Origin of the sequence: Moorena sp. SIO3A2 (assembly GCF_010672265.1) — a bacterium.
Lineage (GTDB): Bacteria > Cyanobacteriota > Cyanobacteriia > Cyanobacteriales > Coleofasciculaceae > Moorena > Moorena producens.
Genome location: NZ_JAAHHC010000032.1, coordinates 1 through 55679, shown reverse-complemented (window position 1 = coordinate 55679; position 55679 = coordinate 1). Strand labels below are relative to the sequence as shown.

Below are 55679 nucleotides of genomic sequence, written 5' to 3'. Positions count from 1 at the left end.
GCATTAATTATGGAAACTGGGGCGATAAGCTAGGGATAGATTTGCTAGAAAAACCGGAGCTGGCATCTGAACCCAAATACGCTCTGGTTATATTGACGAAAGGAATGAAAGAAGGTTCCTTTACTGGTCGAAGTCTTAGTAACTATATTCGTCCTGGGCTGGTTGACTATGTAGGAGCCCGCAGAATAATTAACGGAACCGACAGAGCTGAAGCGATCGCGACACTGGCAAGAAACTGGGCCATCCGATTGAGTAATGGTGAGTTTGCCCTGCCTTCTCCTACTACCAAGAGGTCAGCGGCAGAAATCTTTGGGAAAGTGTCGGCCTCTGCTACTGACCCGTCCATCGCTCTTCCAAAGCTGGACGGTCAAGGGATAAAGTTCAGAGTGTCGATTGGCTTCACCGATACCTCTTTGACTACCTTTGATTATTTTCTGACTGGCCTAAAGTCTGATCACCACAATGTCACTAGGTTAACTGGGAAACAACTTAGGTTTATCCTTGGGCAAGAAGAGAGGAGTAGCCAAGTCATTCACAATACGAGCCTCCGACAATTAGCCAAAAGAATCAAAGGCAATTCCAATATCCAGGTAACTGTCCCAAAAACTGCTAACAGGATAGAGCAGCTGATTCAGTTAAATCAGAATAATTATCAATCTTTAGTTAAATTGGCTCAGCGCTCTGGCTTTCTTGTCAGAGGTTCAATTGACTCAATAAAAATAGAGCCAATAACGATAGGAGCAAATACTTTTGAAATTAGCAAAAGTCAACTACTTAATAACTCATATTGGGGAGACAATGCAACAACTAACAGATTGATAAAAGGGCAACTTAATACTAACTCTTCAGCTAAAAGCAACAGTGAGATTCTTGATGATCTAAATGAAGATATTCAAGACATTCAAGCGGGCATCCAAAAAATAGATTCAGTGATAGATGAAGGTAAAGGGATAGGCAAAGGATTTAATGGTCAGTTGTTGGTTGATTCTTTTAGGCTTCCAGGGATACTCAAAATAAAGCCTGGTGACTTGATTAGGTTATCTGATGAGTTTATATTCTCAATGCGCCGAAAGTATAGAGTATCCGAGGTCAGTCATACACTAGGGATAACGACAATAGACATCTACCTACCGGTGGCAGTTAAAGCAGCAAGGAAAACCGTTCCTATCACTTCCGGAGAATCAGGCGTAACCAAAACTTTCACTGAATTACCCCCAACCTGGCGAACTCCTCTCAAAAAAGGTGAAAGGATAGCAGGTTACCCCGTAACTTCCCCTTTTGGGTTGCGCACACACCCAGTGACTGGCAGAAGGCGATTACATGGCGGTGTAGACGTCGGAGCACCTAAAGGGACTCCTTTGTACGTAATTGGGGACAAGATAACCTTAAAGCGCTTTTTTGACCGTGCAGGAGGGGGAAACGTGGCTAGGTTCTCCTGGGGTGTTTGGACTTTCGACTTTTTGCATTGCCACCTGGTTGCGCCAGAAGGTGAGTACGAAGCAGGTGCTCAGATTGCCGTAGTTGGAAACACAGGGGTCGGGACTGGGGCCCACCTCCACTTCACCCAGCGGCTGACCGAAGAGTTTACGGAGAAAGTGGACCCTTTTCGTGGTTACGTTTATTGGGCTTTAAAAGGAGTTCCACCTAAATAAGTTGTTTACGTGTGGTTATGTTTTTGTTTGGATATGGTTACGTTTTTCATTACCTATTATATATATGAAAAACGTCGCCACACTAATCCACACAGGAATCCCTGAAGTGCTTACGCTATAATAGATGTAGCGATTTAGCCTGTTTTTGTTGTTATTGTCAATAAAGATGCCTATTGAGATTGAGGAGATATTGGTGATTGACTTAGAGGCAACCTGTTGGCCGGACTCAATACCACCCAAGGGAGAGATCTCGGAAGTTATAGAGCTAGGAGTATGTCGATTGAACGTGAGCACTGGAGCAATAAGTGACAAGCGAAAGGTGGTGGTTAAGCCAGCAGATTCAAAGGTCAGTGATTTTTGCACAGAGTTGACAGGGCTTACTCAAGAACAGGTGGAATCGGGCATAGGCTTTATGGCGGCGATGGATGTACTGACAAAGGACTACCTTTCCCGAAATCACGTCTGGGCCAGTTGGGGAGACTATGATCGTGTTCTCCTTCAGCAACAATGTGAAAGGACTTACATTGAGTACCCCTTTCGACAAAAGCATCTGAACATTTCAACTCTTAATGCGATCGCGTTAAATCTCAAAAAAGAGATTGGGATTTGCGACGCACTTCTAGCTTACGGGTTAGAATTCGAGGGGCGTCTCCATAATGGAGCTGACGATGCCTTCAACTCTGCTAGGGTGCTGGGTCACTTGATCAAACTATTACAAAAGGGCTGAAAATCCTTGTATGGAACCTGTTCGCTTTTCCTTATCCCACTTGCTCAGTGGGATTTTTTTGAGGGGTAATTTCCCATTCCTTAATCAATGTTTCGGGAGGGATTTCTGGCTGGTCTGCAATCAATTGAAGCCGTAATTTGTACTTAGAGTAATCTCTTTCGTTTTCTGGTATAATGGGAGCCATTCTAGTGAATCTAATTGTCAAATTAGCTATCCATTTTTTCCCGTCTGGTTGCAATAACTGGTAATTTACTAACCATAATGGAGTTATTACTTTTGGCAGAGGAGGCGACTCTCCTAAGATGGCGGTCAAAACCCCTTCTGTTATTTGCTCCAGGCTATTTTTTTGTTTGTCTTGATTTCTGTAGCGCTTGGATGTCATTATCGTGATGACAATCTCGTAGGTTAAAGTTAGGTCTTGTAGGCAATAACCTGGGGGGACAGAATCAGGCTCTTGTCCGAGGATTTGAGGAACAGCTACCGAGACAATGCCGAAAGCGCTGTTTCTGGAAAAATCACTAGCTTCTAGCGGTAAAAGAGAGACGGGAATGCCAGCACACTCCAACTCAGCCCGTAGTGGCTTTAGCTTCTCGGAAAGCCAAATGTCTAATTCGTTTGTTCCAATCATGAGTTACGAGGTTGGTCGAAAGAATATTTAAAAAGATTGTCGCGATCGTCAAGCAATTCAACCTCGATCACTAACGGGTGTGCCAAGGTCCATTCGTTAGGTAACTGCCTGGGTTGCTCTAATCCGTCTATCTGAACACTGATCAGTCCTGGCTTTATCCCTGCAATGTTCTGAATCCCAAATTCAAGACCCTTGTTTAATACCATCTCCCCCGGAGTTCGCTTGGTAGGGGCAAAGTAGTTAATGACATAGCTTCTTATTTCCCTGGCTATGGCATTGGCGTTTCCCGTGAAGTAAGCATAGACGACAATACTCAGGTCTTCTATTTCCATGTTTGACACTGAGACCACTGCCATGGCCGCCTTCCTGGACAACGCATCTTGCAAATCTTGCATCTGCTCCCTATTTAAGGGCGTCAGGAATGGATTAATAGCAAAGACATGGACATAACCATTTTGGTCTATCGTTCGATCAGGTTTCATCCTTGCGATCGCGACAGCCGTAGATCCTCTTCCCAAATGGTCGATGGCTTCTAACTCAAAATCTTCCTCACTTACTAGGGCCCTCACTCTGAGCTTAGAGAGGATGTACTCTCTCCATTCCTCCTCTGTTTCTGGTTCAACGCCCCCCAGTGTTTCCCCAATTAGTTCAATAGATTCAATTTGAGGGATTTCATCCGTAAATCCTACTATTGACCTAAATGGCTGATTCCCCCTGATTCCTACTTCCAGGGCTTGCACTCCTACCACTGTGCTGGATTCAAAAACACCTATTACTGCTTCCGATGTCGTCTCAAAGTCTACTCCTCCGATCGTAAGAGGAAAACCTGCCCCTATTTGCGTACTGGTAGAGTAGATTGCCCTCAGTCTTATTTCTACTCTACCCACTGCTTTCCTGCCGGGGCTTCGTTCAAACCCAAATATTGCCAGCCTGTTTGCTTCTACCTCTTGGGCTACTGTATTCATCAGTTCTTGGAGGCGAACAGCTACCACCGCCATTGCTTCCACTATTACCGTTGCTGGGGACAGTGGTGGCATTCTCAGCCTCCCTTGACTTTTTTCGATCGCTACAAGCCTTGCCGCTTCTACCAATTCGCCGATCGTTTCATCCGTTATGGGAGGAATTGCCATTTTACCCTTGACAAATACTTTCTAGTACAGTACTATAAGAGTAATAGAGAGGTTAAGACCTCACCAAGGAAACCCCTCTATTAGAACCTTGAAAATGAAGGCCATAACAATGATAGCAAGCTCTGCGGTATCTCTGTGGTTCGAGCGAGTAAAGTGCTTTGTTTCAAAACAGCCAGTTAGGGCAGATTTGGCAAAAATACTTTACAAGCCTGTGATAGCCCCTGATCAGCTTAAAGTTCACTTTGATTTAGAAGATGAGTGGGAGCTGCTCGAAAGTATTACCAGACGGATGGGCTACGCTTTGGATCCCAAAGGTTTGCAGAAACTAGGGCAAGAAATGCTAAAGTACTCTACCAAGTTGGCAGTAAGTCAACTCAAGCTAGGGGAAACTTTTTATTACCTAGATGACGCAACTGTTAGGGGATGCATCAAGCATATTTTGAAACCACTAGATTTTTATTACTACTAAAGTTGATCAATCAGAACAATGTTAAGAAGAAAATACAAAAAACCAACCCCTCCTCGCCAAAAGAACAGCGCAGTCATCGACGGGCAAAATGTTCGTCACACAAAAAACTGGAATTTACAGGATTGGCAAAAAGTCTACGCTGATTACTACGGAGACGACGACTAAAGAAAAGCCCCCGGTTGTTGGCCGGGGGCTTTTCTTATTTCATAGAGCGAATGCTGCTAGTAACCTTGTTCTTTGGGTTTTTCCCTTTTCGCTTCACCCTGCGCTCCTTAAGTGGGATGCTGGCAAGGGTTTTCCATGATTTGCGAGGGGGGAAACGGCGGCCTTTTGGTTTTGGCATTTGTTTGTCCTCTAGTAACCTTTATGAGCTATGCAAGGGATAGCTGCCCTTGCAGCTTCTAACTGAATAGCAAAAGCATTTCTTTCGTCATTAGTTGTTGCTTCAGTTATAGTAACGTCATCAATTCCTACTTCTAGGAAATCTTCTGTTGTTATTTTCCGAGGGTCTACTGGCTCATTTAGACCTAGTACGATCAAGGCATTTCGATGGTATACAGCTGACTGAGTTACTTGGATGGCTTCCGCGTATATTCCCATGGGATGGCGCTCTTTCACCTCCGAGTATATTACTCGACCTGGGGATGTACGACCAGCAACAATCCCAACGAAATGACGCCCTAGTACATTCTCTAGGGTTACTGTTTCATCCTTCTCCTCATAGTAAAGTTCAGTTTGTTCGTCTACTCTTCCTACGATTAGGATGTAGTGCCTCCAAGACGGAGTACCAGGAGGCTGCATGTAAAACCTGAAACTGGTTTCTGTTTGGTAGGCTTGGTTATATACAGTGATAGGAGGGAAGTCGTTACCTAGTAGGTACTGGTTCACCTCTTGCCTTGTCGGCTGCCTAGATAAAGCCCCTATTTGACCTGTTACATCAATACGGAAGCTTGAATTAGTCCAAGCTCTAATAGCTCCATTCCTTTCCAAGGCTCTGGCTGCTTTGCTATCCATGTAAATAGCCTGCATGAAATAGCCTTGGTCTTCCAGTATCTCTTTAGCTCGGTAAAAATCTTGTTCAATGGGATCGTAACCGGATATGTCGTAATCCCTGTTGTACCATCCACTCAGTTCATCTGTTCCTCCTATTTGAAGATATCCACTGTTTCCATTGTTTATTAGCCAGGCATTGGCTGCCGGATAGGCAAATAGTACTTCTTCTTGATATTGGTTCACCCCCTCTCTAAGATTTCTCGCTTGCAAGAGAGTTTCCCACCTTGCTATTTCACTTTTAATTACCAGTCGTTGGTTTAAGTTGTTATAGAAGTCGATCAGCAGATCATCTGCTTGTGTGCCCGCTTGTTCATTTCTTAAAGCTCTTACTAGCTCATCTAGTTTTGCTGCTGTCAGTTGAGACGCTGAACTTTGGTCAGCCAAACTAACGCGGATAGTACCAAAAGTTATCCCATCATATTGAATAGCTGGAGGAGCATACCTACTAGTGTCTAACGCTGGAATTATCCGGAATTCCATTTCGTCTCTTTCAAAGTATCTGAGGGTTGTCCTCTCTTCTGGTAATAACCGAGACCCTAATAGTTGATTTGTAGGGGTTCCAAATTGAACTAGAGGATTATCTGCTATTTTTTGCCAGACGTTATCCTCAAGAAATTGTTCGTGCAATTCTTGCCAAGTTATCATTCTCTATTCCTCTACCTTTAAGCTAATGTTTCATCTTTGTAGATGAAATGTTCATTTATCCCTATTGGGTAGTTAGATATAGAGAACAACTTGTGAATATGTTCTTTTATAGCCTGATATCTCTTCAGTTGATCCCATTGTAAAGGTGTGAGATCGCCCGGTTGTGAGCTTGGGGCCTCTGGCTCTAAAAATGACCATTCAGGTAGTTCGTTCTCGTAAATTCTAAAGCCAGTCCCTCCTAATACTAAATCACATTGTCTCTCTGTTACTAGATCGTGAACAGTGTTGTACACTAGTCCCCAATCTAATAGGTAAAGGTTCTTGTCTAATCCTATTAGAGGGTTTCCTGGAACTTCATCAATACCTTGACTTGCATTTGCTTCTATCCCTTGAGTGTAAAGACTTTTTATTCCTCTCCATGAATTATCTTCTCTTTCATTTATAGAAAATTGGTATTTATTCCTGTAAGTTTTCAACCTCAGCCTATATAAGATAGTCCCTGAGTAAAGTACTATCTTAGGATGAAAGTTTTCATCGTCATCTGGCCAAGATAAAGGCTCATTTGTTGTTGAGTCATAATAAAAATCTTCATAAGCCACTCTAGCTCCACCTATTAGCATGTGATGAGGTTGAACAATATCAGCCATCCATCTTCCTTCTAATAAGGAATTCGTCCGTTCTCTACTTATGAAGATTTTATTTCTGTTTTGTACTCTTTCTGCTTCTGTTGTCACTAACGTTCTTCAGGTTTATTCCTTTCTTGCTCCTGCACAGAAAGGTGCTTGCTCCTGCAAGCGGTAGGCCACCCCTCTCCTGAGAAGTAGTAAACAGATTATACCTTACGTTGTCGTTTTTTGCAATTATAAAAATTTTGGCAGCTTGCTATAATTCTCCATTGAGTCAAATATGACAAATTGTTTTCTTACTTGATTCATTATTTTGTTACTCGTATCGCTAGCTTTATTGTATAAATTCCATTCTGGTATCTTATCAATATAAATAGGAAAACCAGTCCTTCCTAATATTATCTCACAAGACATGTTATTTTTATAATTATAAATGTCTCTATAAATAAAGCCGAACTGTTTTTGTACTGTTTTATTTATTTCCTTCCAATGTATAGCTTTTGCTCTTACCCATGAATTTGTTGTCATAGGAGTACCAGCGTCATCATTCCTCTCATTAGTGAAAAAACTTTCTCTTACTTTCATGTCATAACTTCTACATACAAGTATCCCGGAAGGAATGACTATTAGTCCTTCTGAGTTTTGATATTCAAATGATGATTTTCCTGTTGTGTCATGACGATAATCGCCTTCTAAAAGTTTTACCCCTCCTATATTTATTTGGTTAGATTGAGGCGTTGCTGCCATCCAACTACCGGTAAGGCCAGTTGTATTTGTTCTTTTTTCTCTGTCAAGAATGTCGTTGACATAAGTTCTGTTTCTTCTAATCATTTGTGTAACCCGTATTTGTTCATTTTTTTTGATAGCAGAGATGTTGCCTTCTTCTGTTTCCCTGGGGTTGAAGTAGTTCCTGTGGGTATCTTTGCTGTATTTTCTTTGCCAGGGAATAGAGAAGGGAGAAAAGGTTTCCATTCGTCGTTTTTTTCAGCATATTCTCTGAATGGAACTGATACAGTCTTGTTGTCTTCTATGGCAGAAACAAAAGCCTTACCTTCTTTAATTTCTAGAGTTTCATCTGACAACAATGTTTTAAGTACCTGAAAATTAGCGCCAGATAGTTCTGCTACTTGAAATGTGACCAGCTGTCTTTGTGTAGCGGAAACAGCTTTTTCCAGCTCTGACTTAGTGGTAGTGAGTTCAGATTCTTTAGCGGTTAAAAGTTCTTTAGCTTTCTTCAGCTCTTCTTTGTTGGCACTAAGGGATGATGTTAAGACCGAGAGGTCGCCCTTTAGCTGTTCTTCTGTCAAGCCAGAGGATGCTGCTATAGCTTCCAGGAGTTTTTTCGCCTCAGCGGCCTCTTCCTTTGCCTTTTTCCGATCGCTAGCGTAGCCATTCATCTTAGCCTTGACGACTTCCATCGCTTCAGTCCCAAGTCCTTCAGTTTCGCTTATTTTTCTTAAAATATCAGTGAAATCCATTTTAGTTTAAGGTAAGGTATTCCTCTATCATGACAATTTACAGCGATCGTGACAAAGTCATGGAATTGCTAGTTACGCTTCAAACAGTGGCCAGCTATTATTCAGCAGTAAAACACGAAGAACAGTTGATTCAATGGCTTGAGGACACAAAAGGGGTGTTCCCTAATGGGGATCCATTTTACAGGTATTACCTTGTCGCTGCAATATTTATAGAAACAAATTCAGAGGTTAATATTCTGAAACAAGCGGAAGGCGGCACTGTCTTCACCAACTTTGATAGAACAGCTCAAACATATCGTAATCTACAGTGGCGAATAGATGGAGCAACTGATGCTGAAATTCCCGAGTCTCTTCAACTGACCTATTGCGATCCTTGTGATAATCCCTCCAAAAAGCCTGTAGCAGCTACAGGTTGCTGTCATCCTGTCGGTTCTAGGCGGGTAGCATTGAGAGGTCGAGGAATCTATTAAAACTCCCCTAAGTCTATTCGTGTAGCTAGTCGAGTAGCTGAAGAGCTCCCTTCAGCTGCGATCAGGACTTCTAGCTGGACAGCCCCATCCTTTACTCCTACTATTTTTATTTCACCTCGAAGTTCTGGAATCAAAGAAAAAACTCTAGTAGACTCCTCCTTGATTAAGGAAGGAATACCTGGTTCAAAAAAGATGCCGGGGTCTATCCCTATGGCATCATCATCTCTCTCCCCTCTGAAAGTATGAAGTAAGGAGCGAATCCAGGAATATAGAGTTTCAGACTCTTCTGTTACAGTTTGGAGTATTCCGTGATCGTATCGTAATGGATACCTGACATCCATGAGTAATAATGTAATTTTAGATGAACTACCTAGATCTTACCTGTCAGATGAAGAGCAGTTGGAGATTTCTATCGCATTGACGGAAGAGATGGCAAGGTATTGCTCAGTTCAAGAGCAGCACCTGAAACGGTTTGAATTTTTCTTTCTGGATCCAGTCTCTTGTTACGCCCACTGGCTTGACACTATAGCTGAGTGGACTGGCTGGGGGTCTCTTTGGTCCCCTCAATGGTCGGAGATAGAGAAGAGAGAACTGTTGCTTAACACCGATAGGCTTTGGGCTACCCGAGGCAGTCGAATAGGGTTTGAATTAATTGTTGCTATTTTTCGATTGCAAGCACGCTTGGATTCTTCTTCTGCTGGCGGGTGGATTCTGGGAGTAACTACTCTACCTGCCGACTTGTTAGTTGACCCTTTTCAATACACTATAGAAGTGCCGGTGTCCTACACTCCTGACACCTATAATTACAAGCTAGTAGCTTTTATCAGGGATAATTTCTTACCTTGCTGGGGAGAGTTCGAGATAAAAACAAATCCTAATTTTGTGTTCATCAACTACTAACTGGGGGCTACATTGACAACTTGGTCGTAAGGAACTCTCAATAATGTCAAGCTGACGGTAGCCCTGCTCACTTGTCCATCTGAATACCAATCATTGGAAAGTATTGACAGTTCTTTGATTATGCACGGGGTAAAAATCTCTTGACCCCAAGCAAACTTCAAGACCAAAGGAGAAGATAATCCTGGGTATGGTCGAGAGAGAGCAACAAGAGAGTCTAGATAATCGGAAAGGCTTTTGTTGTATTTCTTGACTTCTAAATTCAAACTAGGAATTATCAGTTCTTCAGTTTGATTTCTGAAAATTTGACTTTGAATTTGTCCGATCGCTCCACTAGGGGAAAAGCTAGATATCACCCTCCTTCTGATCTGATTGGGCATAATCACGAAATTCCATTCCCCTAGCCTGTCTAACCTGATCAGTTTCCCATAGTGAATACTGGTATTGACAATAGAAGGGAAACTACTTAGTAGCTTTTTGTCCATTTGTATTACTCTGCTGTGGCCGGTTACTTTGCTGTGGTTGCTGTCTAAACGTGCTAGACTCTCCAAATGGGTCAGGAAGCAGCTCCTCAAATTTCTCCCTTTCTTCTTCTATCAAGGGCAGCTCGTCCATGGGATTCATCCCTAGCTTTCCTATTGCTGATTCCAAGGATATCAACCCAGCTTGGTAGTTGTCTCTGATTTGCTGTTGCTCTTCTGGAGCAGGGTCTCCTACGCTAATGTTCATATTAACAACCAACTTAGCTTTTTTTATAGCATTAATTCCTTCCTGTTCCTCAATATTTTTTAGTAATAAAGCTGTTTTGTATATGTCCGCTATTCTCTGTTGGGTATACAAAGAATCTTTTTCTAGTCCAGCAATGTAGGATGACCTCATCAAAGTCCTAGATTTCCCGGACATCTGAGTGCTGTTCTCAGTAGGAACGTGCCCTTGATTCATTGCCCTGTAAAGAAGCAGCTCAAGTAAGTTCAGAGCTTCCACAAAGTGGGAAATGTTTGGAGGTAATGGAGGAACCACTGTCGGGTTGGTGTAACCGGAGACCCTGCCGTCTTCGTCCATGTAACATAACCCTTGGATGTACTCTACAAGGTTAGGTACCAATTCCACTTCTGGGGGGAATTGGTACACCAGCTCTTGTGAATCAGGGTCAAGTTGGTACTCTCCAGGCGGCAACCCATTTAGTATCTTGAGTTGTTGAAAAGCTCCTAAGTATTGCAGCATAAGGGTCAAGTTATAATTTATGCCTTTCTGCAAACTTTTCGTATGAACGTCAATCAGTTTGTTTAACTTAAACTCAAACAGAGTGAAGTGTCCATCAAGGTCTAAAGCCCAAGATTCCTCTATCCTCCCTTCTATCATTTCAAGTAATTTATCAAAGGAAAGAAATCTACGGGAACTCTTGTAAGCTCTAATACTTTCGCTTACACTCCCTCTAACAATATAGAATTCTGTTAAATTTGATTCTGGATTGACGTACTGCAATTCAGTCATCTCTTCTTCATCTTCATCGTTAACGTAGTAATAGCAGGCCCATCGGGGAAAGCCATTTCCGTCTCTACTAATGAATACCTGACTGTAGTCAGGGGAATGCATTGAAACTTTGATGTTCAAGTATTGAGGGTCAAATAATCGAACATAGCCAAGTCCACAAATTTTAGAGTCGCTAATAGCTTTCTCTATAGCCGTTCGAGTATCTTGATTTGCCATAGAGAAAGAGATACTTTCGTACTCTTCTAGAAATTCTTTTAGTTGCTTGTCAAGCTCTTGTGGTACCGTTTCTAGGGCTTTTCCTTCTTCATCAGCAAAGAAGTAAATAGGGTCTTGGCCAAGTAAGCCATGTAAATGACGATCTACACATTGTTTTAGTATGTTATTAGACTGAAAATAGATTTGCAGAACTTCTAATAAATCTGCTTCTATTTTGTCAGTTACGCCTCTAGCTCTTTCAGCGAAAAACGAAAGAGGCCATGGATCTCCTTCGTAATACTCAAAATCTTCATCAATCTGTTGTTGTGTTAATAGTTTATTCCGCTTTTTGCTAATACTAAAATCTCTAGTTTTAACTGAATATTTCACCTTCTAACAGACCCTACGGGGATTTGAATATTTCTTCTTGCTACCTCATTATAGGCGTGAACTGCTGCATCTACGAGATCACTGACAAAGGGAGTGGGTTGAGGTGGGGGCCATCGACAGAAAGAGGCTATTATTTTTTTCTGATCACGGAATGGAAGGAGAGCTACATTCCCGAGGGAAGTTTGATTCAAGAAAGGTCTGGCGCGGGATACTTTGTCCCCAACCGGAGGAGCCCCTATTACTTTGCATTGCCCTTTTAGTCGGGTTCTCATGTACGGGATGAAGCGAGAGGTGGGTTCCTTTTCCAGGACTAGCTTCTTGACTTTTCGCTCTTTAAGCCAATTCACAATCATCTCATTGCCGTCTTCTATATTGACTTGAGCATAGGTTACGTCTGCAATGATATAAGTGTGCCGGTGTCGAATCATATGCACCCCAAAGGTGTAAAATGGGTCTTTCCCTTTGGTTCGGTCTCCCATGTCCCTGCCTGTAGTAGCTAGGTCAAACGCGATCACTTCGTCATCAATGTCCTCAGAGATTTTCCCAAATTCGTCCCAGCTCATCAATACAAAATCTTCAGCTTTGAAAAGCCCATTCTGAGAGTAATTAACAAATTGACAGTCTAGTTCGTAGATGTCAAAAGGACGGTAAAAATTACGTATAGTCTCCGCCCACTCTTTTTCCCCCTCTTTAGTCCAGGTACCTCCACTTAGAAAGCAAATCCTGCGGTACAAGCCCATTTCTAAAGCGGAGGTGAAATCCACCTGGTAATAGACCATCCCCTTTTCTCCTTCTTTAGCTTGCTGAACCATTTCATAGAAGTAATGGTCTTCTACGTCGGGAGTACTTACTACGATGATCGTGCGAGTGGGATCCCACATCAGTAATGCGGTAACAGATCTCACTATTTCATCTAATTGCTCAACAAAGGCCGCCTCATCAATTACTACGTCTCCACCCTTGCCTCGGACGTTATTAGGGTTGCTGGATAATGCCTCTATTACATTTCCGCTAGCAAAGACCATCCGATAGACTTGAAGGTCTTTGTTCTCGTCCTCATAGAGCCGTTCGCCAACGTAATCGCAAAACAGTTGTAAATGCTCAGCCCACCACTTGCAGTTCCCCATGAACTGGCGGGTAGTCTCCTTGTTGTAGCTGATGTAATATTGACTGTTTCCATCAGCTGCTGAAGCTCTCAAAACACACAGCAATGCCAGCAACCAAGTCATGCCAATTTGCCTGCTTTTTAGCAAGACAATAAATCGATTGTTGAAGACTAGACGCAAGAACTCCTTTTGGTAGGGTAGCAAGATGTCTTCTGTAAAAACTGGGACAATATCCTTTTTTAGTTTGTCCTTAGTTGCATGCTTAGCATTGTGTTTTAACCGGACGTAGTTCTTTGCCTTCAATTTTGGGATTCCCCCAACCCAAACATCTGAGTCTTCATTAGGTTAATTGTTTCAGGAGATAACCCTTTGGGTTTGGACTCTGTCACCATCCGTGGGTCGTAAACCTTCAATCCACGACTCTCTAAGAACTCTATGGCTATGTCTTCTATCGGAAGGAGCATCTTAACTAGGCTTTCTGGAGCTTCGTAATGCCTTATCGTCTCTATGGGGTCGGTAGTAGTCACTTCCCTAAAGATCAACTCGTTGTTCTTATCAAATCGCTCAGTGATTGTTTTTGTCCCGCACCTTGTCGTTGTAATAGTTTTTCCTTTCTTTAATATTTTTGCTGCTACCGCTAAGGCTGAATTGTTAAGGTCACCTCCTAGCAGAGACCTGGCGAATTCATTTTTAGCTTCAAAGTACCCCCTCTCGAAAGCAGGATGCTCTTTTCTCCACTTATATATAGACGTTTCTGATACCCCTGCCACTTTGGCCGCATCGGAGTCTCTGCCTAACACTGCCAACGCATTCAGAAAATCTTTACTAGCTGTTCTGTATGTCCTCTTTTTTGGTGTTATTTTGTTTGGCATTTTCAAAGCTTTGTCGATGGTACTGTAACAACTATAGCTTTAGAGTCACAATGGAGCATGCGCCAATATTAGGTAGCGAACAGCCGGGGCTGCATTCATGAATATCTGATCGCCCCACTTCTCCCAATCTTCTGACCTTACCAAACTTTTCACTTCTTCTAGTAATTTTGTACTACCTATTAAGTCTTCTAGTTTGCAGATAATCCCTGCTGCTATGTCAGACACTGGGTTGGGGGGTAATTGATCGTAAACTGATCCAGCTTTATCTTCTAGTCGCCGCCTTTCCTTTTCCTCTATAGCTAGTTTCCTCTGTTCCGCCTTTTCCTTCCAGTAGGTGAATACCTGTGACAAGACTACTGGCTTTTTTATTTCGTAGAGATACTCCCGCTTTCCGTTCTTTGCCTTTACCCTTTTTTTTGTAGACTGCAACTTTATCCCTAGAAAAGAAAGTACTTTCTTGAACAACTGAATAGGGGTGTCCTTTGTCTTTAATCCCGTTACCCCCAAACATGCTATGTCTTTCATTACTTGAGGGGTGAACTGTCTCCTGAAATCTATCAACTCTTCAGTTGAGTTACAATAAGGCTTACCTTCCTCTATTAATCCATCAAGCTTGAAGTACTTTAAAACTTTAATTAGCCCAGCTTTTTGCGTCTTCATAAAGTCAGGAGTCCAAATCTCTCCGTCCCCGTTCTGGAACTGAAATGTAGCTGAATTGATGTCATCTTGCTGAACATACTCCTGCCCTTCTGTTAAGTAGAATAAAGTTTTTAACTTCCCATATAAGTTTTTGTCGTCCGTTTCGATCACCTCAGGAGTCACTGCTCCATAAGAGACAGATAGCTTCCAGTTTTTCCATTGATTTCTTTCCATCTTAGTCTTGGCATTCTTTCCATCTAACTGCCGAAACTGTTCTTCTGTCTCTAGTGGATGAACCTCTACCACTTCTTTCTTGTGTTGTTCATAGTTCTCCGACCTTATTTGTCTCACCTCTCCCTTGTCTACTTCAACGTCATAATCTGACATGTCAATCACGTTATGACCTTCTCTTGCCAATCCTTCCAGGACATTGGCAGAGTAGTCCTTCATTCCTAGATTGTGGGAAATTACCATTTCAGCCCAGCAATCTAAGTCCACTGTGTCAGGAGTGAGATCATCTAGGTTTTCCGCTTCGTCTATTTCAGGAATACCCATCTTTTGTAACATTTTTATTTGAGCCTGCACTGCTTTGTTAGTATTCTTCAGCAGCTGTTGCTCATTCGTTGCTCCTCCGGCCATCCAGTTATGACCTGTTTTGCTCAAACAAATCCAACGATCCACGGGTTCCCTTACTCTTGCCAAAAACTGTCTTACAGAGCTAGGCTCTAATACTCCTAGAAATATTCCAAAAACCTTTGAAAAATGGTTCTTTAAATGTAAATCTACACCTGTTCCCAGTGTCGGAGAAGTAATAAAAACTTTCACTTTTCTCAACGTGTCATTCAGTACTGAGGTTGTTCCGTAAGCTGGGTGTTCCGGATCTGCTACTGATTCCGAATCATACCTCAATACATATGGTGCAATTTCAGGGAATTTTCCTTTAATGTACCTTTCTACTGTTTGCGTTCCCCATAATGAGTTAGACTTTTGTCCCGAAAGACATATCATCACATTCTCGCCTTTCTCTATGCTTTTGTAAGCAGCAGCTAATAATTGTTCTGGCTTTGCTACGTTGTAAACATTCCACTTTTTGTTCTGAAAAGCGTATTTGTTATTAATAATATATGGAGAGGACTTAGAAACCCTTGAAAGATATTTAACTGTATTAGTGTTTAAATCCGCGTCTGCTGCTACTATTTTCTCTGCGTGATTGCAGATGTATTTGAAAGATTTTAATATAGCTGGCCTGTATTTCTTACATGTTCCACACGTGAACATGTGTTTTAGTACCTGAGTAGCTTCGTCTATCACTATATGGCTACCTTTCCACTCTGTCGGTTCAAAGAAAGCTTTGCTCTTTGAGTGCAAAGAATTTACACAAAGAGCTATGCATTGACAATTGGTAAGCTCTGAAATCTTAGAAATATCATCAATATATACTACCCCAAATAACCCTGCCAGACTTCTCAGCAAGTTAGTTCTATGTCCGGTGATAATGACCCTCTTACCCTGGGCTAACAAATATTCAATATAAGGCTTGATCGACGTAGTTTTTCCTGTTCCTTTAGGGGAGCGAATACATACCAGTTTATTCATTGTCTCAAAAGCTACCTTCCCCAAATATTCGGAGTCGCGTTCTTCATTTGGTGTATAGCCCAATGACTCGTGATCAAAGAGACGAAGCGTTAACCCATTTTGTTCAGACTGAGGTCCTCTGTCATCTAAGCTAAACTCAATAGCTTGTTCTAGTGCCTTCCACCCATGATTAACAACTAGATCATCGCATCCTTTCCCCAATGAGGAATGCCACCTAACTACTGTTACAATGCACCCTTTTTCTTTTAATAGTAATTCTAGTTGACGACTGGCTATAAAAGTATTCAGTTTTGCTGATTCTTTTTCGTCTTCATCAAAAACTATATAAATGGGACGTCCAGGAACTGCAATCGCCTCCAATTCAGGAATAAGTGTCCTTTCTCCCAATTCATTTCGTCTGTATCCGTTATATATCCCAGACAATCCTAAAGCTGCTACTTTGTCCATCAGACACCCGGCTTTTTTTGCTCCTTCTGTTAGATAGATAGGGACGTCTGCCTTTCTTAAAACAAAGGACCAAAACGTTTCCTTTTTATTCTTTTTGTTATAGCCGTAAGGTTTTAATATTTTTTCTGCGTGTTGCTTAGTAGTTTTTAAAGCGAAAATCTCAGTCCTAACTTTTACTGGATTTTCGTATTTTAAAGTTTTTTCTCGTCCTTTTTCGTCAATTGTTACCCGAGGAGTTTCAGGCTTGAAAGTTCCCCAAAACTCGTTCTGAGTCCCTGGTTCTAGTAACGATTCTCCACCGGAACAATGCCACCCTCCGTTCTTAACATGATCGTACTTCTTCAAGTAGTAGGGTTGTGGCCGTCCTGTATTTCCTCTGAATTTTTTAGGTAATCCGTAAAGTAGTCTATCTAAAGCGCCGTAGTTACCCTGGTCATCCATATATGAGGTAACATTAAGATTGGTAATGTGTTCAGGGACTCCTGACTCATTCCACTCTTGTAGGTGCTTCGGATGTATCTTGTGCATCTGAATCCTCCTTTAGGATTTTTCTTTTAAAGTTACTATACCACACCCGGCGGTTTAGATCATCCATGGTGTGGTTTTTATTTTTTTTACGATTATGAGGCTCTGTCCTTGAGTAATTTGATCAAGGTAGCTACTTGTTCTGTCAAATGTTCGACTTGTTCACTCAAGTCATCTATTTGGTTTTGCATTTTTTCGTTTACTTTATTAGCGGTCGATTGACTGAAGTCATCAAAAGCTGCGTAAAGAGTTCCTCTTAAGTCCTGTGAAAGTTTTTTCACTTCAGGGCTTACTTCTTTACTTAATGTTTCAGACTCCAATTCTGGATAGAAAGGCATATCTTCTTTTATCGCAAATTGTGGGTTGATCCTGTGAATGTCATTACAAATCGAAGCCCTTATTAGCCCAGATAATCCTTTCAAGCCCATTTCTTTAGCTTTAGTCTTCATCCAGCTGTACATCACTTCACTTACGTATGACTGGGCTGATACGATGTAAATGCTTTGTTCGCTCTTGGGTCTTAATGGCATGATAGTTTTCTCTGTAGGTACTACTTTAGTCTACATTGTTTCGAGGGGGTTGGCAAGAGGGTGACTTTAAGTTAAAGTAGAAGAAAGGAATTACCGGAGATTATGACGGAATCAGGCTGGGATACAGAAAAAAAAATAGTGTTGAGTTCTGAAGGGGGAAATGATTTTGAAATAAAATACAGCCCTTTGGTAGTCAGCCAAAAGCTTTTAGGGGGCTTTTTCACTATTGAAGAGCCTTTGGGCCTGGAACGGCACGGGTTCATTTCAGTAGGGTCAGCACAAGAATGTGGAGCAGAATCAGCAGAAGAGTATTGGGGTAGCTATAAATCAGTTATAGATCTTTCGACTTTCGGATACAGTGCTACTCTGAATCATTACAATGTCTGCGTCTGGAACCACCAGAAAGATAGATGGCGAGTCTACGTCATCGACAAAAACTTGGACTTAGTTATGTTTCTGGGAGAAAAGCCTGCTTTCTTAGAAGCTAGAGATTTAGGGCTTGACATTTTTCGTCGATTGTCAGAGTTTGATATAGTAAAAGAGACCGATGACGAGTGGGATATCCACAAGCTGACAACAAGTGAAGCTAAAATACTAAGCCGACCAATTCGTAATTTAGATCAAAAGTTCAATTCTGCTATTAACTTAGATTTGTCAGTTAATATCATTTCTAATGACTTGATTTGGTATCCTACTGAATCGTTCAACCAGGTAACCGAACAACTTCCAGGATGGTCTTTAAAGGATAAGGACTTTGCGGTAGAAGAGAACAATTGGGACAAAGTACTTCTTTATCAAATGTTTGATCCGCGAACCGAGTTAGATATAAAAAAGACGTTCACTAGTGAAAAAGCTGAATCTGTAATTTATGCAGTCCCTGGAGATTTCTTGTTTTCCGTTGACTCCAGGCAATTGTTTAAAGAGATTAAAGCATTCCTTGGTGATCTTTATTTTTACTTGGTACCCGGGGAGTTTTTTTCCACAAACAAACAGGGCGAGAAGTGTACTCATTCTGTCGTTTTAATTTCGGCTTTACCCATTCAAATTGACACCATAAGCTTAAAGGTTTTGTAAAATGAAAGACGAGCAAGTAAGAGGTTTATTAGCAACGCTGAGACGTCAAATAAAAAGTTCTGAGCTGACTGTTTCTGACTTGACTGTATCAAGGTCAAACGAGAATGGAGATTACTCAAAGAAAGAAGGGTTTATCAGTATTCGATTAGACATGGAGCCTTTGAGGATTTGGGAAATATCAAAAACTTCCGTAGCTCAGCTCCAAGAGGAATTCAAGGAAGTGCTAGATGCTTATGCGGTCAAAGAGGTCATTGAGACTAAAAAGACGAAAGCGCCAGGAATTTACAATTTATCCGACGTCTACTTGATGTTTGAGGTATCTCCTTCAGAAGGACTAAATGAGTTGTTCCTGCAAGCTTTAGAAGAAGGCTTTTGGTCTTTTAATATGCCTAACCAGAAACAAGTGGAATTAATACAGGCGAAACAGAATGACTGACCGACCTTTTGATGTTCTATCACTATGTTCTGGTATCTTGACTTGCCATTTAGCCGTAAAGATGGCAGGTCTTCAATCCGTTTTTTCAATAAAAACGGCAGTAGAATCTGACGACTATAAGAAAAGGTTGATCAATGATAAAATCAGCACAGGAGAATTCACTGGCACATTGTTTCCCGATATCAAATCATACAGAGGAACAGAGGGTCAGCACCAAGTTATTGTTGGAGGAACCCCTTGCACAGGGACGTCCTTGGGGAACACGAAAAGGAAAGGGTTTAGCTCAGGCAAGTCAAGCTTGTGGAACCACTTCTTTAGAATCGTCACTGAAGAGCAGCCTCGCCTTGTTGTTTGGGAAAATCCGACTGGTAGCCGGGTCCCGTGCAAAGGCACTGACCTCAGTCCACTGGGAGAAGTTGTTGGGTCGCTTGCCTCCCTCGGGTTTACTGTTGAATGGATCAGTGTATCTGGACGAGAAAGAGACCACGCGGGAAGACTCTTACTTGGTCAGCCCCACATCCGAAGACGTGTTTTTGTGTTTGCCTACATGCACTCAAGGTTCGGGAGAAAAGAATTTAAAAAAATCCCGCGCTGGGAGAGACACGCTGGAAGATACTCTAGACTTTTACAAGCCTTACTCGAAGAGCAAGCATCTTCGATCTCTCAGCCTCCCTACCTTCAGGGAGTGGATGATGGGGATGCCAAAGAATTGGACTTACGTGCCAGACTCTCCGGACTCGTCGGAGGATGGTGGAAGCTGAATCCGTTCACTGGTCCGTTCTTTGCATTGAAAGGTTCCATCCCTGACAGACAGGATAGAGTCCGAGCGATCGGAGATGCTTGTTCTGTTCCTGAACTGGCTTTAGTTATGATGCACGCTGCTGAGTTGATCAAATGGGCTAACGAGTGCTAATATACCAGAACCTCGGTGGAGGTGAATTAATGGAAAAAGCCAATTGATTAGGTTTTATTACGAAAAAAAAAGGACTCAGCTAGTGAGTCCTTTTTTTTTTATGGAAGGACATTCGCTTCTGGATAGAACGGTTTTGGTGAACGATAAAATTGAACTGACGATAACCTTTTTACCGTAATTACATTGTCAAAACCATCATCTTCTCTTAGGTCAGTCAGACTAACTCTAACGGAAATTTTGTCTCCTTTTTCTAATAAAACAGGAAAATCATTCTCTCCATTTAATATTAATGATCCATTAGACGATTTGGCTTGAGCTAATACTATCTCATACCCTTTTGGGTGTGTTGAGTTTATTACAAATATAGACAGTTTGGCTGACAATTTTTCGTCGTCATTTCTAATAACAAAGACTCTAGTCTCTACTTTGTAATAAGCGCTGTCTTCATAGGCTACGAAAATTCCGTCAACTCCAAGTAGAGGTGTGCCTGGATTTTCAGGGGTACCAGTAGGTAAAGAACGATAGGTATCAAATTTTATTGTCTGATAGTTGGCTTCATTGTCTTTGTTTATGTCTTCCTTTTTTGCTTGAAGAGTTAAATTTGAGGAGTCCACAAAAGCAAATGCTATTGGCAAATATAGGTAATCAGGTAAATTGGTAATTTGAATAATAGCAGCTGTGGTTTTTCTTATTTTTGTTACTTGTCCTCCTTCAAGTGTCACAGTTGCAATGTCATATCTATTTTGAGGTAAGGACTTGCCTGCTTGTAATCTACCTTTGTCTGAGATGTAAATCCTAGTCTCTCCATCACCCAAAGTGAAACTATCACCAGTAACTGGGATATTTCTTCCGTCTAAAAGAGTGACATTGCCTCCGTCTACTATTACTTTGTTCGACTGATTAGGGTCTCTTCTTACTCCAAATTCAGAAGAATCTTCTGAATCGGCCATTAAGTCTAGTATTTTATTGTTGACATCTTCAACCCAAGAGGCTAGGACTCTATCTCTATCCCTTATTGTATCTCTAGTTACTTGACTTACGTCTGCCACAGCTTCGTTTCCTCCGTCTTTTTCTTTGTTGAGCTTTTAGTTTAGTTTTTTTTTCTGGTTCTTCTGGCTCAGCTATAAAAGGCTCTATCTCTGATTCAGTAGAGGCCGCAACTGGCTCTGCGTCAGCTCCTTTGGCTAGCAAGTTCCACAACTCAGGCTTGTCTTCAGGATTTTCATCCGCCTGTAGCACGATAGATTCTCCCATGTAGATGTAACTAGATCCATTGTAAGAAGCCACGTCTCTAGTATTATATAAAGTACCAGGAGTAAAAACTCCGGTAAAATGTAAGATATCAGAAGCTATTTGTTCTGCAAAGCTTTTTGCAAATTCAAACGTTGAGTCAGGGTCTGTCAATAACTTGGCCAATTGTCTAACCCCTATTCCTACCCAAGGAGACTGAGATGGGACAGGAATTAAATCTGTGAAATCAACAGGTACGCTTGGGTCTTTTGGACAAACAGCTTTTATATTGAAAATAAGTTTCCTCTCTTTTCTTACTATTAATTCTAAGCGTTTAGACTCTCCATTAACGTATTTTAGTCCAGTGCTGTAAAGTCCTCCTCCTAAATCAGTGTTTACCCCTCCAGTCCATTGAACTCCAGAAAGTAAGAAAAACTCTACTATGTCTTTTACTTGATAAGCTTCCCACGTATAAGTAAAAGAAAGTCCATTAAGTCCTTCTGATTCTGGGATTTCAATTTCTGTTACTACTCCAGGAATTATATCTTTCCGAAAAGAGTCAATCACTATTTGTTTACCATTTGAGACAAACATGTGATCAGGAGTTATAACAAACTCGCCATTAATTGAATTATTAGCTAAATTTAATCTTATTAGTGTCATGTTATCTTCTCCTGATTGGCAATGGTTGACTCCAAGCTTTCTATAAACATATCGGCTCGTGATAATACTAGCAAAGCCTTTGACTCAGTAGAGGCTAGTGTTCGTGGGTTGCAGTCTCAAATTACAAATCTGAGAAAACAGACACAGGGCACAGGTACGGCTATAGAAAGAGCAGCAGGGACCGGAGACAGTGCCGTCCTTCGCGGAATAAACAACCTATTTAGGATGCAAACAGCTTTTCAGGTACTGGATGCAACCATTGGGGTAGTAAGGACTTCTTTCGGTTTTCTGAATGATGCGATAAGCAGTGCTATAGACCGGGAAGTAGCTCAAACGCAGCTATTGAACACGGTAATAGACACAATGGGGTTAAGTGCGGAGAGAGCAAGAGCTTTTACCCAGGGACTGAACAGAGAGATTTCAACATTAGGCAAAAGCCTTCCAGTTTCCTCCGAGTCCATAAACGAATTTACTCGTTCCATTTTCGATGATTTTGCGTTAGCGGGGAGACAGGAAGGATTATCCCCTGAAGCTATTAGAACAGCCACCGTTACAGCGGCAAGCAGGCTGGCCTTAGCTCAAAGATTTGCAGGGACGACCCCGCAGCAGTCTCAAATTGCCATATCAGCCCTATTGAGTGGTAGCCTGTCACCCGCAGGTCTGAATCAGTACAAATTCTTTACCGAGAACCTCAGGTTGAGGAAGGAACTCACAGACCGATTACTGAGGACTGGAGCAACAAGCTTTAAGGATTTGTCTGAAGTGGACAGGGTGAGGGTACTGACTGCTAGTTTAGAGGGGGCATTTCCAGAGGCGTCTATCGAAAGGTTGAGGCAGACGTCGCAGGCCACGATCGCTGCATTTACGGATACTTTGTTTGACCCAGAGATAGGCATATTCTCTATTTCCCGAGATTTGGACAGCAGTGCTCCCGGGTATCAGTCGGTAATGACAAGCTTCAAGAAAACTCTTGATATAGTGATCGGACCTACTGGTATCTTGGCGCAATTGGGACAGCTCTCTGGATTGTCAGATGATGCTTTTGGCTTAGCACTCAGAGGAGTAGTAGATGAAGTAAATGCCCTGCTTATTTCATTGAAGGACTCGATAAGGGGTCGAACTTCATTTGGGATAGGTCTGGCTGTTGGGAGATTTGCGGCGGAACTAGTCAATAACATGGTAGGAGGACTTGCCCGAGTGAATTGGCTAGCTTTTGGAAAGGGATTACTCGGTGGGTTAGTTGGGTTTGTCATTAACCTTGACTGGAGGATTTACCTGGGCGCAGCGGTAGCCGCTGGGTTAGTGGCAGCTGCTCCTTCGATCGTGGCAGGGTTAGCTACAGTAGTCGGAGGTAGTATCCTTGCCGCTGTAACCGGATTACCAGCGGCTCTTATTGCAGCGGTGGGTTTTGCCATATTGGGACTTGTTGCATTGATCAGGCAGAACTGGGATTCTATTACTGGGGTCATCGGGGAAAAGCTAGGACAGTTGAGGGACTACATCAGTTCCTCCATCGAGGCAATAATTGAAAACTTCACCCGACTAATCCCTTCCGCTCCAGGTTCAACAGAAGATGCATTAGGCTTCAAGCTCTCGCCTCAGTCTTTGAACACTGCGCCCCCTGTTTCCCGCCAGTCCACAGTAAACCTAGGTGGGATCAATTTAAACTTAGCTGAAGGTACTTCCCCTAATGTGGCGCAGGAAGTACTTCAGATTTTGGAAGACCAGGTTACCCAACGACTTGAAGCTAGTTTAGCCACTTGATTTTTCTGTTTTGAGGCGATCGTAATGGCACCATTCTCCACCACCATCTCGACTATCATCAATGTCGAGTTCAACGTTCAAGCTCCTATTTGGGACACGGATGAACTAGGTAACGTAATAGGAAGAGACCGGAAAGTTGTCATCCCATTTTCTTTGCGCCCTCCTACTGGACGTAGAGATTCTCAGCAATTTGGGAGCACAGGAGTTCAACTGGTTCGGGCTAGGTGCCTAACAGAAGACGGGTACCTCCCCGAATTTATCAATGTTGGGCATTCAGGCTATACTTTCTTCAATAACAGAGGGGCTGATGTCACCGTTCAGGAAATATCTAACACCAGCTTTGATGGGGTCTTAGTCAAGGTACTAGGGCAGCCCATTGTTTTAGAGCTCAAATGGAGGTCTTACTATGGAAGTTCTAGTTGATTTAGACGTGAGTCAATGGGCTCGTGTCAGAGCCAGAGCCAGCAACCAAGATTTAACTAAGCCACTTCGAGAGTCCATGGCTTACGTTGATTCTAGGACTAAGCTGAGGTTTCTCCGAGAAGTTGACCCTGATGGAAAACCTTGGGCTCCTCTCGCCCCTTCTACTCTAAAAAGGAAGAAGGGCACTATTCTGAGAGAAACTGGTCGGTTGATTAACTCCCTTACTTGGACTGTTGCCGCCGATTCAGCTGTTTACTTTACCAATGTCTTCTATAGCATTTACTTGCATTTTGGCACTAGGTTTATGCCTGCAAGACCCATATTAGGATTAAGCCAAAAAGACATTGAAACAATCAAATCATTTTTTCTTAGAGATATAGGGCTGTAGTTATTTACTCGGTAAGCCTTGTTATTAAAACTTGAGTATAGTAATCATCTAATATACTTGGTCTTGTGAATGTTTCATTCACAGGAGTGTTCATTTTAGCTTCTGCTCCTAAGCCTCTTCCACTCGCATAACCCAGCTTTATTGTTTGTTCAAAATAAAAAATATCTTCGTCAGAGTCTACCGCAACAGAGGCAAACACCCATCCAAATTGAGTAACAGCAGCTGTTGCTTCATTTTCAGCTTGAAGAGAAGAACCCATCCATTCGTTATTAACAGTGGATTGACTGTTTACTTCTCTTCTTATTCTGACAACGCTAGCATCATTATGGATGCTAGGAAATTTAGCTATTATGTTGTAAGTTCCTTTTTTAAGTACAATACTTCCATCGCTACGTAAAGAACAAAAATCAATATTATCGGGTTTTATGTTGTTTAATTTTCTTCTGTGCCAGTAGTTTACACGATGAAGATATCTTGTTCCTTGAGGTGTGTCCTTCCTTTCTCCTCGTCCAGGTCTACTAGGTTGAGGATAAACTCCTCCGTCATAAACCTCAGAAACAACCACAGATTCTATTTTGAAAACAGGAGGATGGCTTAGGTCTAACACATCGACATCGTCATCTAAAGGAACTAAAGCCTCTTCTAATCCATCCATATCTTCATCAGTAGAGTCAGTTCCCTGGTCAAAATCCTCTGTCGTCACCAATTCAGGAAGGCCGATTCTTCTTCCGTTTGACACAAAGGAGACACTGTCGGGGGAGATTTCGATGTAGGAATTTTGGTACCCGAGGACTATCTTACCGTCGTTTTCTATCTGGAAGATGTTATTCAGCCGAGACAGTGATTCTGACGCATTACCCGACTGTAGCTGTGAATTAACTATTGTTTCGACGAGCTTTTTCATATGCCTGTCTCTCCTGTTCTTTAGCCCACTCTACTACCTGTAGCATTTGGTCCATTTCGTAAAGGCTTACATCTTTCCACTTCTCTATATCAGCAAAGGAACCGGTCAAGATGTAAACCACTTTCAACCACTCGATTTTACTGACGTTCTCTAAACGAGATGCGCGGCGGAGGAAGAAAGGTCTCCACCGCATTGTTTATAACCTCCATCGCATATTCACAGCGGTCAACCTTGCCATTGGCTGATCTACTAGAAAGTTCTTGGACAGTAACCTCTGTCTTGTCTCCCCACTGGTAAATCATGGCCTGAGCAGTCAGATAGATGAACATCTCATCATCCCTAAACTGAACTAACTGCTGTTTTTGACGGAAGGAAAGCCTTCTTAGCCCTATGTCAATATGCTCAAACTTTCCCGTCTTTTGGTTGACTAGCGGGACATCATGCAATAACAAAGACCCGTCAGACTCGTTGTAGGTGTAATCAATATCTAACTCAGGAATCATATGGGGGTTCTGCTGCTGTAGGTGAAACGACAAGTGACATAAGCGCCATCATTGCTGGTTTTGTTCAGCCCTGGAAGAACGAGAGACGCCATCTCAAGCCCTCCTAAAGTCCAAGTCAAAGTACCCATTTGGTACACCGCCGTGATTTCGGAGCGAACTGTCCCAAATGTTGGGTTACTGTTAAAAAAATTATTCAATCGAACCACTTGAGGGTTGCTATAGAGGGTTGTGCAAGTTATCGGGTTGAATCTAATCGGACCTTTCAGAAATGTGATCAGTCCAGTGTTGGGGTTGAACACTTCCCCTCCTTGAGGAGTTTCGGCTTCTATTTCCGACACCGTTGCCCAAGTAACATCAGACAGTCCCTCTATGATAAAACTTCCCGCCGATTGAGTGAAGAGTTGGGTTTTTGTCATATTGCTATTACAGTTTCATTTATCACGCTTACTGTAATTGATTCTACTGTGTAAACTGGCCTGACTTTTATTTCCATTACTATTTCATAAAGACTACTAGACTCTTTAATCGATACAGAATAGGCTTCTTGGATGTTTCTTCCTGATAGCATCCCAGCATTGTATGCGTCTTGCATTACTGATGTTGTTGCTGCCAGTAATGAGGCCGTAGTTTGACCACGAGGGTCTAACGGTTCCTGAATAAATCTAGCCATAGTATTCCTTAACTCTTCAACTATGGCATTCAAAACTAGGCGGGTATTTATGAATTGAAATTTTGAATCTGTCGCCAAGGTTCTACTTCCCCAGAAACAATAACCCGCATTTTTAACTTGCGTCACAAAATTTACCTTTGCTAATTGTAGCGCAGTGTATTCAGTTTCTAAGCTGATTAGTCCTGTTATTGAACTAGCCCCTGTTAATGGATAGGAAACTCCGGCTGGAGGTTGAGCTATTCCTTCTAGTCCCGTAGCTACTATTACGGTAGCAGCGGCCAGCGACGCTAAAGGAATTGAAAGAGTTTTTTGGGAATCGTCTGGATCGGGATATGTAGCCTTTCCATAATAAAAAGCCGAGTTTCCAAACTTTGATGAATTATAAACTTGAGCTTCTTTTATTGCGTCACTAGCAGAGCCAGCACTTGAATTTATGAATAGTAGCCAAGATTTTTTCTTGCATAATTCATCTAGAGCTTGAAAGACCTTTGTCTTCTCATTTATATTTTCAGTGGGATCTTGTGTAATCATCAAGGAAAACTCAGGGTATAGTAAGATTCCTGGTTGGATGTAGTTACTCCGATTGTCTAGCAAGGCGTTTTTTGCCGCTGTAAGATGTGCTAATTTTTTAGCTTCGTCACTTCCAGATGCGTTTGTGTCTATTGCTTGCACAAAGTAAACTCTAGCACTATTTCCTGTTACAGCAAAAATCCCATATAGGGCATGGGTCAAGGTGTCTGAAGCTCCAGAAGGGATATCAGATATTCCGCTAAGTAAAACAGGAGTGTTGTGATTTTCGGCATTCCCGCCAGAACTATGACCCAAGACATAGATGTCTCTCACTGCATTTGGGTCTATCAATGCAGAGGCTGAACTTCCCGCAACTACTTCGATCTTTACTCCCAGTACCATGGCATTCTAGGTATACGTCTCTCCATATATTACTCCCACCTCCCTATAACCAATAAAAAACCACCGGCAGAAGCCGATGGTTGTACAAGCGCTGTTATGAAGGGATCAGAATACCCCTTCCTCTATTTCAACTGGAGAAAGAGTGGATAGCCACTCGTACATTTCCATTATTTGGTCGTCGCTTAAGTTCTGGCGGGAAGTAATTCCATCAAACCGTTTAGCGGTTTCTTCCCTGCATCGTTGGGCAGTCCAACCTAGCCGGTGTAGCAGATTGTTCATTTCTATTAAAACCTCACGCATGGGGTGCTCTAGTATCCAATCCCCTTTCTTTGGACTTACGGTAATTGCTCCTCCGTTGGAATGACGAGGGGCTCCACCATATTGCTGCTTGCGAGCTTGCCGTTCTAAGTAGTCCTGTTTAGCCTTGTGCTCTGACTGTCGTTGACTAATCTGAATAGAGCTTAATTCAGCTGCTGTTATTTTCTCGGGATTGGGGGGAGCCATAGACTCGCCAGTCAGCAGCTGATTAACAGTGTTGGCTAATTCAAAGATGTCTCGCCCTGGATCCCAATTTGGAAGGATAGGGACTTCATTGATGTCAAACATTGCACAGAGGGCATTTCCTACACTCCCATCTTCTTTTTCTACTAACCGCGCTCCTATGATTAACGGTTCTTTGATATTCTGTCCCAATGATTCTATAGCTAAGAGTGCTCCCCTCATCCAGACAGTAGAGAAGGCAGTTTGGATATAGTAAAAGCCTTTTGCCTCTTCTCCCTTGATGGCTATTCTTAGCTTCAAAACCGGTTTGTTGTTGTAAAACCCCACATAGTAGGAAATAAATTCTAACCGGCATGTGATGCAGCGAAGGGGGTTCCCTTGAAAGTCTTGGATGGTAACCTCTTTCTTATTGTTGTGATCGTAGACTACCCACGTCCCATTTTTGCCACTTACTGAGATTATCCCTCTTGAGTTGTCTGGCAGCGCGCGAAACCCTAGTGCCGAAAAATCGGTGTTTACTGAAAAATCCATTGTTGAATTCACTTTATTACCTGTTCCTCTCTATAGTACTGTACTCTACAGTACTTTGACAACCCTAAGCAAAAAAAAACCGGCACTAGGCCGGAGAGAGCTAACACCGTGATGGGATGAAGTCTATTTGACCCTGGAATTTGCCCATTCGCAATACTTGTCTGATGCGTAATCGGTCGCTTTCTCTTTTGTAGCTTCTAATAGCTCTTTTTGTTGCCTTGCCGGGATGTTCTGTGGGTACTTCCCTGTGAACATGGCTAGTTTCTTTTCCGCAAAGATTATGTCATCGTCTGGATTTTGATCAGCAAACACAACTGACTCTATGGAAAACACGTAAACTACTCCAAACTTTTTGGTGGGGTCTTTGGCATGCACCACTGAGATTATTTTGTCTTTCATCAGTTTCTTTGATAATATGCTCTTCAGCGTGTGCTGGTTCTCTTTGTTTAAGCGGAGTGTGCTTATATTATCCTTGGTTACCAACTCAAGGAAACATCCGGCTTTTGGCTTGTACTGTAGTTTTGGAGATGACATTTTTTTATTTAATACACGTTATTGCGGATATTGACATCTTAACATTTCTCACCTGTATTAACAGTGTCGTTAATAACACTCTGGTTTTAACCTTTTATTAACGAAATCATAGCTGTTTCGTTAATAAGTGAGAATGCTTAATATGTCCTCTTGTTTCTATACTACTGTAGAATACAGTCATTTGTCAAGGTAAGAGACTATTGAATCTTTTGAGTATCTCCTGTGTCCTTGTTCCGTCCGGTAGGCGTAGATCTTGCGACTGTCTGACCATCTGGCCAAGGTCCGAGTGCTAAACCCAAATTCATCTTGTGCTTGCTTCGGGGTGAGGTAAATGGTTTTCCTGTTTTCGATGGCAGGGGAAGCGTAGGGTACTTGTAATCTGACAAAGGCTTCCGTGGCAGGGTCGGACAAGTAACAGTCCCCTTTACCCAGTAGCTGATTACTCCGAATGGATTGACCTGCGGCATCCTCTCCATCCTGTCTATTGGTCGTCTTCAGTATCACACGCACAGGGAGGTTGCTCTTTATCCCAGATGACAAGCAATCAGTTGTAGTCTTTTGGGTGAAACCAATGTAATGAATGTCCGCAGCTCTTCCTTTCCTGGTTATTTGTGCGATCGCTGCATTCCCATATTTTTTGATGTCCTTGTCAGAGGAAGCGGTGACATCTGGAATCTCATCATGGAGGATGAACAGCGCTGGCAGCGGTTCCTCTGATTGGGCGTTATAACTGGCCAGGTCTGTACATCCTGCCTCTGCTATCAGCCGATACCGGTTTTCCATTTCTTTCTCGATGTTCCGAAAAAGTGCGATCGCTTCTTCCGGACTTTTAGCTGTCGGTTCCCACAGTCGGGTTCCCATGGAATCAGCGAAAGCAAAATCGACTTGCTTCGTGTCAATAAACACCAGCTGGACCTCCTCCTCTGAATACCAGTCGGTGAGGCTTAACACTATGGTTTTAGCTAGCTCCGACTTCCCGCAGCCGGTGCATCCCGCTGCCAGCAGGTGAGGACTGGATGAGTTGGAAAAGTCCACCGTCCTCGGACTCCCTGACAGGTCATATCCAATCATCGCACAAAGACCCTCTGGTTTCTCTTCTGTCCGATATTCGGGAAAAGTGCGATCGCTTTTTGCTATGTCAATGCACACACCTTCCCCTGTTGTTGTAATAATGGGAGGTGAGCTCACTCCCAACCACACTTGGATATCCAGCTCGGTGTTGTTGATTGTAGATATTTTTTGGCCGGGCATTGGGGTAAATCGTAGACGGGTAAAGGTTGCCCCCGTAACCTCCCGTACAAACTCAAGATAAATCCCCAGTTCCCCCATCTTTGCTACAATCAGGTCGGCGGTCGGATTCCCTGTACTCCCTGACTCCGGGGGTGGAAATTGCTTTTCTACCAGCTCTACCTGGTGCGCTAACCGTTGGAGCTCTTCCTTCATTATCCTATGGTCTTGCTGGTTGTCGGCTTTCCGCCCCGCCCATGCTCCTCCCATGGCCAATAAAAAAGATGGGAGCGGTGCCCACCTTCCTAAGTTTTTATTCTCTTTTGCATCGATGGTGAACGGCAGCGATACCCCTGCGATCGCTGTAGTCGTTAATACCCAAGATGCGATTGTGTAGTTGATACCCATTTGTGACTCCAGTAGATTGCAACATACGTGAACGTCACCACTAGCAGCATCAGGAACAAGCTAAAGACTACATTCCAGTACCTCTCTCTTCCCTCGTAGTCCATTACCCCAAATCCTATTACCCCACCAGCGGCAACTATAAAACCTACTAGGAGAAAAACATTTGTCAGGGCGGTTGGAAGTACGGATGCCACGCAAACGTACGTCAACCCCCCACTAAATGCGACAACACATGCATTCAGCCATCCCCTGACATTGCTAGGAGGATACCAGAAGTTTTCTCTCCGGTAACGCGATCGGGACGACGGAAGTACTGGCATCCCCTCCATCTCTTCCCCAATCTCATATCCCTCACGCTTGACCGTTACCTTAGCCATGTCGGACACTCCTCCTTATCGTGACTTGGGGAGTTTGCGCTGAATCCTCAAAGTACGCCAATATCTTGGGGTCTCTCCTAAACCATTCCCCACGCACTCGGAAACATCGGAAACGCTGGTGTATTAGCTGCTCCCAGTTTCCTTCCTTCCTTCCAAGCAACTTCAGTTCCCTCGCGTTCCCTGTCTGGAGAGACGCCAGTCGCTTCTCCATGTTTGCTGTAGTGGAAAGTCCTATCTTCAAATACTCCCCATCCGTTATTAGGTATGTGATAGCCTTAGTCATTGCTTGCTTCCTCCATCTATGTGAAAATTGAAAAACCCCCAGCCGTAGCCGGGGGCGTGCATCACTAAATATTAGGCAAAACGGTCAGCTTTCTTCTTTAGTTCGCTGATTTCTTCTGACATTTCTGCCAGTCGTTGCTGGATAGATTGCATCCCTTTCTCCATTGCGTCTAAGCGTTGGTTGTTTTCCTTAGCTAAGACTACTAGCTCTCGGAGATACCACTCTTTCATATCTCCAGGTTCTGGGTTCGGCAGGAACCCATACTTGTCGTCATACCCCAGCTCTTTCATCTCGGCAGCTGTCAGGTTGTTGGTGTCGGACTGGTCGTTAATCTGTAGTTCACTCATTGTTTTACTTAGTTGGTGTTAGTTTACCTTTGCCCCAGCACTCGCCGGGGCTTCTTGGGTTAGATAGTGAATCGGGTCAAGCTATCTCTTACCGCAGAAACAGGGTCAACTCCCTTGGTAATTGAACACACTGCCAAGTATTCAATGTGGCCAATTAGCTCTAACTGATCAGCTGTGAACGTGTCTCGGATTAAGTCATCTTCGGTTAATCCACGCTCTAGCTTTATTTTCTTGGAAGTTTTTCCGAATATTTTTCGGTTAATATCATCAGAGACATTGTGGTAAACCCATTTGATGTAATTGGGTTTCAGTGACTCTTTGTTTTGTTCTATGTAAAGAGTAATAGCTTCAACAAGATTTAAGCGAATTTTCTTTCCCTTTAGCCTTGACTTGAGGATAGCCTGTTGCTCTTCTTTGTCTAACTGCTGATTAAAAGCTTGAGAAAATAGCTGATGCCAAGAAAGGTCGTTCATTGCATCAACTAGCAATTCAGCTGCCTCTAACCCTGACTTGTCTAACTTCCGAACTAACTTAGAGAAGTCAGGCAACAGCATGGCGTTTACAGCTTTAGAATGCAAAGAAGTTTTTAGCTTGAGGAATGAGAAACCCTTGCCCATCAAGGCTTTGACGTCCCTTGATGCGTTCTTGTTGAGGATTGAAAAGAAGACACATATTTGAGGCAAAGCAACAGCATAGGCGTCAAGCTCAAAACAGTAAAGTCCTTCTATTTCATAGTCTCCAATTTGAACAATTGCAATTTCGGCGTGTGGATAGTTTTGTGCCATAATAGGAATGTACTTTGAAGTTACGTTTGGGGTACTAGAGCGGTGGGGGAGGATAGTGTCTCCGCCGCTCACTTCTATATTATAGCACTTTGATTTACAGTTGTCCGGAAAGAAAAAATATACTATAATAGTAGAAGACAAGCACAATATGGGATTTAATCCTGTAGAGAACAGCCGTAATAAGAGTGGCTTACTACGGCTGTTCCTTTCCGTATTTAGGGATGATGACCTTGGTTCACCGTTGTCCGGATAGATAGAGAAATCCTTCTGTGAGAAGGTATGCTATAATATAGCCATTGATTAACTTTTTCAGACCGTCCTAAGCTTGCTCCCATACTTAGGCACCCACTGACCAATCTCTTCACGGTCAGTTTTTTTTTGGATTGATAGAATAAAAAAGTTTCTGATTGAATTCATCACCAGTCTTTTGTGACAACTCGTTAATCGTGAGATGAGTTGGGCGGTCCAGGGGTTGCTTCCTTGAACCGCCTTTTATTGTCAATAGCTTCTCTTATTGCAAGAACCCTCGAAAAAACCTTCACAGGCCAAGAAGCAGACATAGAGAGGAGTTGCCATATTCTCTGAGAATGATAGTGGCGACGTTTTCCATTAATATAATAGGTAATGAAAAACGTAACCACATCCAAACTAAAACGTAACCACACGTAAAAGGGTTATTCAATCCACAAAATCATCAGCACGACCAATATCAAAGAGATGTTGTTGAAGGAGATACCCCTCTAACTCCCATATCTTGTCGAGGAGCTGGTTGTTGGCCACGCGCTTGCCTGCCTCCTCGTTAAAAGCGGTTGTATCAACGCAAGCCCCTTGTCCCGTGATAATGAACCCGTTAGGCAATTGGCAGACCGCCACGACGATTTTAGGAGGGACTCCGTAGATTTCGTAGGTAAGGGCGGAACGGTCGAAAATATCTTGAACGTGATCGGGGGTAATCCCTGCCATGGTAGTATTGTTCAAAAACGCTTACCCCTATGGTTACACCACTGGTTAGAGTAGTCTCTGTCTTGTCGGAAACAGATGGGACTCCTGCCGTCAACAAGAAAATTTACTTTACACCACTGGAAGGCAGTTACAGTGACAATACTCAATGGCTAACCAATCCGATCAAAGTAGTCAGTGACGAAGATGGAAGGATAGAGGTCAACCTGGCAGCTAATCAGCTACATTTGAGCTACTACGAGACTCAGTTGCCTGACGGTAGCCATTTCGTGTTTTCAATGCCTAGAAGTTCAGTTAATGGGGAATTCATGGAATTATCTACGCTTCGCCTTTCTGCTCATTTAGCTTGCCTGCCAGAGTACAACACGATCGACCTAGTCAAGCAGGTAGTAGGAGATCAGTACATTACCAAGAGTGAGGCGGCTGAGGCTGCTGGAGTAAAAGGAGGTTTTCCTATACTCAATGAAAAGCTCCAGGTTGATATCTCAGTTATTCCTGTTCAAGAAATTAGTGAGGAACTAGCTAATAACGTAGCCACGTTGATCGAGTTTCCTCTTCAGTATGATCCGAACAATCCTGAGACTACTCAGAACGGTTGGATTAGTAAGTTTCAGTCCGATGCTGTCTATACCCCTTTATCTTTCAGCACAAATAAATTTGACCCTACCAACGAGATAACTATTGATGTTTCAAAAGACTATTGGGTTAATGGGACAACCCTGATGTCATATGTAGAACAACAAATGACAGCTGTTACCGAACAAGCTATTTCATTGTCTACGGCCAACTCTCTGTATGTGACCCAGGATTCCTTTTACCTTCCAGATAGGCCAGAACGAAAAGAAGGATGGGTCAAGGGAAGTACTTTAGAAGAAGTTATTACTTCTATAAGGACAGAAAATATCAATTTGTTTATTTCCAATAATAGTAGAGGTGATTTTGCTTTAAAGGAAGATGTCGAACAAAGTTTAAATGACTACTTAACAGTAGAGCAACTGCTAACAACTTTCCCTAAAATAAATCAGGTTCCTCCACTTGTCTCAGAAGGAGCTAACAAAATAGACCCTAGTTATCTTCCAGATGATTTACTGCATACCTCTATTATCTATGATGCTGCTGACAACGCAGACCCTTCTAACTTGATGAGTTATGCCTCTACAGAGCATTATGTAGAAGAAAAGTTGAAGGCAGTAGAAACCGATGGAGGGCAAACCGTTGATATGACGGAGTACCTCTTAAAAACAGATGCAGACAATAAATATCTCATCGCAAGTGATTTAAATACTAAGCTAACGGACTCAAACATCGTTCCTGTTCTTGATGGAGATGGGCATGTAAAAATAAGTGATCTTCCTGACATAACAGAAGACCATTTAGATTCATTGTTTTTGGATAAGCTACTCAAAAACAGCAACCTTTACAAGCTACCTGATGACGCTATTCCTGAGGATAGTCTAGAAGGAGATGGAGATGTTTTGACCTATCAAGCTTCTCGTGTGTTGTTTGCGCCTCTTTCTACAAGTGTTCAATTAGATCCAAACACTCAACGAATTCCTGTAGGTAGTTTACCAGACAAGAATATAATGGAAGGGGATTTACTCCCTTATCTAAGTAGTCACAAATATTTGAAAGAAGATTCTCAAAGTATTGTTGGGATCAAATCAGTTATAGACAATCTAGAAACCAATTTTGCGGCAATAGATAATGTAACAAAAACAATCTCGGATTCTGTTATCCCAGACTTGAGCGCCAATTATGCTGCACTTACGAGTGGGAAAATAGAAGAAACCCAAATCCCTGACTTAAGCGGTAAATACGCAGCTTTAACAGTCGATGACACTATTGCCATAGAGGCCATCCCCAATTTAGAGGAAAAATACGCACTTATCACAGATGGCAAAATAAAGGAAAGTTTGCTCCCCGATGATTTGGTAAGGTCAAGTAATGCTATTGACACTTCTCAGTTTTACTCTAAGACAGAAATAGATGCTAAATTTGCGTCTCTTCAGTCACCCAGGTATAAGACGAAGGAAATTGACAGCAATTACACGATAAAAGCTGATGACCACAGTTATGTTCTCTATGTGGTGTCTGACAATGTGACTATAGGCTTTGATGCCCCGACTTCAGTAGTTCCAGAAGGGACTTGGGTATCGATCATTAATGCTTCCCAAACAGAGATTACACTGAACTCAAATGCCTTTAGTAGAGGTAAACCTTACATCCTTAACACTGGATATACTCAAGCGTCCTTTGTTGTTGTTCAGGATAAATGGATTGAAATAGGGGTGGTAGTCTGATGTTATTAGGTCAAGGCAGCGTTTTTGCTCATGAGGTCCGTAAACCTTATATGGATGAAAACCATTATCAAAAGATTGATTTCTACAGAACTCCCCCCAGTCTCCTCCAAAATGCGGACAAAGGTACTTGTCGCATATTAGATGGAGGGAATACTGTTCATCTGCAAGGAGATATAGGGGTCGAGATACTACTCACAAACCGGCAAATCGATATTAACCCTTTAACTGTAATTCGGTTTGATTTTTGGAGTTCAAATCCTCCGGAACCAAAACTTTATCCAGGGGATCAACCTCAGAATAAACAAGAACTAGATCTGGCTGCGATAGCAGTAGGTACAGGCATTATTTATCAAGCTCTTCTTCAGGTTTATGGATGTGGAGAAAGAATAGGTATTAATAACAAATATGGGAGTCCTGGGGGCTCTAGTATTCTTAGAGGCAATAAGACATACCGATATGCAAATACTATTGACAGACTGGATAAAGTAGGCTCTTGGGTTAACTATGAATGGGTAGTGTTATCTGGGTCAACAAATAGAGGAAAGCAAGACAAGTTGTTTTTACTAGCTCGACATTATGGGATGAACAAAGCTGATGTAAAATTTAGAAACATTGAAATTTACAGAGACAAAGACCTCAAGTATTTCTCAGGCTATATTGGGAAATATACTGAACAAGATAAATATCCAACTGGAGACCCTCCACGGTATAATCCCACAGATGGAAAGTCAAGTGATTTATTTTATGGGTTAAAAGTCGCAGGAAATTCATGGAAAATACTTGAGTTATCCTCGTCTTTTGTAGTAAATAGATTGACTTATTGTGAATTTTGGTACAAGGTGCCAGTCTTGGGAGAGGCGCATGCCGTTGGTTTTTTTGAATCAGGCAAAGATGGTATTTCAGTTATAGGATTGGGAACCAAAAGGGAGTTTAGAGCTACTTCTAGCGATTTTGGGAAGAAAGTGATCAGGATTTATGGAGATGAAGAACTAGAGGCTCCTGTTGATGTGTTTGGAAGATATGATAAATTTCACTTTCAATGGGTAAAACAAAGGATTTATTTGGGGAATGTTGAAGCTTTCAAATATAGAGAACTGGCTTATTTTGCGGTAGCTTCAGATGATGATGCTGAGAGAAAGTCAGAAACGGTGATGACCAACCTGAAAATTAGGGAGATGAAGGTTGATCAGTTGGCACCAGCCGATACTCCCTACTTGTTTTGTACAAAAAGGGGAGTAGGAACTGATGGGCGAGTAAAAAGAGAACAAGGGGATTTCGTCTACCAATGGAAATCTTCCCAGTCTTCTTTTGCCCTGAATACCGATATTCCCATTCCTGACTCCGAAGATGGTGAACGTTTTACTGGACCAGCTTACCATCCAGTTTCAGCAACCCAAGGATTGACCTTCCCCTATATCCAGTACCCAGGGATTCAGCATGTTCCCAACAGTTTGCTGCAAAGTCCTATGGAGCATTGGGAGGAGTTTGATGAGCTTCACTACGCCTGTTGGATGGTGCTGGATTTGCGTGCCCATAGCGATCAGGGTAAAGAGGGAACTCTGTTCAATATCCAAGGGGATGGCAATGTTGGAGGCAAACCAGACTACATTCGGGTGTACACCAAGGCCGATCGCCTGCACTACAAGCATTCTGGAAAGGACTTCAGTGCTGACATTAGAGATCACTTAGGCTTGGCTCTTGTCAACATTGTTGCGGATGATGATGGAGTTCACCTCCTTGTCAATGGGCACATAGTGGGAGAGGAAGGGGTTGAGTCTTTGCTTCCCCATGCCAGCGATAATTACTCGCTTACCCTCTTGTCGGACAAAGACGGAGGAAGAGAGCACCCTTCTGAGGTCTTCTTGTTCCACCTCAGTGTATCTCATCCTGATCTTTCGTCAATCGAAGTGATCAGCCACTGGTACATGGAACATTTTGGAATTGGTTAACTTCTGTCTAAAAAATCCCTGCGAGGGCAGGGAAATGGCTTAACTATAACGCTATAAATCTATAGTGCTATAAATAGTTTGGCGTAGATCGATGGCTATTAGTCACTCTGTGGAAGGCTTTCAGGCATTCATTAAGAAAATAAACAAAATCTTTTTGTAACAAAAATGACAATTATAATGATCGTACCAATTACGGCATTAGGTACGGCATGGAATTACCAAAAAATCTAAGGGCGAAAGCCCCTAGATTCTATCTATGGGGATGAGCTCGCAAGGAATTTATTCCCTAAACCTCTTTTTGGTTTGAGACATATAGCTTTATCGTCTCCAGAGAAGCCCCTCCTACTGTAGAAAGAAAGTAGGAATTAGTCCACAGGGTAGGTAACCTACTTTTTAGCTTTGGAAATGAGGAGCGTAGATACCGGCTAGTCGCCCCTTTTAATCTCTTCACTACCTTGTGAATTCCAAATTGAGGGTCACACTCACAAAGTAAATGGACGTGGTCGGGCATCACCTCCAATTCAATGATTTCAACCTGGATCTCCTCTGCTATTTGGTAGAGGAGTTCTTTTAGCTTCTGTTCCACTTCTCCTACCAGTACGCGCCTGCGGTACTTTGGGCACCAAACTACATGGTACTTGCAGGAATAGACAATATTTTTATTGTGTTTGTAATTATTATCCATTTACCCTTGACATTAGATAGTTTATACCTATATAATGTAAGGTAGGTCGAAGCAAGATGTCAAGGAGGCATTCATATGTTGGTGATGGAGTTCAAGGCTGTCCTAAAAAAGCCTCAAGAATTAGCAATAAATGAAGCCATTAGAACAGCCCGCTTTGTTAGAAACAAGGTGCTCCGATTCTGGATGGATAATCGCGGGATCGGGAAGAAAGAACTCTATCGCTACAACACCCAGTTAAGAGATGAATTTGAGTTCGTAAAGCATCTTAACAGTCAAGCTTGTCAAGCTTCTGTCGAGAATGTAGAGCGTTCCATCAAACGATTCTTTGACAATTGCAAGAAAAAGGTTCCTGGAAAGAAGGGATACCCTAAGTTCAAAAAGCATTCCAGATCGGTGGAATATAAGCAATCTGGATGGAAATTACTACCAGACAAGAAAGCTGTTAAATTCACCGACAAAAAAGGGATAGGTCAAGTCAAGCTTAAAGGTACTTGGGACTTGTGGCTCGTAGACCAGAAACTCATAAAGCGGGTTCGTATAGTCCAAAGAGCTGATGGTTACTACGTTCAGTTTTGCGTAAAGATTAATAATAAAACTGAGCCATTACAAGCCACTGGCTGTAATGTAGGTCTAGATGTTGGGCTAAAAGAGTTCTACACGGACTCCGATGGATATGCAGAACCTAATCCTAGATTTTATAGAAAAGGCGAGAAACGCTTAAAGTTTTATCAACGTCGAGTTTCCCGGAAGAAAAAAGGCTCCGCTAACCGCAAGAAAGCCATCAATAAATTAGGTAGACAACACCTCAAGATAAGTAGGCAGCGTGAAGAACATGCGAAGAGAGTCGCACGTTGCGTAATCCGGTCTAACGACTTGGTCGCCTATGAAGACTTGAGGGTGAAGAACCTGGTTAAAAACCATTGTCTAGCTAAATCTATTAATGATGCAGGTTGGTATCAATTCCGGAAATGGTTAGAGTATTTTGGCGAAAAGTTTGGGCGAATTACTGTTGCAGTAAATCCAGCCTATACTAGCCAAACCTGCTCAAATTGCGGTGCGATAGTGAAGAAGTCACTGTCAACTCGAACCCATGTTTGTGAATGTGGATGTGAGTTAGACAGAGACCATAACGCCGCAATAAACATCTTAACGAGAGCCTTGAGTACGGTGGGGCACACCGGAACTAAAATCAACGCTTGGGGAGATTTGTCCTCTACTCTTTCTGGCTCCGGCTTGATCGAGCAAGACGGGTCTGTGAACCAAGAATCCCCCGGCTTATAGCCGTGGGGAGTGTCAAAGGACGATTTCTTTAACTTAGGACCGACAGACCTGTTCAGAGGGAATCTCTTTGCTGATAACGGGAATGGACCGGACACTTACATTCCAGGGGCAGGCGATATCCTAGCAGTGCCAATAGGTGACAACTTGATCGAAAGCAATAGAGTGATATCCATTGGAAATGGTGCTACCTTTGTCTTTCAAGATAACGGAGATTTCACCTTCAACCCAAATGGAGCATACGACTCTTTAGCACCGGGAGAAGAAGCATCTCCCATAACTTTCCTCTACACATATTTTGATGAAGATGAAAATCCACTTGTTAGTTCGGCGAGAATTACTCTACAAGTGATTGGGGAAGCTGCGACTGCTCCAATAGCTCAGAGTGATGTCTTTAGCATTGCAGAAGATGGCCAAGTATTTGCCAGTCTTTTTGACGACAACGGGAACGGAAGAGATGAAGGGGATGGACCTCTGACCCCAACTTACGGGAGTAGATGAGGTTTTACATTAAGTCACGGCGGAGGCAAAGCATTCCATCCTCATCATGCCAAAGTGGTCCTTTGACTCCGGTTTGTAGTTCAGCTATCAAGGTGCGGTACGCAACTCCTATTAATGCAGCATTAAGCCCTGGGTAAGTATTTGCCTTTACCTGAAGTCCATTCGGTGGAACTCGCACAGTTTTCTTTTCTGGCATTTGTCCCGTTAACGCTTTGCGGAGCTCTGCCGCTCGTTGCCCAATTCGCTGATTGGAGATGGGACAATCAACAATCCCATTGGCTGCTAGCCATTCCCCAACACAATGAGGTGGATTTGTGGCAGATACCCGGGACAACTCTTCCGCTAGTATCTGCATCCCTGGAAGGAAATCTAGAAACGACTCTACTGGGTTTACCTTCTCCCCAAACAACTGATCCGCCATGTCAATTAGCTTTGAGGCAGTGTAAGCTTGCTGCAACTCAATCGCTCTTGTCAACTGCTTATTATTCTTTGTATACCGTATTTGATATATTCCTACTCCCGCATATCCTTCTGGATCTAAAACTGAAATCTGTTGCACTCCGCCTTTCGTTTCTCCAAAAATTTGAGCCACCTTGTACTCTTCTCCCAGTAAGGCTTTGAAGCTTTTAGACTCCAAAATTTGAGCCACCCTGTAGTGATGAGATAAAAGGTAATTTCTGGCCGTTCCACGTTGAGAACATTTGTAGTTTGACTTACCTGGCATTTTGTACATTTCCAAGTTGATGCCAGGGATAATCACTTGTGGTGCGACGTATTCGGAAAAATCTTGATTGTTCTTGCTGTTCATGTTAGTATTAACTTATGTTCGGTTTTTTGAACCTAGAGAGCGGCTACCTTTGCACGGGATGAGCCGCTTTCTGCATTTATTATAGCGCAGTGGTGAACAGTATTGTGTACAAAAAGAAAAACCCCCGGTGGAGAGCCAGGGGTTTTTCTTTGGTCAGTTAGGAGAGATTAGAGGTAATGGTCTCCATAATCTTCAATGTGTTCCCATTCAGTCTCTTGTGAAAAAATGACTTGGTTAGCATCTTGAAGAGACATTCTAATACTGTAAACTTCCTCGTTGGTTACGTCCGTCTGGAACAGGTTGATGGCTGATGGTAAATCTGCTCGTAGTTTTTTAAACAGCTGCATGGGGTTTTCCTTGGGGGGTAAATCAATGAATTTCTTGACATCTTCAAACCACTGGTGTTGAATCACAAGGCTGTACTTCACCAGGTATTTGTTCACAGGGTAGACCTTTTTCCGGTCATCCCAATCGTACTTGTCAAAATCAACCTGAGGCATGTCTGCTGCATACCCAATAGATTCTATGAAATTCCGCAATTCGTTGACATAGCGTACCCAGTGCCCACATTGCCTCTTGTTTTCATCAGTTATCCAACCTAGACGTTGGTTGTCTTTTTTTAGTTTCTTGTTCTCTTTAATGAGTTCTTGAATTTGTTCTGGTGTCATGTCTTTCTTCCTTATTAGTCGTGATCAGGTGTCGAAAGGATGCTAATGAGTTCGGATGGCTCTCCTGTCAGTTAGTCCATCTTGGAGGCTAAATTACTAAAGTGCCATGAGTTTGTTTTAGTGTGTCTACAACTAGGGGAGAAAGTTTGATTTCGTTTACTTGATGCCATCCATCGTTTATAAAAATATATTCTCCTACAGATGGTTTTAGTAGTGTAGTAGTGACTCCTACAGAGATTGATTCTCCAGAAAGTGCATTTCTACTTTCTACCTCCCATTTTAAAGAGTCGGGGGAAGGCATACTTAAAGTGACATAGACTACCCCATCGACATCTTCTTCTTCCATTAAAGAGGTGTCCATGTCTGCATCAAATATTTCAACGCTTTCGACGAAATATGAATAACATGATTTTAATGTTATTTCTTGATTTTTAACTGGGACACCAAATTTGGTTTTCCATTTTCCTAGTTTTTTGGAGTTACAATCTGTCTGATATATTACCCAAGTAGTCTCGTTCATTTTCTTTTCCTTTGATTTTGTCTTAGTCGTGGTCAGGTGTAGAGAGTATGCTCAGGAGTTCGGCCTCTAGCTCTTCAATATGCTTAAGCTGTAGCTTACTTGTTTCTTCTTTTTGTTCCAATTCGTAGATGGGAAGAAGAACCCTTACTTGGACTGCAACAGGAGAACCCCGAAGGATTATCCCCAGTCGGATTGCTCCTTGGCTAGTCCAATAGGGTTTCCGTAAATGGCGGACGCCATCGGAAACAAACTCATGACGAAATTTCTTGTAGGTGTCAATTATGTCGGCTTCTGATACCTCGTAATATGCAGCGACTTGAGACGTGGACCACTTGTCATCCCTTTTCTCCGCATGGTCTAGAATTAACCGAGCTGCTTTGTAGTTATACAGCATGAGGGGAGTAATCTCAAGACCCTCCGATAACGCACGAAAGTATTTTTCTTGAATGTTAGAGAGTGTTGGTGTTAACATATTGACATTTGCTGTATTTTTGTGATAGAGGGGGAATCTGTAGGTGGATTCCCCTTCTCTTTCTTAGTATACTACTTTAGAGTGCAGTGGTCAGGAAAAATCAGAGTTCAAAATGACCTTTTTTTGCCGATTCAATCATCATTTTCCCAGTAGCTCCCAAACCGTATAAGGAAGAGGCTCCTAGTGCTATTTTCCAGGTTAAACTCTCCATCTTTGGAATAGCAGTAAGTACAGCAAGAGAGCAACCGAGAGACAAACCATAAGAGATCCATAGTATGACTTTGAGTAGGGTAGAGGTTTTCATGTTTGCAACATTTTGACTGTTTCTATTTTATTCTACTACTTCAGTCTACAGTTGTCAACAGTAAAACAAAAGAAACCCCCAGCCGTAGCCAGGGGTCCCAGTTTAGGGAACTAATCCAATGTTCCTTTATTCTAGGCTTTGCCGCAGTCAATGACTTTAACCGGACCTCGGCCTGGATTGTCCCGTTCAAATTGGTCAGCTATCCTGTCGATGCGAGATGGAGAAGCTTCTACTCGCTTACTGATGCCCCTTACGGAAATACTGTAGTTACGCTTGTCGGAGAAGCGAGTGGTGGTGTTTTTCCGGTGCTCCTCTTGAAATTTCTTGACATGACGATTGGATTCTCCTCGGCTAATCATGCCATCTCTTTTGATTTTCTTTGCATCACTGGGTTTGGTTACGTAGGTGCGATTTACCCGTCCGTTGGAACCTCGCGTGATGTAAGTTTCAGAGCTTTCGTCAGTGTTCTTGCGGCCAAATAGATTAAACATTAGCTGTATTTGATTAACTTACTTTCAGTATACTACTTTAATTTACAGTTGTCAAGCCAAAAAAAATATAGCCATTGTAACATGGCTATATCCTTCTCTGTGAAATAGTCCCCTTAATGCTAACTGTGGTAACATGAAAGCGCAAATATAAAGGAGACGTTTGCGCCAATCGATGAATGGACTGATGGCGTCCTGCTCGCTGGGCGCTTTTTTATAGGTCAAGCTGTGATTGCTGACAAACTGGAGGATCTGGAACAGTGTTGAGTAAGTATCCTGTCCAGTTTACAATCAAGAGCCCTCCAGCGACGGACAAAACCATGAAGAAATAAGCCGCTGCCGTCAAAACGGGAAGAGACCCGATGAACAGAATAGCCTTTGTACAGAAGATGAGGGTCTTTTCGTTTTCTTTATTCCATTCCTGGTATGTTTCTTTGAAGTTCATCATTAAGCTCCTTTTTTGTTTTGTTGACGTTTGCGCCACGAATAGTAAAAATGTGACATGCTTTTGTTCAATTCCGATTGGCTTTTCCAATGCAAGAAAGCAGGCATAAATTGGTCATCTTCTATGCAGTCATAGAAAAAATCGGGAAACCCATAAGCCTTTTGGAGAAATTGCAATGTTGGCTGAGATATGAGGATCGACCCAGGCAACAGTCCCATGACTTCCTTGTTACGAAACTTGTAGATCATCTTGAGTACCTGGCTAGCTAGTATTGAATCTCGTTCCTCGCTTAGCCAGCCGCGAGTACGGAAACAGTTGACATAAAAATGGCAATAGAGGTCACCCGTTTCATTTTGCATTTGATCCCACAAATCCCTTTCCGAAATGGCACACATCCATGCCACTAAGTCTAGATGCAGGTAAGCGTCTTTGACCTTCCCCCTGTTTGCTTCACGGAGAAAAGGGAAAGTATTTTGTGGGGTAATCCGGTTGTAGACCGCTAACAAGTTGTATTTCATGTTACTAAATTCAGCCATCAAATGTTTACCGTAGGCTAGCGTCAACCATTTGTCTAGATTGTTCATTTTGCCTATATGTGCTGTAGTGCTAGGGTAAAAGCAAATAAAAGAGAGGCCACTATCTCAATGACCTCTCAAGGGGTTAGTATCTGATCACCTCATAAGCGAACTCATGGTATTCGTAGAACTCCCCTTTTTGCAAAGCGTAGGTTTTTGAAAGGAAACAAGACTGACATCTTTCCTTGAGATAGATGGGAGGCAACTCCTTCCAATCCTCGTACCAGGCATCTGAAAAAATCCGGCGGTGCCGTTGAAAAGATTCCTCAGTCATCTGGTAAACCTTGTCTTCTCCTTCCGTTTGTTGTACGTAAGTTAGAGCAAAGCAATGACTTACGTAATCTTCCGTGTACCAGAAAAAGACTTCATGATTTACCAACAGATGCTTTTCATAGAACTTGAAAGCTGGAGGCCAACGCCCCTCTAGCCAACCAACAAAAGCCGGGTTGTTTCTTACCTGATCGAGTTTCTGGCGGGCGTTTTCGGAAAGAACGAATTTAGCGTAGTTCATGCGGAGATTAGTTGATAGGTGAAGGTGTGCTGTTCGGGAGTCGGTCCGTCTACTTGGACGTAAGTGCGCTCTAAGGTTTCGCTGGAAGTAGAACCTACCACGCAAGTTTCTGGCTCTGTATCGTCTTGCCATTCCTGATACCACTGATCGAAGCAAAGTAGATAGTGGGCTCGGCGAGACTTTGGGGTCATGGTAAAAACGCCCACTCCTGGCTCTTCAAACACCCGAACGTAAGTAATAGGCAAGTAATGATTTTTGTCTTCTGAGCACCAGGAGCAGTTCCACTCAACCGTTAGGTCTTCTCGCTCTATTTCCATTTCTTCTGGTGGTCGTTCTATGAGAGCCCAACGAGTCCATTCTTGGCACTCACGAACCGCCTGAATATCTTGGCGGGATTTGTTGGATAGCACAAACTTAGGCATAATAGGGGTACAGATCCTGTGTTCCTTTGGGTCTTAGCGGTTGCTAGATTTTCGAGGTCGTGGCAACCGCTAAATTTTTGCTACTCTTTTATTCTACTTTAGTTTACAGTAGTTGTCAAGGGTAGAATAGACTAAAACTTAAGCTTCTCTCCGTATTCGACGCTGTTAAATGACTTAATCAACTTTGAGTGTTCAAACCATAGTGGATTGAAAGAATGACAAGTTAGTAGGACTTGCTTTGCTTCCATTGACTCAATGTCTTGCCCTTCTTGAATCCACTGAACAAAAGCCTTGATTATGTTCTCAACAAATTGAGAGTAAGTAGCTGCCCTGATTTTAATACGAGGATTAGAAGTGTCTTGACTCAACAAATCGTAATGTGTTTGAATTTTGTTGATTAAGTTAGTCGCTGCATTTGATACCGCTTCCCCAACAAAAATAACACCTTCTAAGTTTTCTTGAAATCGCTCAAGAGAAAGCTGAAAATAACCTCGATTGATTCCACACTCAGAAACGTCATTTGCAGAGAGCATCCCTTGTTTAAATTCAACAACAAGAGTTTTGTTTCTTGCAGAAGTGTAAACCATGTCCAGGCTCCTTTCATTCCTGTCAGAGAACAATCGAGTATCCTGAAGCGTATACTCTGAGATATAGCCTTTTTCTCGTAGAAACCGAATGGGAAAGAACGACAACATGTTATTTATTTCTTCCCTTAGTTCATCTTCGCTAAGGCCAGAGAATTTATGATCAGTATAGGTCTGAGATGTCTTGCCCTTCGGTGCTACACGACTCGTCGGAACAATATTCGCTATCTTCATATCTATCGCCTTCTGAGTTAGATCTATGTTTGGCATTTTCAACTTCATCCTTGATGTTGTTTAGTATTTGCATTCCCCTTAATGCTGCTTCTTTCGGGAAAGCACTGATATCTGGGTGGAGGTGCCGAGCTACTTTTTTGTAGTTGCCAGCTTTTATCTCTTCCCTTGCAATTACTTCAGCGAAAGGTTTAGCTTGGGTGCAAATGAGTTCAGCGGCAGATGCAATCCGTGACTCTTCACTTTCTTCTTCTACAGGTTCGGGAACAGGTTCAGTTACTTCCTCCTTTACAGTGGGATGTTCTGGCTGTTCCTGTTGTTCCCTTACCACCATCACTTTATGGATATTGGCAAGGGCGTGCTCCCAATCTGCTGTGCTGCTCATCCGTCGGCCTGTGAGAGACCCGGGAGTACAGCATTGTTCAGCAAATACCTTCTTAGCCGGTAGTCCAGTAATCTTGGTGAATTCTGCTTTGACTCCTTCTCTTAATCTGTTGGAAGGTGTTACGTCTTCGGCAAGTATTTCGTTGATTACTGACTGAGGTACGGGGTCAGGCAGGTTTTTGAGAGCGTGAACCCAGTCCTGGATTCGCATCATTCGGCGACCGTCTAGGGAACCGGGAGCACAAGCTATGACAGCATTGCGCTTAGTAGCTGGCGCGCCAGTTAGCGCAGTGAACTTGTCTTTTAGCTTGGCTAGAGTTCCCATGTGTCTGAATGATGCAACATTGATTAACTTGCTTCTATAGTACTGTACTGTAAAGTAGATTGTCAACCCGGACAAAAATAAACCTCAGGAGAAAATCCCGAGGTTTACCTTGTATACTATGTCGCAAAAGCTATATTTCTAGCTCTTTTCTCTTCTTTAGTACAGCAGCCCAATCTGGCAAGCGAGTAATTTTGATGCCATTGCCTGAGCCCTTTATGTTGAGTTTGCACCGTGGGGCTAAGAACAAGTGACCACTATTGTCCCGTCCTCTGATGTTAACAGCTTCAAGAACTATTAAGTTACGCAATTTGTTGTCGCTACCCTGGACGTTCACGTTGGAATAAATGCCAGGGGTTATTTTGTGGTCACTGCCACAAATATTGCAGATGTCAGAGCTTGACTTAAGCTTTAGTTCTGCTCCCTCTTCAGAGAACTCCGGCCATCCAGTCACTGGAACAGCTTCCACAACAGGGGTTTCAGTCTCTTCTTCTTTAGGGAAAATGGCATCGACCACTTCATCCATTACTAATACGTTCGTTAATCCTGGGTCTGTACTGTAGCCCTCCTTGTCCCAGTTTGCGATCGCATCAAAATATCGAGACATCATTAACCGGCATGCGTCGTCATTGGTAATAAGAGAAATAGCTCCTGTTATGCCAGTCCCAGGATGAAGAGTAGGGTCATTCTTTAGCACCCATAGAGCGGCGCGATGAGTTTCAGACCCAATCCTGTCAAGCCAATCTATTCCGTCCTTGTCAGCCCCCCTAGTCGGCTCGCCTGTCAACGGGTGGAAATAAGCAGTGCTTAGCTCCTGCTCCGTTTGCTGTAACTTTTGTGGACTGTTAATCATTTCACTGGTGCGAGAGACCAGCTTGTAAATGGCTTGCCTGATTTCCTCTGCGGCTATTAGAGCAGACTGAGGGGCCATAGCCGTGTCCTCTTGAAGGCAGCCGATTAATTCAATCAATGGAAGATCAAAATAGATTATTGCCAGCTTGCGCTTCCGAATTGACTTCCCCCTTAGTAGTGGGACTAAGTGACGTAGGCTCTTATTATCTGCCGCTACTATCCCATCTGCAAATCGTTCGGCGGTAACATCTAGCGGGGTACCTTTTGTTTGTATCATTTACGCTTCTCAAATTAGTTTGTGTATACATTATACTGTAGTGGAAAGTACAAAGTCAAGGGATATGAGAAAAAAACAAAGAAGCGACAATTTATTTTCTTTTAGGATGAGCCCGGCTACGGTACGCCTTTTCAAAGCTTACTGCCACTTGTCAGGTGAAATGCAAGGGGAATTACTGGAGAGGTTGATCAAAAATTACATCAAAGAGATGGAATGGGAGGATCCTAATTTGAAGGAAGCGTTAGCGGCTTCGGTCAAATATCTGGAAATGGTGGCAAAAAGAAAAAAAAAACCAGTCAAGAATGACTGGTAGGAATAGTTGAAGGAGAAAGGCTCCTAGCTAGAACGAGCCGCACTCTTGGTGGTAGTTGAAAGCCTTGATTACCTCTCTTTTAAGCCACATTATACCGGCTTCAGATTTTACCGAGTGATTGTAGGCGTCAGCCACTGTTTGGCCTGTCTCTTGCGCGATCGCTTCAAACAGTTTCCCCGCTTCTTCGGTGCTTGCCCATTTCCGAAAAGCTAACTGAGCCGGAGGGTCGGTGGTAAGGAAAGCATTTGAAATGGAGTACTGAGCATAACTGATCTCAGCTGAGGAAAGACCGCTAGAAAGAAGGCAGTAATCCCTAGGGATTATGCTGCTGCGAACCCTGCGCTCTTTCTTGGAAAGCTGAGGGGGCTTTGTCTGAATTATCTCTTCAACGATGTCAGGACTGTATTGAACCAGTGTGCCATGTTGGCGAGCAATTCCCCTGTCTATCGCTTTTTGTGTAACAAACCATTGATCATATCCAGATTGGTTTTTTTCTCGGAATTGATACTCTAGCTGATAGTGAAGAATGTCGTTAATTTCTTTTGCTGTCCTTTTTCCAAGCTCTAGGGAAGACCTTCGCATTTCCTTGATAGTCTCCCACTTTGTTGAGCTTTCAAATTTCGCCCGTTCTGCCAGCTTGCTAGCTAAGGCGATATCCCACTTTCCTTCCCTGGTCTTCTGTTCTCCCTCCGGAGTTAGGTGCCAGCTCCGATTTTTCCAGAACTGAAAACCATAAAAACTGAGCAATCGTTGACACTCTCTTACCTTCAAAGGTTCAAAGTTTTCAGCATCTTGCTTTTGGAGGATCTTGTTGACTTCATCCGTCAGTTCACTCACTCCAATAAAATAATGCTCAAAATTACTGGAACGTAGATGCCATTCTGTATCCTCTGATCCAGGCTCTCGTTTTAATTCTAAAACAGGACGCTCTTCTACCTCTGCCTCTACCTCTACCTCTGCCTCTACCTCTACCTCTGCCTCTACCTCTACCTCTGCCTCTACCTCTACTGTTTCAGAGGTTTCTTCCGGGACTGCATCTAAGCCTGCAATAACGGAAGCGCGGAAGTCTTCCCATTCGTTGATCGCAAAACGGGGAATTACTAGTTTGCAGCGATCGGGATCCCACTTGAACCTTCCTCCATTGAGATCAGCGGGGCCACCGATCAACTTGAATGTAGGAGGCATGAACAACCATCGTTCTACTTCCTCTACAGAGATGCGTTCGCCATTGGCGCTCATGCTCGGAAGGTCGGTGTTTGCTGTCACCATTTCACAATGAGGTGAAGCGAAATAAGCATCTGCTACACTGGGATGACACCAAACGGTCTGTGTTTCTTCATCTGTCAAGAAAGCTCGAACGTTCAATTCATCTAAAGAAGCTAGTACCGCTTCCTCTTCTTCTAAATATCCCTTTAGTTCCTCCAAAAACACCTCATCTTGAGATTGTAAACGCCAAGCTGCAATTTTTCCTTTTGCAAAATAATTGTCAAGCTGTGCTAAACAATATTCTAAATAAAGACGATGAACAGGGCGATACCTTTTGGGTATGCGATTAAACCCTGGGAGTGTTGAATCCTCCTCTAGTTTTAGTTTTTCGTAATGGGCGTTCCATTCTTCTAGTATTGATTCCGGAAGCATTAAACAATGGTTCTCTTCATTGAAATCATATTGACTTTCCATATTTGAAGCCACTCCCAGCCTATTATAGACAGGGCGGCTATATAACCAGGCGTTTATGCTTCCTTTCCTTACTCCTTTTGTTTTTGCTTTGACTAGATTTAAGGTTGTTGCTTGTTCTACTTGAGTCATAATGTTGGTATCGGCTTCTTTCATGGATTTAGTTACTGGCGAGCTCTGATTTTTTACGCTCGCCTTTTCTCCGTTAGCTTTACTTTACTGTAGATTACAGTGTTCTGTCAAGGGAATCAGGATAAAAAGACAATGAAAGCGCACCCAATCATAGACTGGGTGAGCCATTCCTGTGTATATTTAGATCCGCAATAGGATTACACTCTGATGATCGTCAATTGTTAACCAATCAATCAGTATATCAGTTTGTGCTTCTACTAGATATAATATAAAAAGTCCTGTACCTATTCCTGGGCTACTCCACTCCCGAAAACCTCAACGGCACGTACGGTTGCCGTTGAGGTTTTCCCGCTTACAGGGAAGAAGTACTGTAACATACATTGACAAGTACAGAAAGAGTAATACAATAGAAATAAGATGGGTCGCTGAATTATCTCCAGCGACCCACTGCCCTTACTGCAAAGGACATATTAATTCTATCAATGCAAAAAGTTGACTGTTATATGCTGGTGGGCATACCAGCATCAGGCAAAAGCACTTATGCCAAAAAATTGGCAGAAGAAACAGGAGGGGTAATCGTTTGCCCTGACGATATCCGAAAGGAACTATGGGGAGATTCGGCGGTCCAGGGTCCTTGGAAAAATATCAAAATGAAATGTCTCACCAGGATGTTTTTTGCAATATCTCAAAATAAGACGATAATCTATGATGCAACCAATATACTGATCGAGCACCGTCAAGACGTCATGGTATCTATCAAGCAAAAATTGCCGATGCTTTTGTTTGATTGGAAAGCAATTTACTTTGCTGCCCCTTTTCAGTGGTGCGTCAAAAGGAATGAACTGCGAGAGCGGAAAGTACCTGTTGATGTCATAGAACGGATGAGATTTTCTATCGTCCCTCCCTCTGTAGAGGAAGGTTTCACCGAAGTAACCGTAATGAAAGCAGTAAACGTATTGGGAGGCCAATAATGACGATTTTCCCCGAAGTAATCGAAACATCTTTAGACTCTTTTTTTCTGAATGCATCCACAGCAGAGGAACGAGATGAGTTACACACCTTACTAGGTGACTTCGAAGAATTGACGGCTGAAACGCTTGGAGAAGTGGAAATTACCAGTTACTTGGTCTGTGCTTTTATGACCATGTATCTGAGGAACAAAGAGGAAGTTTCCCCGCATGTTTCCAATATCCGAACATTAATTAAAAACGAAATGTTTCACTCTGGTCAGCTCTTTTGAGGTAAAATAGAAGAGTACACAACACTCTGTGTTACTGCCTATTAATTACCGGTTCTACTATACAAGACAAACCCCTGTAGCAACACCTACAGGGGTCTATTTTTTTTATTTGTCGTGATAGGACTGGTCTAGGTAGCTGTCAACTTTGGTGTTAATCTCTGCCTCCGATGCGATCGCTTCACTGACAAAAAACAAGGAAGCAGTCCAGAAGCAAGGGTAACCTCGAAGATGAGGAAAGTCTCTTGTTAGCCCTTGGTACGTGTGCCTTTTGAATGCAGTCCAAACTTGGACGATCGAAGTACGAAAGTCATAGCAAAGGCTAAGATGAATTTCACTAAGGTTGATTTCTAGTTCGTTTATTACCCATCCTCTCTGGTTTGCTAATTCATAAATCAACTCTTCGCATCTATTGGCTACTTCGTTTACAAGGATGCCTCTCCTCCTTTTGGTTACCCACGTCAATCTGACGCGGGCATTCCCTTCCACTATTCTCATGTGCTCTAATTGTTACCTTCTATCCCATTCATCCTGGAAAATACCAGGAGTGCAGAACGTTAGGACTCCAATTATTACAGAAGCAGTTTCGTTTTCAGTCATGTCGTAAGTCGTCCATCCAAATATTGCTCCTGCAACCAAGCCACAGACGACCATTGATATCAAGGTCTTTTGGTTTTTCATTTGTTTGTTCTCTTTTCAGATCTGTGCGAGCAACAAGTCATTGCCGTTCTCATCTGTTATGGCAATGTTTAGCCATGCGTCGCATATATCTCCGTCACAATCCAAAGAATAGACATCCAAATCTAATATGGTGACCAAGTCGTCTAAAGGCGTCAGATTTTCAATCAGTTCCACCGGTAACTCGCGCTCAACGATAATAGAGTCAAATATGCCTTTAGCCGTCTCGAAGGCGTACTCTATGGTATAGGTCTCTGTAGTTGTCTCCATTGTGGTCTCCTATCCTGTGTTCTTGTTTTTATTATATAGTACTGTTGACTAAAGTGTCAAGCCAAGATAGAATAAAAACAGAACACAGGAAAGAAGGGAAAATATGAAGCCTTACATGTACCTCAACCCCTACGTGCTAGTAGAAGGAGTGGAATGGTTTATAAATCAGTGCAAGGAAGCTGTAGCGTTAAAAGAGAAATTGAAAGGGATTCCCCAAACACATTCCCGCGTGGCTTCAAGGGATTTTCGCTATGAGCACTTAGGGGATGAACTTCGGGAACTAATCCAAGATAGTAGTTTTCGGATGCATTACGGACGGAAAGAGATTAGCTTTAACACTTCCGGCGACAACTACCTAGTAAGGCAAGCGGTGGAAAAAAGCAGTGTAGCCTTGAACGACATCCCCCCGCACCTCAAGATGACTTTTAGGGAAAACAGTTTTAACGCGATCGGTTCAATTAGTGGAGCTGAATTGCACGTGATAAAAGGGGACCCAGTTCTCTTCCTCAAAACTCCAGTCTGGTGGACCAAAGACCAGAAGAAACCAAATTGGAGTTACAGGAAAGTCAATATCAAAAGTATTCACCGCTGGAGAGTCTACAGGTAGAATGTAGATCATCCAAGAGAGCCCTGATATATTTACACCCATCGCAGAATACGGATGGGTGTTTTTTTGCCACAAAAAAACCCGGCGGAGGCACCGGGGGAGAAGTTAATGAGACTTTGTCATGGTACTAGTTAAAAGCCAAAAAGTAAATTAAAAAGCCAAAGAGCTATCTTAATCAAAAAAACTATTACCCCTATTGAGATAGCAATGTCTAGTATTTTGAAAATCGCTTTAACAAAACTAAAAGTAATAGCTCCAACAGGTTCAGCTAGTTGTTCTAGTTTTGACGGTTTAGGTTTAAAGTTGTCAGAATTAAAACGCTCATTTCCTATTTGTCCATAAAAGCGATAGTAATAGACGTTTATTTTTATGAAGGGAAAATCTTCGGCTTTAAACCCTCCAGCCGAAAGTATTTTTTTTAAAGGCTCATTAGATGTTCGTACAATAGTCGAATAAGCTAATGATGTAGACTTCTTGTAATCTTCTGTCATCAGCAATACTGACAAATGATGAGCCTCAGACACTGATGTCCATTTTTTCTCCCATTCTTCTGACACGATTTTTTCAAACTCTTGTTTTACCTTTGCTATTCGTGTCAAGTAATGTTGCTTTGTCTCCTCTGAGAATGATTGCTTTCGGTCTTTCTCTCTGTATACATCTAGCAATTGATTGGCAAACCACTCTGATGCCATCTTAAGAATTCTCGGCTTGATTCTTATTATTTCAGTGTTACTCATTTTTCAATTGGATTTAGTTCTCTTTCTTAGTATAGCACTTTAGACTAAAGTTGTGCAAATCCAATGTTGTGTGCTCCTACGTGATTTTGTGCGTAACCACCCCTGGCTATTGTGTGGATTAGTGTGGCGACGTTTCGAAAAGCTATTGTCAATACGCCTCCTTGTTGAGAATCAGCCCTTTTATCACCACCCAGGCCGAAAGCTTTACGGAGAGAAGGATTTGGCATTGTCTGTGTGGATTAGTGTGGTTACGTTTTTCATATATATAATAGGTAATGAAAAACGTAACCACATCCCATCTAAAACGTAACCACACGTAAATCAGGTAAACCACGTAACAGGGTTAGTAATGCCAAGATTTGTATACGGTCAACCTCAATACATCAAAGGGTACAAGGTCGAATATTTCATGACGGTGTTTGCAGACTTCCTTGTCCCGCATCTGGAGGGGGACGAGAGGGAGCACCCTCGGTTTGAGCCTTTCGACAAATCTGGAGAGATTTACCGCATCAAATGCAGCGGCACACAGTTTGGCTTTGGGGACAATAAAGCTGTCACCACTTTGGTTACAGACCATTACCAAGGGGTTGTGAACAATTCTGAGGACCGGTCCAAGTATCTTCGCCTCAACCAGGTACTGGGAGCCATGGATAACCGGATTTTCCGTTTCCGAGTGCTTCCGGTCAATCTTGAGTCTGGCCTGATCGTGGTTGACTCCAGTACCGAAATGGAAAGACGCTTGGCTGATTTTGATTATCTCAAGTACTTGTACGAAATCAATCCAGGGGACTGTATCGGGTTCGAGTACTTGGACAACATCTCAATCCAGGAGATGGGTTATAAGTCCGTTAAGGAATGGGCTGACTTTGAGACTTCCACTTGAACAATTTCGCGACGCATTCCCCCACCTGAACTAGGTGGGGGTCAAGGAGCGCTGTAAAATTACAGCGCTATCAGAAACAAGAGAAAGGAGCAGAGAATTCAGGAGAGACTAGCAAGAATCAATACGCTCCAATTGTTTTTACTGGGTGTTAAAAATGCACAAACCTCTTATTGATTGCAATAAAAATATCATCATTAGTAGGACTAGTATAGCATGTTAATGCACTCGTTTGACGATTCCGAAACCTTCTTCCCTCAAGCAATTGAAGACACGACCATCGCAGGATGTCTAATTCCCAAAGGGTACATAAATGGCACCCTTATGTGCAAGAACCAGGGGAAACAAGTTAAATTGTATCTTCGCTTGAAAACGACGAAAGAATACATAGCAGAACTAGACTTACAGCTAAAAATAGACTTCCTAGCAGAACGGTGCATATTCTGCACCGTAGAAGAAATAGACGAAAAGATAGAAGAACTGAGGGAAAAAGGTGACAAATACATTCCTTGCTGTATTTCTATTACTGAGAAAAACAAAGTAGCTCCTTCTCTTCGAGGTGTGTGGCTTCACCCCGATATGGCAGTAGATTGCGCTAGTTGGATTAGCAGTAAATTCAAAGTCTGGGCTAATAGGACTTTGTATAAAGTAATTCGTGGAGATTTTACTGCTAATTCTCCAGAGGCTTTACAAGCCAAAGAGATGATTCAGCGAGCATGGGAAGTGCAGCTTATTCACTCTCGGGAAGAACGTCGTCGTTTTACTGATTGCCTTAAAGAATCAATAATTCTGGAGCATGGAGAGGACTTTTATAATAGTCCAAAAAGTGCTGCTATTTTTGCTAAATATACGGCAATCGCGCAAGACCGGCTGACAGGTTTTCAAAATTTCAATGGAACTCGTGAAAATTGTACGGAAGAACAATTAGATAAAATGATTTACTTCGAGAACAAATTTGCCACCTTGTTTGAGACGTTTTACCCCGACGATTACAGCTTTGATGAGTTGTTTGAATTAGCGTTAAGAAAGATGAGTTGACACTCCCCATAGCCCCATGCCAATAGCCCCATGCCCATAGCAAAAACCCCCGGCCACCTGTAGAGTGACCGGGGTTTTTTCTTTCTGCATCGACAACTTTACCCTACAGTGCTATACTCATAGCAGAAGCGG

Annotated in this window: 67 protein-coding genes (1 of these 67 running past the window's edge); 22 read left to right on the top strand and 45 right to left on the bottom strand. The window is 42.6% G+C overall.

Going from position 1 to position 55679, the window contains the following annotated elements; all coding sequences use genetic code 11:
- Together F6K64_RS27280 and F6K64_RS27275 are read left to right on the top strand one after the other, a co-directional pair.
- Positions 1-1652 carry the 3' portion of a hypothetical protein gene (locus F6K64_RS27280; RefSeq protein ID WP_287266968.1) on the top strand. 517 nt of this gene lie to the left of the window's left edge, so 1652 of the gene's 2169 nt are visible here — the last part of the coding sequence; its start codon lies beyond the left edge, outside the window; its stop codon occupies positions 1650-1652.
- Between the two features lie 166 nt (positions 1653-1818).
- Positions 1819-2379 (top strand): 3'-5' exonuclease, encoded by a 561-nt coding sequence (locus F6K64_RS27275; RefSeq protein ID WP_287266966.1) that lies wholly within the window; start codon positions 1819-1821, stop codon positions 2377-2379.
- Between the two features lie 31 nt (positions 2380-2410).
- On the opposite strand, the gene F6K64_RS27270 is transcribed toward F6K64_RS27275, so the two are convergent.
- Together F6K64_RS27270 and F6K64_RS27265 are read right to left on the bottom strand one after the other, a co-directional pair.
- The gene (locus tag F6K64_RS27270) at positions 2411-3007 is read right to left on the bottom strand and encodes a hypothetical protein (RefSeq protein WP_287266964.1); all 597 of its coding nucleotides are present in this window, start codon (positions 3005-3007) and stop codon (positions 2411-2413) included.
- Positions 3004-4137 carry a baseplate J/gp47 family protein gene (locus F6K64_RS27265; RefSeq protein ID WP_287266962.1) on the bottom strand — a complete coding sequence of 378 codons (1134 nt, stop codon included), beginning with the start codon at positions 4135-4137 and terminating at the stop codon, positions 3004-3006. The genes F6K64_RS27270 and F6K64_RS27265 overlap by 4 nt, the downstream gene beginning before the upstream one ends.
- Positions 4138-4246: 109 nt before the next feature.
- Between F6K64_RS27265 and F6K64_RS27260 the strand changes: the two genes are divergently transcribed.
- Both F6K64_RS27260 and F6K64_RS27255 read left to right on the top strand, forming a co-directional pair.
- A complete protein-coding gene (locus tag F6K64_RS27260; protein ID WP_287266961.1) occupies positions 4247-4606 on the top strand; it encodes a hypothetical protein in 360 nt (119 codons plus the stop codon).
- Positions 4607-4624: 18 nt separating this feature from the next.
- The gene (locus F6K64_RS27255; RefSeq protein WP_287266959.1) at positions 4625-4771 is read left to right on the top strand and encodes a hypothetical protein; all 147 of its coding nucleotides are present in this window, start codon (positions 4625-4627) and stop codon (positions 4769-4771) included.
- A 189-nt stretch (positions 4772-4960) separates the two neighbouring features.
- Here the strand turns inward: F6K64_RS27255 and F6K64_RS27250 are convergent, their stop codons facing one another.
- The 4 genes from F6K64_RS27250 to F6K64_RS27235 form a co-directional block, all read right to left on the bottom strand.
- Positions 4961-6304: a hypothetical protein gene (locus tag F6K64_RS27250; protein WP_287266958.1), complete on the bottom strand. Its 1344-nt coding sequence runs from the start codon at positions 6302-6304 to the stop codon at positions 4961-4963.
- 17 nt (positions 6305-6321) lie between these two features.
- Positions 6322-7038, bottom strand: coding sequence for a hypothetical protein (locus tag F6K64_RS27245; RefSeq protein WP_287266956.1), 717 nt, complete (start codon positions 7036-7038; stop codon positions 6322-6324).
- A gap of 126 nt (positions 7039-7164) precedes the next feature.
- A complete protein-coding gene (locus F6K64_RS27240) occupies positions 7165-7761 on the bottom strand; it encodes a hypothetical protein (protein ID WP_287266955.1) in 597 nt (198 codons plus the stop codon).
- On the bottom strand, positions 7758-8408 hold the full coding sequence (locus F6K64_RS27235) for a hypothetical protein (RefSeq protein ID WP_287266953.1): 651 nt from the start codon (positions 8406-8408) through the stop codon (positions 7758-7760). Before F6K64_RS27235 ends, F6K64_RS27240 begins: the two co-directional genes overlap by 4 nt.
- Before the next feature lie 29 nt (positions 8409-8437).
- Here F6K64_RS27235 and F6K64_RS27230 point away from each other — a divergent pair, with 29 nt between their 5' ends.
- Positions 8438-8878: a hypothetical protein gene (locus tag F6K64_RS27230; RefSeq protein WP_287266951.1), complete on the top strand. Its 441-nt coding sequence runs from the start codon at positions 8438-8440 to the stop codon at positions 8876-8878.
- Here F6K64_RS27230 and F6K64_RS27225 read toward each other — a convergent pair.
- Entirely contained in the window at positions 8875-9219 is a 345-nt protein-coding gene (locus tag F6K64_RS27225) for a hypothetical protein (protein WP_287266950.1), read from the bottom strand. The genes F6K64_RS27230 and F6K64_RS27225 overlap by 4 nt on opposite strands.
- Between F6K64_RS27225 and F6K64_RS27220 the strand changes: the two genes are divergently transcribed.
- The gene (locus F6K64_RS27220; protein ID WP_287266949.1) at positions 9218-9778 is read left to right on the top strand and encodes a phage tail protein; all 561 of its coding nucleotides are present in this window, start codon (positions 9218-9220) and stop codon (positions 9776-9778) included. The genes F6K64_RS27225 and F6K64_RS27220 overlap by 2 nt on opposite strands.
- Here the strand turns inward: F6K64_RS27220 and F6K64_RS27215 are convergent.
- The 6 genes from F6K64_RS27215 to F6K64_RS27190 form a co-directional block, all read right to left on the bottom strand.
- A complete protein-coding gene (locus F6K64_RS27215; protein WP_287266948.1) occupies positions 9775-10260 on the bottom strand; it encodes a hypothetical protein in 486 nt (161 codons plus the stop codon). The two genes, F6K64_RS27220 and F6K64_RS27215, sit on opposite strands and share 4 nt — an antisense overlap.
- Positions 10238-11854 (bottom strand): hypothetical protein, encoded by a 1617-nt coding sequence (locus F6K64_RS27210; protein WP_287266946.1) that lies wholly within the window; start codon positions 11852-11854, stop codon positions 10238-10240. The genes F6K64_RS27215 and F6K64_RS27210 overlap by 23 nt, the downstream gene beginning before the upstream one ends.
- A complete protein-coding gene (locus F6K64_RS27205) occupies positions 11851-13263 on the bottom strand; it encodes a terminase large subunit domain-containing protein (RefSeq protein WP_287266945.1) in 1413 nt (470 codons plus the stop codon). Before F6K64_RS27205 ends, F6K64_RS27210 begins: the two co-directional genes overlap by 4 nt.
- Positions 13260-13832, bottom strand: a complete 573-nt coding sequence (locus F6K64_RS27200) for a hypothetical protein (RefSeq protein ID WP_287266943.1) — start codon at positions 13830-13832, stop codon at positions 13260-13262. The genes F6K64_RS27205 and F6K64_RS27200 overlap by 4 nt, the downstream gene beginning before the upstream one ends.
- A 45-nt stretch (positions 13833-13877) precedes the next feature.
- Positions 13878-17042: a plasmid replication protein, CyRepA1 family gene (locus F6K64_RS27195; protein ID WP_287266941.1), complete on the bottom strand. Its 3165-nt coding sequence runs from the start codon at positions 17040-17042 to the stop codon at positions 13878-13880.
- Between the two features lie 92 nt (positions 17043-17134).
- Positions 17135-17569, bottom strand: a complete 435-nt coding sequence (locus tag F6K64_RS27190; protein ID WP_287266940.1) for a hypothetical protein — start codon at positions 17567-17569, stop codon at positions 17135-17137.
- Between the two features lie 102 nt (positions 17570-17671).
- On the opposite strand from F6K64_RS27190, the gene F6K64_RS27185 reads away from it, so the two are divergent.
- The 3 genes from F6K64_RS27185 to F6K64_RS27175 are packed head-to-tail and all read left to right on the top strand — an operon-like array spanning position 17672 to position 19992.
- A complete protein-coding gene (locus F6K64_RS27185; RefSeq protein WP_287266939.1) occupies positions 17672-18643 on the top strand; it encodes a hypothetical protein in 972 nt (323 codons plus the stop codon).
- Position 18644: 1 nt separating this feature from the next.
- Positions 18645-19079 carry a hypothetical protein gene (locus F6K64_RS27180; protein WP_287266938.1) on the top strand — a complete coding sequence of 145 codons (435 nt, stop codon included), beginning with the start codon at positions 18645-18647 and terminating at the stop codon, positions 19077-19079.
- Positions 19072-19992, top strand: coding sequence for a DNA cytosine methyltransferase (locus F6K64_RS27175; RefSeq protein WP_287266936.1), 921 nt, complete (start codon positions 19072-19074; stop codon positions 19990-19992). Before F6K64_RS27180 ends, F6K64_RS27175 begins: the two co-directional genes overlap by 8 nt.
- 98 nt (positions 19993-20090) lie before the next feature.
- Here the strand turns inward: F6K64_RS27175 and F6K64_RS27170 are convergent, their stop codons facing one another.
- Positions 20091-21041 (bottom strand): hypothetical protein, encoded by a 951-nt coding sequence (locus tag F6K64_RS27170; RefSeq protein WP_287266935.1) that lies wholly within the window; start codon positions 21039-21041, stop codon positions 20091-20093.
- Positions 21016-21885, bottom strand: a complete 870-nt coding sequence (locus tag F6K64_RS27165) for a hypothetical protein (RefSeq protein ID WP_287266934.1) — start codon at positions 21883-21885, stop codon at positions 21016-21018. Before F6K64_RS27165 ends, F6K64_RS27170 begins: the two co-directional genes overlap by 26 nt.
- A gap of 21 nt (positions 21886-21906) precedes the next feature.
- On the opposite strand from F6K64_RS27165, the gene F6K64_RS27160 reads away from it, so the two are divergent.
- From F6K64_RS27160 to F6K64_RS27150, 3 genes are read left to right on the top strand one after another with little or no spacing between them, the layout of a single operon-like run.
- Complete coding sequence (locus tag F6K64_RS27160; RefSeq protein WP_287266933.1) at positions 21907-23649, top strand: hypothetical protein; 1743 nt, start codon at positions 21907-21909, stop codon at positions 23647-23649.
- 24 nt (positions 23650-23673) lie between these two features.
- A complete protein-coding gene (locus tag F6K64_RS27155) occupies positions 23674-24072 on the top strand; it encodes a hypothetical protein (RefSeq protein ID WP_287266932.1) in 399 nt (132 codons plus the stop codon).
- Positions 24056-24460 carry a phage virion morphogenesis protein gene (locus F6K64_RS27150; protein WP_287266930.1) on the top strand — a complete coding sequence of 135 codons (405 nt, stop codon included), beginning with the start codon at positions 24056-24058 and terminating at the stop codon, positions 24458-24460. The genes F6K64_RS27155 and F6K64_RS27150 overlap by 17 nt, the downstream gene beginning before the upstream one ends.
- Positions 24461-24464: 4 nt before the next feature.
- Here the strand turns inward: F6K64_RS27150 and F6K64_RS27145 are convergent, their stop codons facing one another.
- From F6K64_RS27145 to F6K64_RS27095, 12 genes are all read right to left on the bottom strand, one after another.
- On the bottom strand, positions 24465-25199 hold the full coding sequence (locus tag F6K64_RS27145; protein ID WP_287266928.1) for a hypothetical protein: 735 nt from the start codon (positions 25197-25199) through the stop codon (positions 24465-24467).
- Between the two features lie 136 nt (positions 25200-25335).
- The gene (locus tag F6K64_RS27140) at positions 25336-25485 is read right to left on the bottom strand and encodes a hypothetical protein (RefSeq protein ID WP_287266925.1); all 150 of its coding nucleotides are present in this window, start codon (positions 25483-25485) and stop codon (positions 25336-25338) included.
- 16 nt (positions 25486-25501) lie between these two features.
- Complete coding sequence (locus F6K64_RS27135) at positions 25502-25867, bottom strand: hypothetical protein (RefSeq protein ID WP_287266923.1); 366 nt, start codon at positions 25865-25867, stop codon at positions 25502-25504.
- A complete protein-coding gene (locus F6K64_RS27130; protein ID WP_287266920.1) occupies positions 25864-26283 on the bottom strand; it encodes a hypothetical protein in 420 nt (139 codons plus the stop codon). Before F6K64_RS27130 ends, F6K64_RS27135 begins: the two co-directional genes overlap by 4 nt.
- Positions 26280-27449 carry a phage tail sheath protein gene (locus tag F6K64_RS27125; protein WP_287266918.1) on the bottom strand — a complete coding sequence of 390 codons (1170 nt, stop codon included), beginning with the start codon at positions 27447-27449 and terminating at the stop codon, positions 26280-26282. The genes F6K64_RS27130 and F6K64_RS27125 overlap by 4 nt, the downstream gene beginning before the upstream one ends.
- A gap of 105 nt (positions 27450-27554) precedes the next feature.
- On the bottom strand, positions 27555-28493 hold the full coding sequence (locus F6K64_RS27120; protein WP_287266916.1) for a hypothetical protein: 939 nt from the start codon (positions 28491-28493) through the stop codon (positions 27555-27557).
- A 111-nt stretch (positions 28494-28604) separates the two neighbouring features.
- On the bottom strand, positions 28605-29015 hold the full coding sequence (locus F6K64_RS27115; protein ID WP_287266915.1) for a hypothetical protein: 411 nt from the start codon (positions 29013-29015) through the stop codon (positions 28605-28607).
- Between the two features lie 177 nt (positions 29016-29192).
- Entirely contained in the window at positions 29193-30650 is a 1458-nt protein-coding gene (locus F6K64_RS27110; protein ID WP_287266914.1) for an FtsK/SpoIIIE domain-containing protein, read from the bottom strand.
- Positions 30651-31019: 369 nt separating this feature from the next.
- Entirely contained in the window at positions 31020-31310 is a 291-nt protein-coding gene (locus F6K64_RS38440) for a GIY-YIG nuclease family protein (RefSeq protein WP_353815004.1), read from the bottom strand.
- Positions 31311-31381: 71 nt separating this feature from the next.
- Positions 31382-31657: a hypothetical protein gene (locus tag F6K64_RS27105; RefSeq protein WP_287266912.1), complete on the bottom strand. Its 276-nt coding sequence runs from the start codon at positions 31655-31657 to the stop codon at positions 31382-31384.
- A 59-nt stretch (positions 31658-31716) separates the two neighbouring features.
- Positions 31717-32442, bottom strand: coding sequence for a hypothetical protein (locus tag F6K64_RS27100; RefSeq protein WP_287266911.1), 726 nt, complete (start codon positions 32440-32442; stop codon positions 31717-31719).
- A 678-nt stretch (positions 32443-33120) separates the two neighbouring features.
- Positions 33121-33420: a Gp49 family protein gene (locus F6K64_RS27095; protein WP_287266909.1), complete on the bottom strand. Its 300-nt coding sequence runs from the start codon at positions 33418-33420 to the stop codon at positions 33121-33123.
- A 14-nt stretch (positions 33421-33434) separates the two neighbouring features.
- Here F6K64_RS27095 and F6K64_RS27090 point away from each other — a divergent pair, with 14 nt between their 5' ends.
- Positions 33435-35702, top strand: a complete 2268-nt coding sequence (locus F6K64_RS27090; RefSeq protein WP_287266907.1) for a hypothetical protein — start codon at positions 33435-33437, stop codon at positions 35700-35702.
- On the top strand, positions 35702-37651 hold the full coding sequence (locus tag F6K64_RS27085; RefSeq protein ID WP_287266906.1) for a hypothetical protein: 1950 nt from the start codon (positions 35702-35704) through the stop codon (positions 37649-37651). The genes F6K64_RS27090 and F6K64_RS27085 overlap by 1 nt, the downstream gene beginning before the upstream one ends.
- 286 nt (positions 37652-37937) lie before the next feature.
- Here F6K64_RS27085 and tnpA (F6K64_RS27080) read toward each other — a convergent pair whose 3' ends face one another.
- Positions 37938-38336: an IS200/IS605 family transposase gene (gene tnpA, locus F6K64_RS27080; RefSeq protein ID WP_287266905.1), complete on the bottom strand. Its 399-nt coding sequence runs from the start codon at positions 38334-38336 to the stop codon at positions 37938-37940.
- Positions 38337-38411: 75 nt separating this feature from the next.
- Here tnpA (F6K64_RS27080) and F6K64_RS27075 point away from each other — a divergent pair, with 75 nt between their 5' ends.
- Complete coding sequence (locus tag F6K64_RS27075) at positions 38412-39617, top strand: RNA-guided endonuclease InsQ/TnpB family protein (protein ID WP_287266903.1); 1206 nt, start codon at positions 38412-38414, stop codon at positions 39615-39617.
- Between the two features lie 9 nt (positions 39618-39626).
- Positions 39627-40115: a hypothetical protein gene (locus tag F6K64_RS27070; RefSeq protein WP_287266902.1), complete on the top strand. Its 489-nt coding sequence runs from the start codon at positions 39627-39629 to the stop codon at positions 40113-40115.
- 4 nt (positions 40116-40119) lie between these two features.
- On the opposite strand, the gene F6K64_RS27065 is transcribed toward F6K64_RS27070, so the two are convergent.
- From F6K64_RS27065 to F6K64_RS27005, 13 genes are all read right to left on the bottom strand, one after another.
- The gene (locus F6K64_RS27065) at positions 40120-40923 is read right to left on the bottom strand and encodes a hypothetical protein (protein ID WP_287266900.1); all 804 of its coding nucleotides are present in this window, start codon (positions 40921-40923) and stop codon (positions 40120-40122) included.
- Between the two features lie 167 nt (positions 40924-41090).
- Entirely contained in the window at positions 41091-41591 is a 501-nt protein-coding gene (locus F6K64_RS27060; protein ID WP_287266898.1) for a hypothetical protein, read from the bottom strand.
- Positions 41592-41679: 88 nt separating this feature from the next.
- Positions 41680-42111, bottom strand: a complete 432-nt coding sequence (locus F6K64_RS27055; RefSeq protein ID WP_287266895.1) for a hypothetical protein — start codon at positions 42109-42111, stop codon at positions 41680-41682.
- Positions 42112-42133: 22 nt separating this feature from the next.
- Positions 42134-42583, bottom strand: a complete 450-nt coding sequence (locus tag F6K64_RS27050; RefSeq protein ID WP_287266893.1) for a hypothetical protein — start codon at positions 42581-42583, stop codon at positions 42134-42136.
- 100 nt (positions 42584-42683) lie between these two features.
- A complete protein-coding gene (locus F6K64_RS27045; protein ID WP_287266891.1) occupies positions 42684-42887 on the bottom strand; it encodes a hypothetical protein in 204 nt (67 codons plus the stop codon).
- A 131-nt stretch (positions 42888-43018) separates the two neighbouring features.
- The gene (locus F6K64_RS27040) at positions 43019-43378 is read right to left on the bottom strand and encodes a hypothetical protein (RefSeq protein WP_287266889.1); all 360 of its coding nucleotides are present in this window, start codon (positions 43376-43378) and stop codon (positions 43019-43021) included.
- Between the two features lie 211 nt (positions 43379-43589).
- Positions 43590-43820, bottom strand: coding sequence for a hypothetical protein (locus F6K64_RS27035; protein ID WP_287266888.1), 231 nt, complete (start codon positions 43818-43820; stop codon positions 43590-43592).
- A gap of 2 nt (positions 43821-43822) precedes the next feature.
- Complete coding sequence (locus tag F6K64_RS27030) at positions 43823-44404, bottom strand: hypothetical protein (protein ID WP_287266887.1); 582 nt, start codon at positions 44402-44404, stop codon at positions 43823-43825.
- A 76-nt stretch (positions 44405-44480) separates the two neighbouring features.
- Positions 44481-44906, bottom strand: a complete 426-nt coding sequence (locus F6K64_RS27025) for a hypothetical protein (protein ID WP_287266884.1) — start codon at positions 44904-44906, stop codon at positions 44481-44483.
- A complete protein-coding gene (locus F6K64_RS27020; protein WP_287266882.1) occupies positions 44903-45328 on the bottom strand; it encodes a hypothetical protein in 426 nt (141 codons plus the stop codon). The genes F6K64_RS27025 and F6K64_RS27020 overlap by 4 nt, the downstream gene beginning before the upstream one ends.
- Positions 45329-45459: 131 nt before the next feature.
- On the bottom strand, positions 45460-45915 hold the full coding sequence (locus F6K64_RS27015; RefSeq protein ID WP_287266881.1) for a hypothetical protein: 456 nt from the start codon (positions 45913-45915) through the stop codon (positions 45460-45462).
- Positions 45916-46075: 160 nt separating this feature from the next.
- Positions 46076-46852, bottom strand: coding sequence for a hypothetical protein (locus tag F6K64_RS27010; RefSeq protein ID WP_287266879.1), 777 nt, complete (start codon positions 46850-46852; stop codon positions 46076-46078).
- Positions 46853-46982: 130 nt separating this feature from the next.
- Complete coding sequence (locus F6K64_RS27005; protein ID WP_287266878.1) at positions 46983-47978, bottom strand: hypothetical protein; 996 nt, start codon at positions 47976-47978, stop codon at positions 46983-46985.
- A gap of 64 nt (positions 47979-48042) precedes the next feature.
- Between F6K64_RS27005 and F6K64_RS27000 the strand changes: the two genes are divergently transcribed.
- Positions 48043-48291 carry a hypothetical protein gene (locus F6K64_RS27000; RefSeq protein ID WP_287266877.1) on the top strand — a complete coding sequence of 83 codons (249 nt, stop codon included), beginning with the start codon at positions 48043-48045 and terminating at the stop codon, positions 48289-48291.
- A gap of 27 nt (positions 48292-48318) precedes the next feature.
- Here F6K64_RS27000 and F6K64_RS26995 read toward each other — a convergent pair whose 3' ends face one another.
- Positions 48319-50124, bottom strand: coding sequence for a hypothetical protein (locus F6K64_RS26995; protein ID WP_287266875.1), 1806 nt, complete (start codon positions 50122-50124; stop codon positions 48319-48321).
- A 458-nt stretch (positions 50125-50582) separates the two neighbouring features.
- On the opposite strand from F6K64_RS26995, the gene F6K64_RS26990 reads away from it, so the two are divergent.
- Positions 50583-51071 (top strand): AAA family ATPase, encoded by a 489-nt coding sequence (locus F6K64_RS26990; protein WP_287266872.1) that lies wholly within the window; start codon positions 50583-50585, stop codon positions 51069-51071.
- Positions 51071-51340 carry a hypothetical protein gene (locus F6K64_RS26985; protein WP_287266870.1) on the top strand — a complete coding sequence of 90 codons (270 nt, stop codon included), beginning with the start codon at positions 51071-51073 and terminating at the stop codon, positions 51338-51340. Before F6K64_RS26990 ends, F6K64_RS26985 begins: the two co-directional genes overlap by 1 nt.
- A 105-nt stretch (positions 51341-51445) precedes the next feature.
- On the opposite strand, the gene tnpA (F6K64_RS26980) is transcribed toward F6K64_RS26985, so the two are convergent.
- Together tnpA (F6K64_RS26980) and F6K64_RS26975 are read right to left on the bottom strand one after the other, a co-directional pair.
- Positions 51446-51835, bottom strand: coding sequence for an IS200/IS605 family transposase (tnpA, locus tag F6K64_RS26980; protein ID WP_287266868.1), 390 nt, complete (start codon positions 51833-51835; stop codon positions 51446-51448).
- 198 nt (positions 51836-52033) lie between these two features.
- On the bottom strand, positions 52034-52285 hold the full coding sequence (locus tag F6K64_RS26975; protein WP_287266867.1) for a hypothetical protein: 252 nt from the start codon (positions 52283-52285) through the stop codon (positions 52034-52036).
- Positions 52286-52388: 103 nt separating this feature from the next.
- On the opposite strand from F6K64_RS26975, the gene F6K64_RS26970 reads away from it, so the two are divergent.
- On the top strand, positions 52389-52892 hold the full coding sequence (locus tag F6K64_RS26970; protein ID WP_287266865.1) for a hypothetical protein: 504 nt from the start codon (positions 52389-52391) through the stop codon (positions 52890-52892).
- A gap of 131 nt (positions 52893-53023) precedes the next feature.
- Here the strand turns inward: F6K64_RS26970 and F6K64_RS26965 are convergent, their stop codons facing one another.
- Positions 53024-53629, bottom strand: a complete 606-nt coding sequence (locus F6K64_RS26965; RefSeq protein WP_287266863.1) for a hypothetical protein — start codon at positions 53627-53629, stop codon at positions 53024-53026.
- 349 nt (positions 53630-53978) lie between these two features.
- Here F6K64_RS26965 and F6K64_RS26960 point away from each other — a divergent pair, with 349 nt between their 5' ends.
- Positions 53979-54512 (top strand): hypothetical protein, encoded by a 534-nt coding sequence (locus tag F6K64_RS26960; RefSeq protein ID WP_287266861.1) that lies wholly within the window; start codon positions 53979-53981, stop codon positions 54510-54512.
- A 213-nt stretch (positions 54513-54725) separates the two neighbouring features.
- Positions 54726-55547 (top strand): KilA-N domain-containing protein, encoded by an 822-nt coding sequence (locus tag F6K64_RS26955; RefSeq protein ID WP_287266859.1) that lies wholly within the window; start codon positions 54726-54728, stop codon positions 55545-55547.
- Positions 55548-55679 lie beyond the last annotated feature (132 nt).

Coding starts and splice junctions, on each gene's coding strand:
- F6K64_RS27275 (WP_287266966.1), top strand. CDS start 1,819: ATGCCTATTGAGATTGAGGAGATATTGGTGATTGACTTAGAGGCAACC.
- F6K64_RS27270 (WP_287266964.1), bottom strand. CDS start 3,007: ATGATTGGAACAAACGAATTAGACATTTGGCTTTCCGAGAAGCTAAAG.
- F6K64_RS27265 (WP_287266962.1), bottom strand. CDS start 4,137: ATGGCAATTCCTCCCATAACGGATGAAACGATCGGCGAATTGGTAGAA.
- F6K64_RS27260 (WP_287266961.1), top strand. CDS start 4,247: ATGATAGCAAGCTCTGCGGTATCTCTGTGGTTCGAGCGAGTAAAGTGC.
- F6K64_RS27255 (WP_287266959.1), top strand. CDS start 4,625: ATGTTAAGAAGAAAATACAAAAAACCAACCCCTCCTCGCCAAAAGAAC.
- F6K64_RS27250 (WP_287266958.1), bottom strand. CDS start 6,304: ATGATAACTTGGCAAGAATTGCACGAACAATTTCTTGAGGATAACGTC.
- F6K64_RS27240 (WP_287266955.1), bottom strand. CDS start 7,761: ATGATTAGAAGAAACAGAACTTATGTCAACGACATTCTTGACAGAGAA.
- F6K64_RS27235 (WP_287266953.1), bottom strand. CDS start 8,408: ATGGATTTCACTGATATTTTAAGAAAAATAAGCGAAACTGAAGGACTT.
- F6K64_RS27230 (WP_287266951.1), top strand. CDS start 8,438: ATGACAATTTACAGCGATCGTGACAAAGTCATGGAATTGCTAGTTACG.
- F6K64_RS27220 (WP_287266949.1), top strand. CDS start 9,218: ATGAGTAATAATGTAATTTTAGATGAACTACCTAGATCTTACCTGTCA.
- F6K64_RS27225 (WP_287266950.1), bottom strand. CDS start 9,219: ATGGATGTCAGGTATCCATTACGATACGATCACGGAATACTCCAAACT.
- F6K64_RS27215 (WP_287266948.1), bottom strand. CDS start 10,260: ATGGACAAAAAGCTACTAAGTAGTTTCCCTTCTATTGTCAATACCAGT.
- F6K64_RS27200 (WP_287266943.1), bottom strand. CDS start 13,832: ATGCCAAACAAAATAACACCAAAAAAGAGGACATACAGAACAGCTAGT.
- F6K64_RS27195 (WP_287266941.1), bottom strand. CDS start 17,042: ATGCACAAGATACATCCGAAGCACCTACAAGAGTGGAATGAGTCAGGA.
- F6K64_RS27190 (WP_287266940.1), bottom strand. CDS start 17,569: ATGCCATTAAGACCCAAGAGCGAACAAAGCATTTACATCGTATCAGCC.
- F6K64_RS27185 (WP_287266939.1), top strand. CDS start 17,672: ATGACGGAATCAGGCTGGGATACAGAAAAAAAAATAGTGTTGAGTTCT.
- F6K64_RS27180 (WP_287266938.1), top strand. CDS start 18,645: ATGAAAGACGAGCAAGTAAGAGGTTTATTAGCAACGCTGAGACGTCAA.
- F6K64_RS27175 (WP_287266936.1), top strand. CDS start 19,072: ATGACTGACCGACCTTTTGATGTTCTATCACTATGTTCTGGTATCTTG.
- F6K64_RS27165 (WP_287266934.1), bottom strand. CDS start 21,885: ATGACACTAATAAGATTAAATTTAGCTAATAATTCAATTAATGGCGAG.
- F6K64_RS27160 (WP_287266933.1), top strand. CDS start 21,907: ATGGTTGACTCCAAGCTTTCTATAAACATATCGGCTCGTGATAATACT.
- F6K64_RS27155 (WP_287266932.1), top strand. CDS start 23,674: ATGGCACCATTCTCCACCACCATCTCGACTATCATCAATGTCGAGTTC.
- F6K64_RS27150 (WP_287266930.1), top strand. CDS start 24,056: ATGGAAGTTCTAGTTGATTTAGACGTGAGTCAATGGGCTCGTGTCAGA.
- F6K64_RS27135 (WP_287266923.1), bottom strand. CDS start 25,867: ATGATTCCTGAGTTAGATATTGATTACACCTACAACGAGTCTGACGGG.
- F6K64_RS27130 (WP_287266920.1), bottom strand. CDS start 26,283: ATGACAAAAACCCAACTCTTCACTCAATCGGCGGGAAGTTTTATCATA.
- F6K64_RS27125 (WP_287266918.1), bottom strand. CDS start 27,449: ATGGTACTGGGAGTAAAGATCGAAGTAGTTGCGGGAAGTTCAGCCTCT.
- F6K64_RS27115 (WP_287266915.1), bottom strand. CDS start 29,015: ATGTCATCTCCAAAACTACAGTACAAGCCAAAAGCCGGATGTTTCCTT.
- F6K64_RS27110 (WP_287266914.1), bottom strand. CDS start 30,650: ATGGGTATCAACTACACAATCGCATCTTGGGTATTAACGACTACAGCG.
- F6K64_RS38440 (WP_353815004.1), bottom strand. CDS start 31,310: ATGACTAAGGCTATCACATACCTAATAACGGATGGGGAGTATTTGAAG.
- F6K64_RS27105 (WP_287266912.1), bottom strand. CDS start 31,657: ATGAGTGAACTACAGATTAACGACCAGTCCGACACCAACAACCTGACA.
- F6K64_RS27100 (WP_287266911.1), bottom strand. CDS start 32,442: ATGGCACAAAACTATCCACACGCCGAAATTGCAATTGTTCAAATTGGA.
- F6K64_RS27090 (WP_287266907.1), top strand. CDS start 33,435: ATGGTTACACCACTGGTTAGAGTAGTCTCTGTCTTGTCGGAAACAGAT.
- F6K64_RS27085 (WP_287266906.1), top strand. CDS start 35,702: ATGTTATTAGGTCAAGGCAGCGTTTTTGCTCATGAGGTCCGTAAACCT.
- tnpA (WP_287266905.1), bottom strand. CDS start 38,336: ATGGATAATAATTACAAACACAATAAAAATATTGTCTATTCCTGCAAG.
- F6K64_RS27075 (WP_287266903.1), top strand. CDS start 38,412: ATGTTGGTGATGGAGTTCAAGGCTGTCCTAAAAAAGCCTCAAGAATTA.
- F6K64_RS27065 (WP_287266900.1), bottom strand. CDS start 40,923: ATGAACAGCAAGAACAATCAAGATTTTTCCGAATACGTCGCACCACAA.
- F6K64_RS27060 (WP_287266898.1), bottom strand. CDS start 41,591: ATGACACCAGAACAAATTCAAGAACTCATTAAAGAGAACAAGAAACTA.
- F6K64_RS27055 (WP_287266895.1), bottom strand. CDS start 42,111: ATGAACGAGACTACTTGGGTAATATATCAGACAGATTGTAACTCCAAA.
- F6K64_RS27050 (WP_287266893.1), bottom strand. CDS start 42,583: ATGTTAACACCAACACTCTCTAACATTCAAGAAAAATACTTTCGTGCG.
- F6K64_RS27045 (WP_287266891.1), bottom strand. CDS start 42,887: ATGAAAACCTCTACCCTACTCAAAGTCATACTATGGATCTCTTATGGT.
- F6K64_RS27040 (WP_287266889.1), bottom strand. CDS start 43,378: ATGTTTAATCTATTTGGCCGCAAGAACACTGACGAAAGCTCTGAAACT.
- F6K64_RS27035 (WP_287266888.1), bottom strand. CDS start 43,820: ATGAACTTCAAAGAAACATACCAGGAATGGAATAAAGAAAACGAAAAG.
- F6K64_RS27030 (WP_287266887.1), bottom strand. CDS start 44,404: ATGAACAATCTAGACAAATGGTTGACGCTAGCCTACGGTAAACATTTG.
- F6K64_RS27025 (WP_287266884.1), bottom strand. CDS start 44,906: ATGAACTACGCTAAATTCGTTCTTTCCGAAAACGCCCGCCAGAAACTC.
- F6K64_RS27020 (WP_287266882.1), bottom strand. CDS start 45,328: ATGCCTAAGTTTGTGCTATCCAACAAATCCCGCCAAGATATTCAGGCG.
- F6K64_RS27015 (WP_287266881.1), bottom strand. CDS start 45,915: ATGGTTTACACTTCTGCAAGAAACAAAACTCTTGTTGTTGAATTTAAA.
- F6K64_RS27010 (WP_287266879.1), bottom strand. CDS start 46,852: ATGGGAACTCTAGCCAAGCTAAAAGACAAGTTCACTGCGCTAACTGGC.
- F6K64_RS27005 (WP_287266878.1), bottom strand. CDS start 47,978: ATGATACAAACAAAAGGTACCCCGCTAGATGTTACCGCCGAACGATTT.
- F6K64_RS27000 (WP_287266877.1), top strand. CDS start 48,043: ATGAGAAAAAAACAAAGAAGCGACAATTTATTTTCTTTTAGGATGAGC.
- F6K64_RS26995 (WP_287266875.1), bottom strand. CDS start 50,124: ATGAAAGAAGCCGATACCAACATTATGACTCAAGTAGAACAAGCAACA.
- F6K64_RS26990 (WP_287266872.1), top strand. CDS start 50,583: ATGCAAAAAGTTGACTGTTATATGCTGGTGGGCATACCAGCATCAGGC.
- F6K64_RS26985 (WP_287266870.1), top strand. CDS start 51,071: ATGACGATTTTCCCCGAAGTAATCGAAACATCTTTAGACTCTTTTTTT.
- tnpA (WP_287266868.1), bottom strand. CDS start 51,835: ATGAGAATAGTGGAAGGGAATGCCCGCGTCAGATTGACGTGGGTAACC.
- F6K64_RS26975 (WP_287266867.1), bottom strand. CDS start 52,285: ATGGAGACAACTACAGAGACCTATACCATAGAGTACGCCTTCGAGACG.
- F6K64_RS26970 (WP_287266865.1), top strand. CDS start 52,389: ATGAAGCCTTACATGTACCTCAACCCCTACGTGCTAGTAGAAGGAGTG.
- F6K64_RS26965 (WP_287266863.1), bottom strand. CDS start 53,629: ATGAGTAACACTGAAATAATAAGAATCAAGCCGAGAATTCTTAAGATG.
- F6K64_RS26960 (WP_287266861.1), top strand. CDS start 53,979: ATGCCAAGATTTGTATACGGTCAACCTCAATACATCAAAGGGTACAAG.
- F6K64_RS26955 (WP_287266859.1), top strand. CDS start 54,726: ATGTTAATGCACTCGTTTGACGATTCCGAAACCTTCTTCCCTCAAGCA.